At 56.5% G+C, this 57,671-nt stretch carries 44 protein-coding genes, 1 pseudogene and 1 riboswitch (1 of these 46 running past the window's edge); of the genes and pseudogenes, 14 read left to right on the top strand and 31 right to left on the bottom strand.

What is annotated here, in order from left to right; all coding sequences use genetic code 11:
• From galS to P3C52_RS09950, 5 genes are all read left to right on the top strand, one after another.
• On the top strand, positions 1–947 hold a 947-nt coding region (galS, locus tag P3C52_RS09930; RefSeq protein WP_275554848.1), incomplete at its 5' end, for an HTH-type transcriptional regulator GalS.
• Between the two features lie 325 nt (positions 948–1,272).
• On the top strand, positions 1,273–2,268 hold the full coding sequence (mglB, locus tag P3C52_RS09935; protein WP_275554849.1) for a galactose/glucose ABC transporter substrate-binding protein MglB: 996 nt from the start codon (positions 1,273–1,275) through the stop codon (positions 2,266–2,268).
• A 67-nt stretch (positions 2,269–2,335) separates the two neighbouring features.
• Complete coding sequence (mglA, locus tag P3C52_RS09940; RefSeq protein WP_275554850.1) at positions 2,336–3,856, top strand: galactose/methyl galactoside ABC transporter ATP-binding protein MglA; 1,521 nt, start codon at positions 2,336–2,338, stop codon at positions 3,854–3,856.
• 19 nt (positions 3,857–3,875) lie between these two features.
• Positions 3,876–4,886: a galactose/methyl galactoside ABC transporter permease MglC gene (mglC, locus tag P3C52_RS09945; protein WP_275554851.1), complete on the top strand. Its 1,011-nt coding sequence runs from the start codon at positions 3,876–3,878 to the stop codon at positions 4,884–4,886.
• 222 nt (positions 4,887–5,108) lie between these two features.
• Positions 5,109–7,193, top strand: a complete 2,085-nt coding sequence (locus tag P3C52_RS09950) for an FUSC family protein (protein WP_275554852.1) — start codon at positions 5,109–5,111, stop codon at positions 7,191–7,193.
• 11 nt (positions 7,194–7,204) lie between these two features.
• Here the strand turns inward: P3C52_RS09950 and sanA are convergent, their stop codons facing one another.
• The 6 genes from sanA to metG form a co-directional block, all read right to left on the bottom strand.
• Positions 7,205–7,927 (bottom strand): outer membrane permeability protein SanA, encoded by a 723-nt coding sequence (sanA, locus tag P3C52_RS09955; RefSeq protein WP_275554853.1) that lies wholly within the window; start codon positions 7,925–7,927, stop codon positions 7,205–7,207.
• A 134-nt stretch (positions 7,928–8,061) separates the two neighbouring features.
• Positions 8,062–9,759: an NAD-dependent malic enzyme gene (locus tag P3C52_RS09960; protein ID WP_275554854.1), complete on the bottom strand. Its 1,698-nt coding sequence runs from the start codon at positions 9,757–9,759 to the stop codon at positions 8,062–8,064.
• A 161-nt stretch (positions 9,760–9,920) separates the two neighbouring features.
• Entirely contained in the window at positions 9,921–10,811 is an 891-nt protein-coding gene (gene cdd, locus P3C52_RS09965) for a cytidine deaminase (protein WP_275554855.1), read from the bottom strand.
• Positions 10,812–10,940: 129 nt separating this feature from the next.
• Positions 10,941–11,633 (bottom strand): CidB/LrgB family autolysis modulator, encoded by a 693-nt coding sequence (locus P3C52_RS09970; protein WP_275554856.1) that lies wholly within the window; start codon positions 11,631–11,633, stop codon positions 10,941–10,943.
• Positions 11,626–12,018, bottom strand: coding sequence for a CidA/LrgA family protein (locus P3C52_RS09975; protein WP_275554857.1), 393 nt, complete (start codon positions 12,016–12,018; stop codon positions 11,626–11,628). The genes P3C52_RS09970 and P3C52_RS09975 overlap by 8 nt, the downstream gene beginning before the upstream one ends.
• A 463-nt stretch (positions 12,019–12,481) precedes the next feature.
• The gene (gene metG, locus P3C52_RS09980; RefSeq protein ID WP_275554858.1) at positions 12,482–14,512 is read right to left on the bottom strand and encodes a methionine--tRNA ligase; all 2,031 of its coding nucleotides are present in this window, start codon (positions 14,510–14,512) and stop codon (positions 12,482–12,484) included.
• Positions 14,513–14,725: 213 nt separating this feature from the next.
• Between metG and apbC the strand changes: the two genes are divergently transcribed.
• Entirely contained in the window at positions 14,726–15,838 is a 1,113-nt protein-coding gene (apbC, locus tag P3C52_RS09985) for an iron-sulfur cluster carrier protein ApbC (protein WP_275554859.1), read from the top strand.
• Positions 15,839–15,842: 4 nt separating this feature from the next.
• Here the strand turns inward: apbC and fucO are convergent, their stop codons facing one another.
• The 5 genes from fucO to P3C52_RS10010 all read right to left on the bottom strand — a co-directional run bounded on the left by fucO (position 15,843) and on the right by P3C52_RS10010 (position 23,185).
• The gene (gene fucO / locus P3C52_RS09990; RefSeq protein WP_275554860.1) at positions 15,843–16,991 is read right to left on the bottom strand and encodes a lactaldehyde reductase; all 1,149 of its coding nucleotides are present in this window, start codon (positions 16,989–16,991) and stop codon (positions 15,843–15,845) included.
• Between the two features lie 188 nt (positions 16,992–17,179).
• Positions 17,180–17,635, bottom strand: a complete 456-nt coding sequence (locus P3C52_RS09995) for a GNAT family N-acetyltransferase (protein WP_275554861.1) — start codon at positions 17,633–17,635, stop codon at positions 17,180–17,182.
• A 175-nt stretch (positions 17,636–17,810) separates the two neighbouring features.
• The gene (torA, locus tag P3C52_RS10000; protein ID WP_275554862.1) at positions 17,811–20,288 is read right to left on the bottom strand and encodes a trimethylamine-N-oxide reductase TorA; all 2,478 of its coding nucleotides are present in this window, start codon (positions 20,286–20,288) and stop codon (positions 17,811–17,813) included.
• Positions 20,285–21,397, bottom strand: a complete 1,113-nt coding sequence (locus P3C52_RS10005; RefSeq protein WP_275554863.1) for a NapC/NirT family cytochrome c — start codon at positions 21,395–21,397, stop codon at positions 20,285–20,287. Before P3C52_RS10005 ends, torA begins: the two co-directional genes overlap by 4 nt.
• A 369-nt stretch (positions 21,398–21,766) precedes the next feature.
• Positions 21,767–23,185, bottom strand: a complete 1,419-nt coding sequence (locus P3C52_RS10010; RefSeq protein ID WP_275554864.1) for a sugar porter family MFS transporter — start codon at positions 23,183–23,185, stop codon at positions 21,767–21,769.
• 412 nt (positions 23,186–23,597) lie between these two features.
• On the opposite strand from P3C52_RS10010, the gene eco reads away from it, so the two are divergent.
• Together eco and mltB are read left to right on the top strand one after the other, a co-directional pair.
• Positions 23,598–24,101: a serine protease inhibitor ecotin gene (eco, locus tag P3C52_RS10015; protein ID WP_275554865.1), complete on the top strand. Its 504-nt coding sequence runs from the start codon at positions 23,598–23,600 to the stop codon at positions 24,099–24,101.
• 413 nt (positions 24,102–24,514) lie between these two features.
• A complete protein-coding gene (gene mltB, locus P3C52_RS10020) occupies positions 24,515–25,585 on the top strand; it encodes a lytic murein transglycosylase B (protein WP_275554866.1) in 1,071 nt (356 codons plus the stop codon).
• A gap of 84 nt (positions 25,586–25,669) precedes the next feature.
• Here the strand turns inward: mltB and P3C52_RS10025 are convergent.
• Positions 25,670–25,885: pseudogene (locus P3C52_RS10025) on the bottom strand (ATP-binding cassette domain-containing protein); the annotation flags it as partial.
• Positions 25,886–26,409: 524 nt separating this feature from the next.
• On the opposite strand from P3C52_RS10025, the gene P3C52_RS10030 reads away from it, so the two are divergent.
• The 4 genes from P3C52_RS10030 (at position 26,410) to thiD (ending at position 29,506) form a co-directional block, all read left to right on the top strand.
• A complete protein-coding gene (locus P3C52_RS10030; RefSeq protein WP_275554936.1) occupies positions 26,410–26,799 on the top strand; it encodes a DUF2778 domain-containing protein in 390 nt (129 codons plus the stop codon).
• Positions 26,800–27,038: 239 nt separating this feature from the next.
• Entirely contained in the window at positions 27,039–27,530 is a 492-nt protein-coding gene (gene tssD / locus P3C52_RS10035) for a type VI secretion system tube protein TssD (protein ID WP_275554867.1), read from the top strand.
• 257 nt (positions 27,531–27,787) lie between these two features.
• A riboswitch (TPP riboswitch) is annotated at positions 27,788–27,884 on the top strand.
• 33 nt (positions 27,885–27,917) lie between these two features.
• Positions 27,918–28,709: a hydroxyethylthiazole kinase gene (thiM, locus tag P3C52_RS10040; protein ID WP_275554868.1), complete on the top strand. Its 792-nt coding sequence runs from the start codon at positions 27,918–27,920 to the stop codon at positions 28,707–28,709.
• A complete protein-coding gene (gene thiD / locus P3C52_RS10045; RefSeq protein ID WP_275554869.1) occupies positions 28,706–29,506 on the top strand; it encodes a bifunctional hydroxymethylpyrimidine kinase/phosphomethylpyrimidine kinase in 801 nt (266 codons plus the stop codon). The genes thiM and thiD overlap by 4 nt, the downstream gene beginning before the upstream one ends.
• Positions 29,507–29,654: 148 nt before the next feature.
• Here thiD and P3C52_RS10050 read toward each other — a convergent pair whose 3' ends face one another.
• From P3C52_RS10050 to P3C52_RS10115, 15 genes are all read right to left on the bottom strand, one after another.
• Complete coding sequence (locus P3C52_RS10050; protein WP_275554870.1) at positions 29,655–30,338, bottom strand: GntR family transcriptional regulator; 684 nt, start codon at positions 30,336–30,338, stop codon at positions 29,655–29,657.
• Positions 30,339–30,427: 89 nt separating this feature from the next.
• Positions 30,428–31,900, bottom strand: coding sequence for a mannitol dehydrogenase family protein (locus P3C52_RS10055; RefSeq protein WP_275554871.1), 1,473 nt, complete (start codon positions 31,898–31,900; stop codon positions 30,428–30,430).
• 53 nt (positions 31,901–31,953) lie between these two features.
• Positions 31,954–33,237 (bottom strand): MFS transporter, encoded by a 1,284-nt coding sequence (locus P3C52_RS10060; protein ID WP_275554872.1) that lies wholly within the window; start codon positions 33,235–33,237, stop codon positions 31,954–31,956.
• 69 nt (positions 33,238–33,306) lie between these two features.
• Positions 33,307–34,317 (bottom strand): Zn-dependent oxidoreductase, encoded by a 1,011-nt coding sequence (locus P3C52_RS10065; RefSeq protein ID WP_275554873.1) that lies wholly within the window; start codon positions 34,315–34,317, stop codon positions 33,307–33,309.
• 10 nt (positions 34,318–34,327) lie between these two features.
• Positions 34,328–35,542 (bottom strand): D-mannonate dehydratase ManD, encoded by a 1,215-nt coding sequence (manD, locus tag P3C52_RS10070; RefSeq protein ID WP_275554874.1) that lies wholly within the window; start codon positions 35,540–35,542, stop codon positions 34,328–34,330.
• Positions 35,543–35,654: 112 nt separating this feature from the next.
• Positions 35,655–35,792 (bottom strand): hypothetical protein, encoded by a 138-nt coding sequence (locus P3C52_RS20945; protein WP_343252015.1) that lies wholly within the window; start codon positions 35,790–35,792, stop codon positions 35,655–35,657.
• 197 nt (positions 35,793–35,989) lie between these two features.
• Positions 35,990–36,130: a hypothetical protein gene (locus P3C52_RS20950; protein WP_343252016.1), complete on the bottom strand. Its 141-nt coding sequence runs from the start codon at positions 36,128–36,130 to the stop codon at positions 35,990–35,992.
• Positions 36,131–36,463: 333 nt separating this feature from the next.
• Positions 36,464–37,363: a lipid kinase YegS gene (gene yegS, locus P3C52_RS10080; RefSeq protein WP_275554875.1), complete on the bottom strand. Its 900-nt coding sequence runs from the start codon at positions 37,361–37,363 to the stop codon at positions 36,464–36,466.
• A gap of 251 nt (positions 37,364–37,614) precedes the next feature.
• On the bottom strand, positions 37,615–38,997 hold the full coding sequence (yegQ, locus tag P3C52_RS10085; RefSeq protein WP_275554876.1) for a tRNA 5-hydroxyuridine modification protein YegQ: 1,383 nt from the start codon (positions 38,995–38,997) through the stop codon (positions 37,615–37,617).
• A gap of 110 nt (positions 38,998–39,107) precedes the next feature.
• The gene (gene baeR, locus P3C52_RS10090) at positions 39,108–39,812 is read right to left on the bottom strand and encodes a two-component system response regulator BaeR (RefSeq protein WP_275554877.1); all 705 of its coding nucleotides are present in this window, start codon (positions 39,810–39,812) and stop codon (positions 39,108–39,110) included.
• A 10-nt stretch (positions 39,813–39,822) separates the two neighbouring features.
• Positions 39,823–41,205, bottom strand: a complete 1,383-nt coding sequence (gene baeS, locus P3C52_RS10095) for a two-component system sensor histidine kinase BaeS (protein WP_275554878.1) — start codon at positions 41,203–41,205, stop codon at positions 39,823–39,825.
• Entirely contained in the window at positions 41,205–42,620 is a 1,416-nt protein-coding gene (gene mdtD / locus P3C52_RS10100) for a multidrug transporter subunit MdtD (protein ID WP_275554879.1), read from the bottom strand. Before mdtD ends, baeS begins: the two co-directional genes overlap by 1 nt.
• A gap of 52 nt (positions 42,621–42,672) precedes the next feature.
• Positions 42,673–45,741 carry a multidrug efflux RND transporter permease subunit MdtC gene (gene mdtC, locus P3C52_RS10105; RefSeq protein WP_275554880.1) on the bottom strand — a complete coding sequence of 1,023 codons (3,069 nt, stop codon included), beginning with the start codon at positions 45,739–45,741 and terminating at the stop codon, positions 42,673–42,675.
• Positions 45,738–48,860, bottom strand: coding sequence for an MdtB/MuxB family multidrug efflux RND transporter permease subunit (locus P3C52_RS10110; RefSeq protein ID WP_275554881.1), 3,123 nt, complete (start codon positions 48,858–48,860; stop codon positions 45,738–45,740). The genes mdtC and P3C52_RS10110 overlap by 4 nt, the downstream gene beginning before the upstream one ends.
• Complete coding sequence (locus P3C52_RS10115; protein WP_275554882.1) at positions 48,860–50,113, bottom strand: MdtA/MuxA family multidrug efflux RND transporter periplasmic adaptor subunit; 1,254 nt, start codon at positions 50,111–50,113, stop codon at positions 48,860–48,862. Before P3C52_RS10115 ends, P3C52_RS10110 begins: the two co-directional genes overlap by 1 nt.
• A gap of 266 nt (positions 50,114–50,379) precedes the next feature.
• On the opposite strand from P3C52_RS10115, the gene P3C52_RS10120 reads away from it, so the two are divergent.
• Complete coding sequence (locus P3C52_RS10120) at positions 50,380–51,342, top strand: aldo/keto reductase (protein WP_275554937.1); 963 nt, start codon at positions 50,380–50,382, stop codon at positions 51,340–51,342.
• 122 nt (positions 51,343–51,464) lie between these two features.
• On the opposite strand, the gene P3C52_RS10125 is transcribed toward P3C52_RS10120, so the two are convergent.
• The 4 genes from P3C52_RS10125 to P3C52_RS10140 form a co-directional block, all read right to left on the bottom strand.
• Entirely contained in the window at positions 51,465–51,716 is a 252-nt protein-coding gene (locus tag P3C52_RS10125; protein WP_275554883.1) for a hypothetical protein, read from the bottom strand.
• Positions 51,717–51,959: 243 nt separating this feature from the next.
• Positions 51,960–53,312: a molecular chaperone gene (gene yegD, locus P3C52_RS10130; RefSeq protein ID WP_275554884.1), complete on the bottom strand. Its 1,353-nt coding sequence runs from the start codon at positions 53,310–53,312 to the stop codon at positions 51,960–51,962.
• A gap of 101 nt (positions 53,313–53,413) precedes the next feature.
• Positions 53,414–56,392: a diguanylate cyclase gene (locus tag P3C52_RS10135; RefSeq protein WP_275554885.1), complete on the bottom strand. Its 2,979-nt coding sequence runs from the start codon at positions 56,390–56,392 to the stop codon at positions 53,414–53,416.
• Positions 56,393–56,503: 111 nt separating this feature from the next.
• Positions 56,504–57,145: a phosphatase PAP2 family protein gene (locus P3C52_RS10140; protein ID WP_275554886.1), complete on the bottom strand. Its 642-nt coding sequence runs from the start codon at positions 57,143–57,145 to the stop codon at positions 56,504–56,506.
• A gap of 325 nt (positions 57,146–57,470) precedes the next feature.
• Here P3C52_RS10140 and udk point away from each other — a divergent pair, with 325 nt between their 5' ends.
• On the top strand, positions 57,471–57,671 hold the beginning of the coding sequence (gene udk, locus P3C52_RS10145) for a uridine kinase (RefSeq protein ID WP_249891531.1). Its footprint extends 441 nt past the window's final position; only the first 201 of its 642 coding nucleotides appear in the window; it begins with the start codon at positions 57,471–57,473; its stop codon lies off the right edge, out of view.

Raw genomic sequence — 57,671 nt, forward strand, 5'->3', positions numbered from 1 at the left:
CCCGCGATGCCGTCCAGCAAGCGGTAGACGCGTTAGGCTATCGCCCGAACGCCAATGCACAGGCGCTGGTGACCCAGGTGAGCGATACCATCGGCGTGGTGGTAATGGATGTCTCCGATCCCTTTTTCGGCGCGCTGGTCAAAGCGGTAGATACCGTGGCGCAGCGCGTGCAGAAGCATGTCCTGATCAGCAACTCCTGGCATCAGGAAGAGAAAGAGCGGCACGCCATTGAGGTACTGATCCGTCAACGTTGTAATGCGCTGGTGGTGCATTCCAAATCCCTCTCCGACGCCGAGCTGGCCAGCTTTATGGATCAGGTGCCGGGTATGGTGCTGGTCAACCGCATTGTACCGGGCTATGAATACCGCTGCGTCGGGCTTGATAACGTTAGCGGTGCGCTGATGGCGACGCGCATGCTGTTACAACAGGGCCACTCGCGCATCGGCTATCTGGGTTCCAGCCATCCCATTGAAGATGAAGAACAGCGGCGCGCAGGCTGGCTGCAGGCGATGAATGAGCAGGGCATCAGCCCGCCGGAAGTCTGGATTGGCAGCGGCGAGCCCGATATGCAGGGCGGGGAAGCAGCAATGGTGGAACTGCTGGGACGCAATCTTCAGCTGACCGCGCTGTTTACCTATAACGACAGCATGGCGACCGGCGCGCTCACCACCTTAAAAGACAACGGCATTCTGGTGCCGCAGCATTTCTCCGTCATCGGCTTTGATGATATTCCCATTTCGCGTTACACCGATCCTCAACTGACGACCGTACGCTATCCCATTGTTTCAATGGCGAAACTCGCTACCGAGCTGGCTTTGAAAGGGGCGGCGGGCGAGCTGGACGTTAACGCGCAGCACTGTTTTATGCCGACGCTGGTGCGCCGTCATTCGGTGGCGATGCGGCAAAATGTGGGGCCGGTCACCTTTTCAAACGATAACGCGATGTAACCGTTTTCAATCTGTGAGTAAATTCACAGTTAATTAACATGTGCCTCTCTATGATAGCGACGTCTTAACGGCGATGAAACATAATGTAACGGCCAGAATCCTAAGATTGAAGCCGTCTGCTGTACGCCGCGCAACATTTTGTCATTACTTACCAGGAAGCGTTACCGATTAAGGAAGTCAGGTTTTGTGTCAGCAATCCGTCGGCTTTGCGTAACGTTTTATTAACTACCCGCCTGAGCTGATTTTTTCACTGAATGTCCGTGCTATTTCGTCGCCAGACGCAGGCTTCGGGCACAGAACGACCCCTGTAAAAACCGGAGATACTATGAATAAGAAGGTTTTCACCCTCACAGCCTTGGTTGCCAGCATGATGTTTGGTGCAACGGCGCACGCAGCAGATACCCGTATTGGCGTTACCATCTACAAATATGACGATAACTTCATGTCGATGGTGCGTAAGGATCTGGAGAAAGATGCCCAGGCCGCCGGCGGCGTGCAGCTGCTGATGAATGACTCGCAGAATGACCAGTCCAAACAGAACGACCAGATTGACGTACTGCTTGCGAAAGGGGTTAAGGCGCTGGCCATTAACCTAGTTGACCCGGCGGCTGCGGGCGTGGTGATTGATAAAGCGCGCAGCAATGACGTGCCGGTGGTGTTCTTTAACAAAGAGCCGAGCGCGAAAGTGCTGGCCGGTTATGACAAAGCCTATTACGTCGGCACCGACTCCAAAGAGTCTGGCGTTATTCAGGGGCAGCTGATTGAGAAACACTGGAAAGCGACGCCAGCCTGGGATCTGAATAAAGATGGCCAGATTCAGTTCGTGCTGCTGAAAGGCGAGCCGGGCCATCCGGACGCCGAAGCGCGTACCAAATATGTGATCGATACCCTGAATAAAGACGGCATCAAAACGCAGCAGCTGGCGATGGATACCGCCATGTGGGATACCGCGCAGGCGAAAGATAAAGTTGACGCCTGGCTCTCCGGCCCGAACGCCAACAAAATCGAAGTGGTGATCGCTAACAACGATGCGATGGCGATGGGTGCGGTTGAAGCGCTGAAAGCGCACAACAAATCCTCTATTCCGGTCTTCGGCGTCGATGCGCTGCCGGAAGCGCTGGCGATGGTGAAATCGGGTGCGATGGCCGGTACGGTGCTGAACGATGGCGCTAACCAGGCGAAAGCGACCTTCGAGCTGGCGAAAAACCTGGCTGACGGCAAACCCGCTGCGGAAGGCACCAACTTTAAACTGGAAAATAAAATCGTCCGTATTCCTTACGTCGCGGTAGATAAAGAAAACTTATCTCAGTTCAGTAAATAAACCCATCCGGGCGCAGTTTTCACTGCGCCCTTTTAGCCAGACGCAGACACTTTTAGCCAGGTAAATTATGGCCAGTGAAAATACAACACAGCAGCATGAATTCCTGCTGGAAATGACCGATATTAATAAGTCATTTCCCGGCGTGAAGGCGTTGGACAACGTTAATTTAAAAGTCCGGCCGCATTCCGTTCACGCGCTTATGGGGGAGAATGGCGCGGGTAAATCGACCTTATTAAAATGCCTGTTTGGTATTTACAGTAAGGACAGCGGAAGTATTCTTTTTCAGGGGAAAGAAGTTAACTTCAGCAGTGCCAAAGAAGCGCTGGAAAATGGCGTATCGATGGTGCATCAGGAATTAAACCTGGTATTGCAGCGTTCGGTAATGGATAACATGTGGCTGGGTCGTTATCCGAAAAAAGGGCTGTTTGTCGATCACGATAAAATGTATCGCGATACCAAAGACATTTTTGACGAACTGGATATTGATATTGATCCGCGTGAGAAAGTCGCACTGCTTTCCGTCTCGCAAATGCAGATGGTGGAAATCGCCAAGGCTTTTTCCTACGACGCTAAAATTGTGATTATGGATGAGCCGACCTCTTCTTTAACTGAGAAGGAGGTGAATCATCTGTTTACCATTATCCGTAAGCTGAAAGATCGCGGCTGCGGCATTGTTTATATCTCCCATAAAATGGAAGAGATATTTCAGCTGTGCGATGAGATTACTATCCTGCGCGACGGCCAGTGGATCGCCACTCAGCCGCTGGAAGGGCTGGATATGGATAAGATCATTGCCATGATGGTAGGGCGCTCGCTGAACCAGCGCTTCCCGGATAAAACCAACGTGCCGGGCGAAGTGATTCTGGAAGTGCGCAACCTGACCTCGCTGCGCCAGCCGTCTATTCGCGATATTTCGTTCGATCTGCATAAAGGGGAGATCCTTGGCATCGCCGGTCTGGTGGGCGCCAAGCGTACCGATATTGTGGAAACGCTGTTTGGCATCCGCGAAAAATCGGGCGGCACCATTAAGCTGCACGGCAAGGCGATTAATAACCACAGCGCCAATGAAGCCATTAACCACGGTTTCGCGCTGGTGACCGAAGAGCGCCGCTCGACCGGTATTTATGCCTACCTGGATATTGGCTTTAACTCATTAATTTCCAATATTCGGCAGTATAAAAATAAGCTCGGCCTGCTGGATAACAGCCGAATGAAAAGCGATACCCAATGGGTGATTGATGCAATGCGGGTAAAAACGCCGGGTCATCACACCTCGATTGGTTCGCTTTCCGGCGGCAACCAGCAGAAAGTGATTATTGGCCGCTGGCTGCTGACCCAGCCGGAAATATTAATGCTGGACGAACCGACGCGCGGTATTGACGTAGGCGCCAAGTTTGAAATTTATCAGCTTATTTCCGAACTGGCGAAGAAGGATAAAGGCATCATTATTATCTCTTCTGAAATGCCGGAACTGCTCGGCATTACTGACCGTATCCTGGTAATGAGTAATGGTCTCGTTGCGGGCATTGTTGAAACCAAAAATACCACGCAGAACGAAATATTACGTTTAGCGTCGTTACACCTTTAATGATGTAAGGGTTGTTACCATGAAAGCTACAACTAAAAAGAATGCGCTAACCTGGTTAAAAGAGGGCGGTATTTACGTGGTATTGCTGGTGCTGCTGGCAATTATCATTTTCCAGGACCCCACCTTCCTCAGCTTAATGAACCTGAGTAATATTCTGACCCAGTCTTCCGTGCGTATTATTATCGCGCTCGGCGTGGCCGGACTGATTGTTACTCAGGGCACTGACCTTTCTGCCGGACGTCAGGTCGGGCTGGCGGCGGTGGTGGCGGCGACGCTGCTGCAGTCGATGGAAAACGCCAATAAAGTGTTCCCCGGCATGGATACGCTGCCGATCCCGGTCGTGATTCTGGTTGTCTGCGTGATCGGCGGCCTGATTGGGCTGGTGAACGGCGTGATCATTGCCTATCTGAAGGTGACGCCGTTTATCACCACGCTGGGTACCATGATTATCGTCTACGGCATTAACTCGCTCTATTACGATTACGTGGGCGCTTCGCCGATTGCTGGCTTTGACGCGGGCTTCTCAACGTTCACCCAGGGCTTCCTGCGCTTTGGCGACTTTAAGCTCTCTTATATTACTTTCTATGCCATTATCGCCATCGTGTTCGTCTGGATCCTGTGGAACAAAACGCGCTTTGGTAAAAATATTTTCGCTATCGGCGGCAACCCGGAAGCGGCCAAAGTCTCTGGTGTTAACGTTCCTTTTAACCTGATCCTGATCTATGCGTTGTCCGGCGTGTTTTATGCGTTCGGCGGGATGCTGGAAGCGGGCCGTATCGGCAGCGCCACCAACAACCTCGGCTTTATGTATGAGCTGGATGCGATTGCGGCGTGCGTAGTGGGTGGCGTTTCCTTTGCTGGCGGCGTCGGTACCGTCGCGGGCGTGGTGACCGGGGTACTGATCTTTACCGTTATCAACTATGGCCTGACCTATATCGGCGTTAACCCGTACTGGCAGTACATTATCAAGGGCGGCATCATTATTTTCGCCGTCGCGCTGGATTCACTGAAATATTCTCGCAAGAAATAACCCTAATGGCGGCGGTGCAAACCGCCGCTTTTGCGTTAAGTATTGTCCAATACAGATTAAAATATTTTAATGATTAAGACTGCTACAAATAATACCGGCTTTAATTTTTTAAAAATATAAAAACAGACCGGAAACAATTTGTATATTTTTAATGAGAGTAACTTTTTAAGCCATTTGCGAGAATAGCCGTCACACAGTTGTGCTACGGTACTTATCCCATAAATGAAGTGGTTTACAAAAAGCGCGGTTTTGTTTTCCTGCAAAACCTCTCTGGCCGCGTTCCTGGCGTTAACGATTGCTCTGCTTCTTAATTTTGAAAAACCTGCCTGGGCAATGACGTCCGTCTTTGTCACCTCGCAATTATATGCTGCCTCAACCCTTTCCAAGTCGGTTTTCCGCCTGGCAGGAACCGTGCTGGGAGGGATCTTTATACTGCTGATCTATCCAGAAACCGTGCAGTCCCCATTGTTTTTCAGCTTCAGCGTTTCCTTGTGGGTATCGGTCTGTTTGTACCTTTCTCTTAAAGACCGTACTCCTAAAAGCTATATCTTTATGCTGGCCGGCTACAGCGCGGCGATCATGGGGTTTCCTGAGGTCACGTCGCCTTACGCGATCACCTCAACGGTGATTTCGCGCATAGAAGAAATTACCCTGGGGATCCTCTGTAGCTCGCTGATTCACCGGTTGATATTGCCGGTTCCCATGCAGCATCTGCTAAGTCAGAACGTTAACAATTGGTATAAAACCGCGCAGAAGCTCTGCAATGACTTAGTGACGCATGCACCGGGGCGCAATACGCCTGAGCGGGAGGATATCCTTATCGGCATGGCGAACTATCCGCTAAATGTGGAAACGCTCCTGACCCATTGCATCTACGAAGGCGAGGCCGCCCGCAAGGTGATCAGGCTGGTCAGCATTCAGTATAAGCATCTGACTTATCTGTTGCCGACGCTGACCGCCATTGAAACCCGGCTCAGCCTGTTGGCTGATTTAAAAATCGTCTTTCCAGCCCCGGTTAATCACGCTTTTCAGCACTTTCTTCTGTGGCTTAATTTTGACATAGCGCGCAATACGCCCGCGATGAAACATCTGCTGGAAGAGAGTCAGCTGACGCTGCAAAAAGAGTGGCGTGAGGGGAAAATCACGACCGAGGAGATTTTGCTGTTTACCGGTCTGCTGGAGCGGCTGGCTAATTTTGTGCGTATTGGCGATGCATTTCAGAATGTCAGCGCGTGGGCAGCCGATCTTTACAGCAACTGCGAGGCGGAGCTGGCGAAAAATAGCGGCAACGTACGCCATACCGATCGCGGGCTGCTGTTGCTTTCCGCGGTGACGGCTTTTATGGCGACCTTTCTTGCCAGCCTTTTCTGGATAGGCAGCGGCTGGGCTGACGGGGCAAGCGCGCCGTTAATGGCGGCTATCACCAGTTCTTTTTTTGCCAGCATTGATTCACCGGTCACGCCGATGCGGCTTTTCGTTAAAGGCGTGGTGATTGCGCTGTTGATTAGCCTGTTTTATATCGCCGTGCTGATACCGCAGGCAAACACGCTACAGGCGCTGATCATCTGTCTGTTTCCCGGCCTGTTTATGCTGGGCCTGGCGCTGGCGAGACCGTCAACCAATCTGATCGGACTCAGCGTGGCGATTCAGCTGCCCGGCTTTATCGGTCTTAGCCATCACTATGTACCTAACCTGATTGTTACGTTGAATGCGGGCCTCTCCACCCTGACCGGCATTGTGATCGCCGTCGCGCTCTCGGCGATTATCAGAAATAAACGCCCGTCATGGATAGCCCGGCGCGCGGTTTCGATGGGGATAAGGGATTTACTGGGATTTATGAAAGGTGTGGAGAGACATTCATCCTCCCTGCTGATGCGCCAGCAATTTATCATTCGTATGCTCGACAGAGTCAACGTCATTCTGCCGCGCAAGCGTCTTGATCCGCACCCCGATCTGGCGGCCAGCGGCGATCTGATTGCCGAAACCTGGATCGGTGCTAACTGCTATGACTTTTATGCGCGTTACCATCGCGAGCTACAACTGCACCAGCTCGATAGCGGCCAGATGTTTCATGAACTGAGCCTTTATCTCAGACGAAAAATGAAAGCTTTAGCAACCCAGCCGCATCAGGGATTGCTGGATGAGCTGAACGAGCTGCTGATCAGGCTGGAGCTGCTGGCGCTTGAGGATGATGCAACCTTTGCGCCGCTGGTGCATCTGTTTAATATTCGCGTCTCGCTCTTTCCTCATCAGCGCTGGCCCGGTTATACCAGCGCGCGCGCAAGCCTTCAGGGGGAAGGAGGTTGAAGAAAGCGTCACTATTTCTTCTGCTGCTTTTGCTCCAGCTCTAACAGCTGCTCCGGCGTTACCGCCGGATAGCTTTGCGCGCCCTGCGGCACTTCATGCACGGCGGGGATCGGCACCAGCGGGCCGAGGAAACGCGGCTCACGCTTCATAATATAGAGATCGGCCAGCGCGCCAAGGCGGGCGGCCACTTCGCGTGCGCGTACCGTCAGCATATTTTTGGGCGAGGGAACGGCGTAGCACTGCGCCTGAATGCCCATATGCAGCGCGATAAACAGCGCGCGTTCGCAGTGAAAGCGCTGGGTAATAATAATGAAATCGTTGGTATCAAAGACTTTGCGCGTGCGCACGATGGAGTCGAGCGTACGGAAACCGGCATAGTCCAGCACAATATCGGCAGGATCGACGCCTGCGGCGATCAGATCGCGGCGCATGGTCATCGGCTCGTTATAGCTCTGCTGGGCATTGTCGCCGCTGAGCAGCAGATAATTAACTTTGCCGCTGTTATAGGCGTTAAGCGCACCCTGAATACGATAGGCGTAATACTGATTCGGCACGCCGGCACGGTAATATTTGGCCGTCCCCAACACCACGCCCACCTGACGATGCGGCAATGATGTCAAATCGTCATAAACCCAGGGCGCCGTTTTCCAGGCGATCCAGCGATCGAGGCCGAGCGCGGTCAATATCATCAACAGCAGGATGATAATCAGACCATATGTCATGCGTTTCAACATGTTCGGCGTAGCTCTGGATGGGGCGGAAAGAATGTCTCAAGGCTACTTGAGGCGTTAACGTGAAGCAAGCGCGCGCCGATTGGGCGCGGCTTTTTTAAACAACCTCGCCGCCGCACGGGCGGAGAGGCTGCGGTTTAGATCGAGGTACGACGATAGTTACGATATTGCGGCATCCAGAAGTTATTGGCGATCGCTTTAGACAGCACATCTTCCGAGGTGACCACCGCCACGCCCGCCAGCTGCGCCGCTTTGCCAACCGCCATAGCGATGACTTTCGAGACGCCCTGAATATCTTTAATTTCCGGCAGTACCGGGCCTTCGCCTTCGTTAACCAGCGGTGAACAGTCCGCCAGCGCGCGGCTGGCCGCCATCAGCATGCTGTCGGTCACGCGCGTGGCGCCGGAGGCGATCACGCCCAGGCCGACGCCGGGGAAGATATAGGAGTTGTTGCACTGGGCGATAGGATAGGTTTTGCCCTGCCAGGTGACCGGCGCAAACGGACTGCCGGTGGCGACCAGCGCCGCGCCGTCGGTCCAGGCCAGCAGATCGGCCGGCGTGGCCTCCACGCGCGATGTCGGGTTGGAGAGCGGCATTACGATCGGACGCGCGCAGTGTTTGTGCATTTCGCGAATAATCTCTTCGCTGAACAGGCCCGGCTGGCCTGAAACACCAATCAGAATGTCCGGTTTGGCATTGCGCACCACGTCCATCAGCGAGACAGAATCACTGGCCAGATCCCAGCCGCTCAGGTTCTCGCTTTTCTGCACCAGTTTGCTCTGGAAGTTCAGCAGGTTTGGCAGCTTATCGGTCAGCAGGCCGAAGCGATCCACCATAAAGACTTTGGCGCGCGCTTCTTCATCGCTTAATCCTTCCGATTTCATCTGGGCAATAATCTGCTCGGCGATGCCGCAGCCCGCTGAACCCGCGCCGAGGAACACTACATTTTGATCGCGCAGGCGATTGCCCGCCGCACGGCTGGCGGCAATCAGCGTACCCAGCGTTACGGCGGCGGTGCCCTGAATATCATCGTTAAAGCAGCAAAGCTGATCGCGGTAGCGCTCCAGCAGCGGCATGGCGTTTTTCTGGGCGAAATCTTCAAACTGCAGCAGCACGTTTGGCCAGCGGCTGCGCACCGCCTGAATAAACTCATCGACAAAGCGGTCGTACTCTTCGCCGGTAATGCGCGGATGACGCCAGCCCATGTAGAGTGGATCGTTCAACAGCTGTTGGTTGTTGGTGCCGACATCCAGCACCACCGGCAAGGTGTAAGCCGGACTGATGCCGCCGCAGGCGGTATAGAGCGACAGTTTGCCGATGGGAATGCCCATGCCGCCGATGCCCTGGTCTCCCAGGCCGAGAATGCGCTCGCCGTCGGTCACCACGATCACTTTGACGTTCTGTTTGGTGGCGTTTTGCAGCATATCTTCAATGCTGGCGCGGTTCGGGTAGGAGATAAACAGGCCCCGGGCGCGACGGTAGATTTCCGAGAAGTGTTCACAGGCGGCGCCGACCGTCGGGGTATAGATAATCGGCATCATCTCTTCCAGATGATTGTCGAGCAGGCGATAGAACAGCGTTTCGTTAGTGTCCTGAATATTGCGCAGGTAGACGTGCTTATCGTTGTTGTTTTTGAAATCCTGGAACTGACGCCAGGCGCGCTCGGCCTGTTCCTCAATGGTTTCCACGGTTTCCGGCAGCAGGCCGTTCAGGTTGAAGTCGTTACGCTCTTCGATGGTAAAGGCGCTGCCTTTATTCAGTAAGGGAAATTCCAGCAGGATCGGACCGGCGTAGGGAATATAAAGCGGACGTTTACTCTCGTAATCGAGTTCCATGCGGTGTTTGCTCCGGTTACAGGCACGTTCTCTTAGGGGAAGTGGCCACTGTTTTTAGGGGGATAAGGTGCCATGATCCTAAGAAAATTCTCGCAGAAGTACAGCTTTTGTTAATCCCTGATAACAAAAGCTGGCACTTCCCGCAGAAAAGAGAGCAAAGGTTACGCTTTTTGCAGTGTGACGATATCCAGCTGGTGGCAGCCAAGCGCCTGTAAGGTGGCGGCGGTAGCGGCCCGCTGTTGCAGTTTCGCGTCGGGATTTTCCGCCAGCACGGCGCGCGTGATCGCCATACAGCTTTCCCCATGCATATTTAGCAGGATCAGGGCCGCCTGCAGTGGAGGCAGGCTGGGGTTAAAGGCCGCGTTTTCAATGTAGCCGCCGTGATAGATGGCGCCGCTGACGGTTTCCAGCGCGACGCCGCTGTGCGCCTGGCTGTAAGGCGCATGGCTGCGGTTGGCTGCGGCGATAGCCGCCTGCGTCAGCGCATCGCCCGTGGCGAGGTAGCCGTGGTTAACGTTGTCCATTACCAGCGTGGTGATATCCAGATCGCGCGGGCCGAAGGCATCCGGCAGGTAATCCGCCAGGGTGACCACCGGCTGATTCGGCAGGCTGATACGCAGCGCCGTGCCGCTGTTTAGCTCATTCATAAACTGGCGGCAGTGGCCGCAGGGCGTGTAGTTGACGGTCATGGTTTGCAGACCGCTTTCGCCGCGCAGCCAGGCATGGGTAACCGCACTTTGCTCGGCATGCACCGTTTGTTGCATGGTGGCGCCAGCAAACTCCATATTGGCGCCGAAGTACCAGTTCCCGCTGTTGCCGCGCGCAATAGCGCCAACGTTAAACTGCGACAGCGGGGTAACGGCGCAGGCTGCGGCCAGCGGCAGCAGCGCCAGCGCTAAGGCATCTTCGCTAAGTCCGCTCTGTTGGCAGAGTGTATTGACCTGGTCGGCGGTTAAAAAGGCGGCAAAATCTTCAGCGTCAAGAACAGGAAGAAGCGCGGCCTGAAGGTCAGCCGCCAGATTGGCAAGGGCCGGACGAAAACGTGGATTCATTGCATGCCTCTGATAACAGGGAATTACCCAAAATTGTAAAGCACCGACAGGGGGTTATATGTGATCTCTGTCGCTACGGCAATGCAATGAATGAAATGAAATTACAAAATGCGCGATCTCTCTCAAATTTTACCCAAAGAGCCTGAGCAGAACGGGAAAGAGAAACGGTGCCAGCAGCGAGGTGATAATGCCGCAGATGACCAGCGCCAGAGAGCTGAACGCGCCTTCCTGATAATCCAATTCCGCGCAGCGCGCAGTGCCGAGCGCGTGGGACGCGTTGCCGATCGCCAGTCCGCGCGAGGCTTTAGTTTTAATGCGCATCAGGTTAAGCAACATATGGCCAAAGACCGCGCCTAATACGCCCGCCAGCAGTACGCAGATGGCGCTGATCGCCGGAATGCCGTGTAGCGAAGCGGAAACCGCCATCGCAATCGGCGTAGTGACCGATTTCGGCATGATGGTGGCGGCGATTTCCGGTGTAGCGCCCAGCCAGAGGGCGATAGCGGTGCCGGAGACCATGGCAGTGATGCTGCCGATAAAGCAGACGCCGATAATGGATTTCCAGCGGGCGCGGATCTGGTGCAGCTGTTCATAGAGCGGCAGCGCCAGCGCCACCACTGAAGGCTGGAGCAGGTTGTTGAGGATTTCGCTGCCCTGGAAGTAGCGCGCGTAGGGCATATTGATCAGCAGTAGCAATGGAATAATGACTGCCATCGAGATCAGCAGCGGGTTAAATAGCGAAATTTTGACGCGTGCCGCCAGCCAGCGGGCGGAAAAGAATACTGCCAGCGTCAGCGGCAATGACCACCACATATCACTCATCTTTATTTTCCCCGACGATGGGTTTGCTGTGCAGGCGATGCGAGCTGTAGCCGACGATGATAAGAACCAGCATGGTGCTTAGCACGCAGGAGACCACGATGGGGCCGAACTGGGCGCTAAGAATATCGGTGTAGTTCATAACGCCGACGCTGATCGGCACAAAGAGCAGCGCCATATAGCGAATGATCAGGTAGCAGCCGGGTTTGACCCAGTTGACGGGAACGATTTGTAATCCCAGCAACAGAAAAAGGATCAGCATGCCGATAATACTGCCGGGAATAGTGATGGGCAGCAGGGCTGAAATACCGATTCCGGCATAGAGACAGAGGTAGATAATGATGAAGGCGCGCAGATAGCGCCAGCAGGTAGACAGCGCGACAGACATGGCAGACTCCTGTGGTTAGCGGCAATAATCATACGCCGAAACCATTATTCGTGCTACCGATCACACTTATTCGCAAGGGCAAAAAAGCTTTTCGGGCGGGAAGATTTTAACAGCGGGTAAGGTGGCAGCGTGGGGAGTTTGAGACTGGTCAACAGGACAGAAAGCTTCCCGAGCGGGAAGCTTTTAACAGCAGGTAATGTGACTGCGCCGGAAGTCCAGGCCGATCGTAAAGTCGCTATGCCATCCTTGGCCGCTCGGCCCGCGCCTTCCCTGGCGCGGGACGCTTTACTCTTCTGTCTGAACTCCCTGCGCCCTGGCATAGGTGTTGTTTGCCTAATAAACTCTTTAGCATGCGGAGTTGTTTGCCAAATCACATTTTTGGCTGGGGAGTCGTTTGTGGATCCCCAAGATGGCAGGGTAGCCGTTGCCGATTCCCTTACTGGAAAGTGGCAAACGGCGGACATTATTTCACCGGCATGCCAGGCTGTGCGCCGTCGGCACCGAGAATAAACAGATCTTTCCCACCAGGGCCAGCAGACAACACCATGCCTTCCGACACGCCAAAGCGCATTTTACGCGGCGCCAGGTTGGCAACGATAATCGTATGGCGACCAACCAGTACCGATGGATCCGGGTAAGCGGCGCGGATACCGGAGAAGATCTGGCGCGTTTCGCCACCCAGATCCAGTACCAGACGCAGCAGCTTATCGGAACCCTCAACCAGCTCAGCGGTTTTGATCAGCGCCACGCGCATATCCACTTTGGCAAAGTCGTCGATGGTAATGGTATCGGCGATAGGATCGTCCGCCAGCGGGCCAGTTGCCGCAGGCTGCGCGGCGGCAGCGGCATCTTCTTTCGACGCTTCGATCAGCGCGTTCACCTTCGGCATTTCGATACGGCTATAGAGCGCTTTAAACGGCGCTACTTCATGGTTCAGCAGCGGCTCGTCGATAGCGTCCCACAGCAGCTCGGTTTTCAGGAAGGCTTCTGCGCGTTCGCTTAAGGATGGCAGCACCGGCTTCAGCCAGGTCATCAGCACGCGGAACAGGTTGATGCCCATGGTGCAGATCGCCTGCAGGTCGGCATCGCGGCCTTCCTGCTTCGCCACTACCCACGGCGCCTGTTCGTCAACGTAGCGGTTCGCCACGTCAGCCAGCGCCATGATTTCGCGGATTGCGCGGCCATATTCGCGGCTCAGCCAGGCATCGCCGATGCTGGCGGAAGCGTCGGTGAAGGTTTTATACAGCGCCGGGTCGGCCAGCTGATCGGCCAGTTGGCCGCCGAAACGCTTGGTGATAAAACCGGCGTTGCGTGAGGCCAGGTTAACCACTTTATTAACGATGTCGGCGTTTACGCGCTGGACGAAATCTTCCAGGTTGAGGTCGATATCATCAATACGCGAGGAGAGCTTCGCCGCGTAGTAATAGCGCAGGCTGTCGGCATCCAGATGCTCAAGCCAGGTGCTGGCCTTGATAAAGGTGCCGCGCGATTTGGACATCTTGGCGCCGTTTACCGTGACATAGCCGTGAACGAACAGGTTATTCGGCTTACGGAAGTTGCTGCCTTCCAGCATCGCCGGCCAGAACAGGCTGTGGAAATAGACAATGTCTTTGCCGATAAAGTGATACAGCTCGGTAGTGGAATCTTTCTGCCAGAACTCATCAAAGTTCAGGTCACCGCGCTTGTCGCACAGGTTTTTGAACGAGCCCATATAGCCGATAGGCGCATCCAGCCAGACGTAGAAATATTTGCCCGGCGCGCCTGGGATTTCAAAGCCGAAGTAGGGCGCGTCGCGGGAAATATCCCATTGTTGCAGACCGGACTCAAACCACTCCTGCATTTTATTCGCTACCTGCTCCTGCAGCGCGCCGGAGCGGGTCCAGGCCTGCAGCATTTCGCTGAAGGAAGGCAGATCGAAGAAGAAGTGTTCGGAATCACGCATTACCGGCGTCGCGCCGGAGACGACCGATTTCGGCTCGATCAGTTCGGTCGGGCTGTAGGTTGAGCCGCAGACTTCGCAGTTGTCGCCGTACTGATCCGGCGCTTTGCATTTCGGGCAGGTGCCTTTGACAAAGCGGTCCGGCAGGAACATGCCTTTTTCCGGGTCGAACAGCTGGGAAATGGTGCGGTTTTTAATAAAGCCGTTCTCTTTCAGACGACCATAGATCAGCTCTGACAGCTCGCGGTTTTCATCGCTGTGCGTAGAGTGATAGTTATCATAGCTGATGTTAAAGCCAGCGAAATCTTTCTGATGCGCCTGACTCATCTCAGCAATCATCTGCTCTGGCGTGATGCCCATCTGCTGCGCTTTCAGCATGATCGGCGTGCCGTGCGCGTCATCAGCACAAATGAACCAAACCTGATTGCCGCGCATTCGCTGGTAACGGACCCAAATATCAGCCTGGATATGCTCCAGCATATGGCCGAGATGGACAGGACCATTAGCGTAAGGCAGAGCGCACGTTACCATTATTTTTTTCGCGACTTGAGTCATAGCGGGACTTATTTCTTCTGGTTAAAAAGGGCCTTAGATGGTAACCGAAAGCCCGACCTGACGTAAACAAAGGGATGCGGCGCATTGCCGCGCAAATACGATTTATGCTGGCTTCTGGTATGCTTAAGGGCATTAACGTATGTCCGATAAGGCCCTTAAATTCACGCGAGCCGCATGCCGGACATAAAATAACCTGAACCACAAGGAGAAGGGATGAGTTCACAATCCCACGGGGCTTTATCGCCCGAAACGCTGCGCGCCATGGCTGCGGGCGTATTGACAACTTTTGAGCATCCAACGCTGAAGCACAATCTGACCGCGCTCAAGGCGCTGCATCATGTCGCGTTGATGGATGGCAAACTGCATATCGAACTTAAAATGCCGTTCGCCTGGGGCAGCGGTTTTGAGGCGTTAAAAGAGCAAACCAGCGCCGACCTGCTACGCATTACCGGCGCGCAGGCGATTGACTGGCGTCTGACTCACGACATCGCCACCCTGAAGCGGGTAAAAAACCAGCCGGGCGCCAACGGCGTAAAAAATATCATTGCCGTCAGCTCCGGTAAGGGCGGCGTCGGCAAATCCAGCACCGCGGTCAATATGGCGCTGGCGCTGGCGGCTGAAGGGGCCAAGGTCGGCATTCTCGACGCTGATATTTATGGCCCGTCGGTACCGACCATGCTCGGCACCGAAGATCAGCGCCCCTCCTCACCGGACGGCAAGCATATGGCGCCGATCGTGGTGCATGGTCTGGCAACCAACTCCATCGGCTATCTGGTCACGGAAGATAACGCGATGGTGTGGCGTGGACCGATGGCCAGCAAAGCGCTGATGCAGTTGCTGAATGAAACGCTTTGGCCGGATCTGGATTACCTGATTCTGGATATGCCGCCGGGCACCGGCGATATTCAGCTGACGCTGGCGCAAAACATTCCGGTTACCGGCGCGGTGGTGGTTACCACGCCGCAGGATGTGGCGTTAATTGACGCGCGCAAAGGCATCGTGATGTTTGAAAAGGTCGAGGTACCGGTGTTGGGCATCGTGGAAAACATGAGCATGCACGTCTGCAGCAACTGCGGCCATCAGGAGGCGATCTTCGGCAGCGGCGGGGCAGAGCTGCTGGCGCACAAATATCACACCCGTCTGCTGGGGCAGCTGCCGCTGCACATTACCTTACGTGAAGATCTCGACGCCGGACAGCCGACGGTAATTCGCCGCCCGGACAGCGAATTTGCCGAGATCTATCGCCAGCTGGCGGGTGCGGTAGCGGCACAGCTTTACTGGCAGGGAGAGGTTATCCCTGGCGACATCGCTTTCCGCGCCCTGTAACCCGTTACAACGCCTGAAGATAGAGTTCCCGTACCTGCTCACGCGTGGCGGTACGGGGATTGGCTGGCGCGCAGGGATCCGCCAGCGCTTTATCCAGCCAGCCCTCAATATCCTTTTCCTCAATGCCTAACTGACGGAAGCCGGCAGGAATGCCTACCCGTGCGGCCAGCTGGCGCAGCGCTTCAATGGCCGCGTGGCTGGCGGTTTCTTCATCCATGCCTGCGGTATCGACGCCCAGCGCTGCGGCAATGCGCGCAAAGCGGCTGACGCTGGCGGAGCGGTTAAACGCGGCGACCACCGGCAGCAGAATCGCATTGCAAACCCCATGCGGCAGATTATGCGTCGCGCCCGGCTGATGGGCCAGCGCATGCACCAGCCCCAGGCCCGCGCTGTTAAATGCCATGCCCGCCAGATATTGCGCACAGGCCATCATCTCCCGCGCCTCGCGGTTCTTCCCATCTTCGACGGCGACAGGCAGCCAGCGATAAATCAGCCTGATGGCTTCCAACGCAGACGGATCGGTCAGCACATGCGCGCCCAGCGAAACGTAAGCTTCCAGCGCATGGGTCAGCGCATCCATGCCGGTGGCGGCCGTCACGTCCGCAGGAATGCCCAGCATCACGGCGGGATCGTCAACGGCAATATCCGGGATCAGATGGCTGTCGATAATGACCTGCTTAACCTGGCGGGCGCTGTCGGTAATCACCGCATTGCTGGTGGCTTCGGCAGCGGTGCCGGCGGTGGTGTTAATGGCGACCAGTGGCACGCCGGGCTGACTGACCTTACCGACGCCTGCGTAGTCAACCGCCCGACCCGGATTGGCCGTCAGGATTTTAATCGCTTTGGCGGTATCGATCGGGCTGCCGCCGCCAAAGGCGATAAGAAAATTGCACTGCTGTTCGCGGAAGGCGGCCAGCCCGGCCTGCACTTGCTCCTCCGTCGGGTTTGGCGCCACGCCGGTAAACAGGGCGTAAGGGATGGCGTGCTGCTCAAGGCTGCGGGTGAGATCGTCGGTCAGGCCGAGTCCGGCCAGCTGGCTGTCGGTCACGATCAGCGCCTTGCCCCAGTTTTTTTGCGCCACAAGGCGAGCCATATCTGCAATAGCGCCATAGCCGTGCAGGCTGATGCCCGGTAACGCCAGTTGAAAGCTCATAGGAATCTCCATCAATTGATAAACGAATGCGGTATCGATAGAGACAAAACTAGCGGGGCGGGCCAGCGAAAACCTTCCCGGTACGGTCACTGGCGCGGTCAGGCTGGCATTAACAGTAAGAAAAGGAGAGGGTGGCTCACATTTTTTGCGTGTTAAATGAATAAGTTAAATATTATCAATAAGTTAAATTAATTTTTCTGGCCTGCATAGCGCACCGTTGCCGCTTTTTTATAGTGCATCAGCACGTAGCTGCCGTGTTCGCTTTCCCCCTGTGAAACAATCTCCCAGCCATGATGCCGATAAAAAGCCTGCGCCTCTTTATTCGCCAGCAAACATTTCAGCGCGCCGGTTGAGGTGAAGCGTTCCTGCACCGCGCGCAGCAGCGCGCTGCCTGCGCCGCGCCCCTGAAATTGCGGATCGATAAACAGGCTGTGCAGAAAATTGTCATTTTCCAGCCAGGCGGCAAAGCCCAGCCGGTGACCATCCTCTTCGGCAACCAGAATCTCTTCTCCCATTACCACGCGATCGAAATCCTCCAGCTGCCAGCCTGCCGGATCGAGCCAGGTCCAGTTTTCCCGGCGCGCGGCAAGAAACAGCGTGCGTAGAAAAGGCCGGTCGGCTTCGGTAAAGGGACGAATGTGCATGACTTCTCCTTAATACTCAGACGCAGAGCTGCGCGTGGGCAGATGTTAATAAAATTAGCAGGTTTAAAACGAAACGGTGGCGTGAGCGGTAGCAGAAAAGCGTAACAGCAGCAGAATGGCTAAAAAAACGCCGCCAGAGCGATGCAATGGCGGCGTCTGCAGGAGAACGATCGGATCAGGCGACGCCGGACGGTACGGCGTGCGCGGTATTCGGCGGCGCGTCGTCCTGATATTTTTCAATCTCCAGCTGCGCCATATGGCCGCAGTTGCCCTGCGCCAGCATCGAAGTGCCAATATCAAATGTCAGGCAGTTGACGTTACCGTTGCGGCACAGCGTGCCAGGTTCGGCGGGATCGGCAGGATCGTACCAGGCGCCTTCGCTGATGCGCACTACGCCGGGGCGAATATCTTTTGTGACCACGGCACCAACCAGGATCTGCCCGCGATCGTTAAAGGCGCGCACCAGATCGCCGCTGCTAATTCCACGCTGCGCGGCATCCTGCTCGTTAATTAGAATCTCCTCGCGGTTGGCGACCGCATGCTTCTCGCGCAGCGGCGTATTATCCAGCTGGGAATGCAGGCGGTAGACGGGATGCGCGGTGTTCAGCGACAGCGGCCAGCGTTTGGCCTGTTCACTGCCGCGCCACTCATGCGGCGGCAGCCAGCCGGGCAGGCCGGGGCAGTCGGCATAATTCATCGCGGCGATGCGCTGCGAGAAAATCTCGATCTTGCCGGAAGGGGTGCCCAGCGGATTCAGCAGTGGATCGGCGCGAAAATCGGCAAAGCGCACCCACTGTTTGTTGGCCTCAGGGATTGGGAAACGGATATAGCTGTTGGCGTTCCAGAACATATCGAACGGCGGCAGCGCCACGCCAGCGGTACGCGCCTGGCTTTTCATATTGTCGTACATCGACTTCAGCCACAGCATTTCGTCCCGGCCTTCGCTAAAGGCTTGTTCGACGCCCAGACGGGCGGCGATGGCGCGGAAAATATCGAAGTCATTGCGCGCCTGATGCTGCGGCGGCACGCACTGGCGCATCGGGAAGACATAGAGCTGGGAATAGTCGCCGCCCATCTCCAGATCGTTGCGCTCATAGCTGGTGGTGCAGGGCAGCACAATATCGGCATGTTTGGCCGTCGCCGTCCAGTAAGGCTCCTGCACCACAATAGTTTCCGGCCTCTGCCAGGCCTTGAGCAGGTTATTAGTGTCCTGATGATGATGGAACGGGTTGCCGCCCGCCACATAAACCATTTTTACCTCAGGATAGGTGACCTGACGGCCATTGAAGTTAATGGTTTTGCCAGGATTTGCCAGACAGTCGGCGATACGCGCAACCGGAATCGGCGCCGGAGCGTTTTTCGGCGCCTCGCCTGCGCTGATGCCGGAAATAATGCCGCCGCGCGCCGTCGGGCTGCCGCCGGAAGAGTAGTGATAGCCGAAGCCGAAGCCGCCGCCCGGCAGACCAATCTGGCCCAGCATCGCCGCCAGCGTAACCAGCAGCCAGTGCGGCTGTTCGCCGTGATGCTGGCGCTGAATGCCCCAGCCGCCCATGATCATGGTGCGCTTGCTTGCCATTTCGCGCGCCAGCTGGCGGATCGTCTCCGCTTCCACGCCGCATATCTCGCTGGCCCAGTCGGCGCTTTTCACCACGCCGTCGCTTTCACCCAGCAGGCTGGCGCGGAAACGATCGAAGCCGACGGTATAGCGTTTCAGGAAGGCTTCATCATGCAGCTGTTCGCTGAGCAAGGTGTGGGCGATGCCCATTATCAGCGCCGAATCGGTGTAGGCATGCGGCGCGATCCACTGTGCGCCCAGCGCTTTCGCGCCCGGCTGATGAACCGGATCGATGGAAATAACCCTGGTGCCTTTGTTCGCCAGCTGCGCAAAACCGTCCAGCCCCACGTGATCCGGCACGTTCCAGCTGTTTTTCAGCGTGGTCTGCGGATTACAGCCCCAGAGGATCACCAGCTCGCTGTTCTCCAGCACGTTGGGCCAGCTGGTTTGCTGCTCGTACACCTCCATGGAGCCGACCACGTGCGACATAATCACCTGCGCCGCGCCGGTGGAATAGTCGCCGCTGTAGCTGAGGAAGCCGCCGGAAAGATTCATCAGGCGATGCAGCAGGGCGCGGCAGTTGTGTAGCATGCCGGTGCTTTTCCAGCCGTAGGAACCTGCATATATCGAGGAAGGGCCGTCATTTTGTTGCAGACGGCGAATTTCATCGCTGACCAGCGCAATGGCTTTATCCCAGCTGACCGCGACCCACTCGTCGCGTCCGCGCAGTTCCGGCCGGCTACCGGGGCCGTTTTCCAGCCAGCTTTTGCGCACCATCGGCGTTTTAATGCGGTTCGGCGCATAAACCTGCCAGGGCGCCATGCTAATCAGTTCGTTGGGGGCCGGATCGTCCTGTACCGGCTGAACGCCGACCATCCGACCTTCTTCCACTATCGCCTCGAAAGCGCCCCAATGAGCGGCGGTCAGAATGCCTTTTTGCGCCGGACGCAGGGCGGTAAACTGCGGCAGCGCCTGGCTGATGGCCTGCGCCAGTGCCGATTTGCTAAAGCTCGCCTGCAGCGCGCTGGCGGCCAGCAGCCCGCCGCTGGCCTGTAAAAAACGTCGGCGTGACCAGCCGGAGAATTGACCTTTTGTCATTTTTCGCTTCCCTCTGAAATCGTCATATCACTGGCATGTTTCTGTGCGTATTGCGTCAGTAAGCGCAACTGCTCCTCATCCAGCGAGGTGCGCGGCGCCATCCCTTTCATCACGCCGATCCATTGGTTGGCGTTAAAGTGATCCAGCGCGGTCAGACCGTGGCAGCCGGTGCAGTTAGCCGACATCAGTCCGGCGGCGTACTGCCAGATTTTCTGCTGATCTTCGATGAGGATGTTTTTCGGCAGCCAGAAGGTTAACGAGACCTGATTCCACTGCTGGCCGGTTTCGCTATCGGTCTGCGTGTTCAGCACCTGCACTTTTTCCGCCGCGCTTTCATCCAGCACCGCGCTCATGATGCGTTTGCCCGGCGCGGCATAGATTGCGCCCGGCACGTCCTGCTGCTGCCAGCCGTTAAGACGGGCCTGCAGCTGTTCGCCGTCGCGCTGTAAAACCGTGACTTTTGTGGATGGGAACAGGGTGCCATCAGCGGCTTCACCGGTGGCGGCAAGGCGGAAAGGCTGAGTCTTGACGGCATACAGCGTGGTGGCTTTCACAGAGGCGTGAGCGGCGGCAGCCATCAGCTGACTCGCGCCGCTGGCGTTGCTGGCGCTCATATCGGGTAAAATGTGCGCCACGCCGCGGTGACAGTCGATACAGGTCTGGCCTTCGCGGATCGCGGTGGGATGTGCCTTACGCGCTTCCGGGCGCTGAGCCAGCAGGTCCATCGCGTCAAAGCTGTGGCAGCTGCGGCAGGTGGCGGAATCGTTGGCCTTCATGGTTTTCCACACCGATTCCGCCATGGTGAGTTTATGGGCGTTATATTTCTCTTCGCTGTCGATCTTGCCGCTAATCTCGCCCACCACATCTTTCAGCGCGCCCATTTTGGTCAGCATGTAATCCACCGGCTGGGGCGGAACATGGCAATCGGCACATTCGGCGCGAATACCCGCCGGGTTTTGAAAGTGGATACTGCCCTGATACTCCGCCAGCGGACGCTGCATACTGTGGCATGAGACGCAAAACTCGCTGTCGCTGGTTTTGTGCATTATCGTTACGCTGGTGGCTAAAATGACCACGCCCGCAATCGCGCCCAGTAATAACAACCCCATCACCCGCCAGCTTCTAAGCCACGCGAAGCTTAAACACCGCCTGCTCTTCGCCATGTAACCTCCTGGTTTATAATTATTTATCGCCACGGCCTTGCGCCCGTGAAAAAAGCAGTTCTGTATACCTCTAAATGAGTACGTGCGGATTGTGCAGTATCAAAGAAAGGAAGCTTTAGCGAAGCGCGTAGCGAGAAAGGTGACAAAGGCAGTAACGGGCGCTTTGCTTAGTTACAACATACTGAAAGCAAGAAAAGACGGCCCATGAAGCTACGGCAATGCCATCAGGGTAAGACGCTTGGTAAAGCGGTTCGGGAGGGAAATCTGAGACAGGGCGGCCCGCCGGGGCCGCGCCTGTAAAGATTAAGCGGGTCGTTATTGCCCTAAATCACGCAGCTTTTTACCGGCCATCAGGTTCTTCTCGATATGTTCCAGCGTGACGTTTTTGGTTTCGGGAATGAGCCAGAAGGTGATAACGATAAATGCCAGGTTAAAACCGGTATAAAGCCAGAAAGTACCGGCCGCGCCAATGCTGTCCAGCAAGGTCAGGAAAGTCGCGCCGATAATCATATTGGCTACCCAGTTGGTGGTGGTTGAGCAGGTAATGCCGAAATCACGGCATTTCAGCGGCTGGATCTCTGAGCAGAGGATCCAGACTACCGGCGCGGCGCTCATCGCGTAGCCAGCAATGCACATCATGGTCATCCCGACCGACAGCCAGGAGAGGCCGCTGCTGATCTCGCCTTTTCCGGCCTGCATCAGGCAATAGCCCAGCACCAGCGTAGCAAACGCCATCACCGAAAAACCAATTTTCAGTACCGGCTTGCGGCCCGCTTTATCGACGGTAAAGACCGCAATCAGCGTCGCCAGCATAAAGGTCAGCCCGACCACAACGGTCGCCATCATCTGCTGCTGCGTATTGCTGAAGCCCGCCATTTTAAAAATTTGTGGCGCGTAGTACATGATGATATTCATACCGGTAAACTGCTGCATTGCCTGCAACAACATGCCGAGAAATACCGCGCGCCGCACATTGTTGTTGCGCTTAAACAGCGCCCAGCCGCCCTGTTTCATTTGCAGGCTCTGACGGATTTCATTGAGTTCCGCCCGCGCTTTATCAGAGGTATCGCGCAACATGCGCAGCACTTCTTCCGCTTCGATATGCAGCCCCTTGGCCGCCAGCCAGCGCGGGCTGTTCGGCAGAAAAATCACCAAACCAAATAACAGCACCGCCGGCAGCGCAAGAATACCCAGCATGGCGCGCCAGTTGCCGCTGTAGCTCAGAGCGGTATCAGAGAGAAACGCCAGCAGAATGCCAAAGGTAATCATCAGCTGATACATACTGATCATCTTGCCGCGAATATGTTCGCTGGCCATTTCCGAAAGATACAGCGGGGCGGTATAGGAGGCGATGCCGACCGCGACGCCCAACACCACGCGCGCCGCCAGTAACAGTTCCAGGCTGTTGGCAAATGCCGATCCCAACGAACCGATAATAAATAACACTGCGCCAGCCATCAGGCTGTATTTGCGTCCCAGCCGCGAGGAGACCCAGCCGTTACAGATTGCGCCCAGCGCCGCGCCCAGCATCATGCTGCTGACAACCCACTCCTGTTGATGGCTGGTAAGCGAAAAATGATCGGTAATAAAGGGCAGCGCCCCGGCTATCACGCCAATGTCCAGCCCGAACAGCAGGCCAGCCAGCGCGGCGGAAAAAGAGATAAACAAATTCATACGACGCACTTTGCGTCTGTGCATATCGCTTATATCTAAATTACTGTTTACGTAAGACATTTACGGCTCCAGGTTAAAGTGCTGCATCATCCGGCAACATACAAAATTCTTTGTGCCAGGCGTGATGGCAAATGGTCCATAGAGATGGATATTCCTGCTGCTGCCGGAGCTTTTGTGATGGAGATCTCGCTTTAATCTCCAGGATAGGCGGGCAAATCGCTATGACGCCAGATGATGGCCGTTGGAAAATCATTTGCGGACTGCGGACTGCGGACTGCGGACTGCGGACTGCGGACTGCGGACTGCGGACTGCGGACTGCGGATGTTTCCTGCCGCCAGCGGCACATTGACTTGCGCTATAAGCAGGTCAATTTGTGGATTTTTATGCGATTTTGTTGATAATATGCAGCGTTAACTGTTGTTACTTTGAGTTAACGTAGTTAATTGCGTTATCAAACTGCGGGAAGAGAAGATGAAATATAAAACGTTAATGCTGAGCGCCCTGTTTATCGCGACAGCAGCCAACGCCAGCGACATGCAAAAGGCGGCGCCAGCCGATCAACCGTTAAAAGCCGTGGCGCCTTATCCGCAAGCGGAGAAAGGGCAGGTGCGCCAGGTCATTTATCTGCCGCAGAAGGCTAATGAAGATCGCTACAAGGTTGAACTGCTGATTGGTAAGACGCTGGAAGTAGACTGTAATCGCCGTATCATGGGCGCTGAAATGGAGCAAAAAACGCTGGAAGGCTGGGGATATGACTATTTTGTGGTAACCAAAGTAAGCCCGCCGGCCTCGACTATGATGATGTGCCCGGATAAAACCACGCATCAGGAATTTGTTGCCGCTAACCTGGGCCAGCACAGTCTGCAGCGCTATAACAGCAAGCTGCCGATCGTGGTTTATACGCCTGCGGATGTGCAGGTGAAATATCGCCTGTGGCAGGCTGACGAAACGGTAAACGACGCGGTTAAGAAATAACGAGCCCATCAGCGGGGCGGCGGTGTAGCCAGCCTCGCTGCATATGACTTTTGCTTTCCGGCTGACAGCCCCCGCTGCGTCTAACGTTTTGCTCTCCGGCTGACAGCCTCGTTGCGTCTAACGTTTTGCTCTCCGTCTGGCATCCCCGATGTGCTTGACGTTTTATCCTCGGCTGCCCGCTTCGCGGTGTATTACTCTTTATCCTCTGTTATCTGCCGCTGCGCTGCCTTCTCAACCAGAATATCTGCCGGAAAAGGCCCTGTTTTAATGATGAAAGGGCGATTAACTTTCTTTTGCCCGTTTTTACCGTTTTAATCGCGCAAAAAATATTTTTCTTATTTTAGGAATTTTCTTTTACCTGGCGCGGATCACTGCTTACCATTAATTCTTTTTCACCGCTGAATGGATTTGTAATGCGTTATTCTGGCCTTCTTCTACCGCTGATCCTGACTCTGGCTGCCTGTAGCAGCAAACCGCCCGCCACCGCGCCGCAAAGCGGCAACCCGTTTCTCGGAAATGGCGGCTTTTTACTGAAGCCCGACCATGAAATTCATCCGCTAAGCGGCGACTTTGCCGGTAATCCGGCCGCCGAGCGTTTTGTCGATAAAATGGTGCAGGAGCATGGCTTTAACCGTCAGCAGCTGCACGATGTGCTGGCGCAGGCAAAACGGCTGGACTGGGTGCTGCGGCTGATGGATCGCCAGGCGCCCAGCTATCAGGCGCCGTCTGGCCCTAACGGTGCCTGGATTCGCTATCGCAATAAATTTATCACGCCGGGCAACGTGCAAAACGGCGTCGCCTTCTGGAATCAGTATCAGGATGCGTTGCAGCGTGCGCAGCGAGAATATGGCGTTCCGCCAGAGATCATTGTCGGCATTATCGGCGTGGAAACCCGTTGGGGCCGCGTAATGGGCAAAACCCGCATTATTGATGCGTTAGCAACGCTCTCTTTCGCCTATCCGCGCCGCGCCGAGTTTTTCAGCAGCGAGCTGGAAACCTTCTTATTGATGGCGCGTCAGGAAGGGCAGGACCCGCTTGACCTGCGTGGCTCTTATGCAGGCGCGATGGGCTACGGGCAGTTTATGCCTTCCTCTGAGAAGCAGTATGCCGTCGATTTTAACGGCGACGGACATATCAATCTGTGGGATCCGGTGGATGCTATCGGCAGCGTAGCGAACTATTTCAAACAGCACGGCTGGCAGGCGGGCGAAACCGTTGCCGTACCGGCCAGCGGGCAGGCGCCAGGGCTGGAGAGCGGCTTTAAAACCCGTTACAGCATCAGTAGCCTGACGGCGGCGGGTTTGCGTCCGCAAACGCCTATTAACGGCAATCCGCAGGTCAGCCTGTTGCGTTTCGATATGGGCAAGTATTACCAGTACTGGTACGGCTTACCCAACTTCTATGTGATTACCCGCTATAACCACAGCAATCACTATGCGATGGCGGTCTGGCAGCTGGGCGAGGCGGTAAGCCTGGCGCGATAGTAAGATTGATGCGTGCCGCAGCGATCAGGGCTGCGGCATTTTTCCGGGAAACTGCCGGTTTCACAGCGCATTTACCAACAAACGGTTCAGCTCCTGAAAAATAATGCTGATGCCATGGGATTCAGCCTGCTGCGTTGAATTAAACGTAACAGGTTTACCATTAAGTAATATTTGACCGGAAGAGGGTGCTTCTACGCCAGCCAACATTTTCGTCATGGTGGATTTTCCCGCGCCATTTTCACCAATCAGAACCACGATTTTGTTACTTCCTGAAGATTGACCGCTATACAGATGCGCAATTACCCATCCTTTTGCTTTATCTGGCATTCCATTAGTCCAGCGAGAGGGCATTCATCCTGTTCAGGTTGCTGAACGCCTGCCTGAGTAGGGTGAACGATTAAAACAGCAAAATGAGTGCTGGCTGGTACAAAGATTTCTTAATGACAGGTGCTGTGATAGTGAAACTGAGCCGTTAGTCATGCAGGAAGGTTGTCACTTCTATAACAATCGTGAAATCACAAGAGCAAGCAGAGGCAAAAGAAGGATTACACTGGCGGGTGCCTGGAAAATGTGACGGTTTGGATTGGGTATAGATTTTGTTTATCCAAAGCAGAACTTTTCCAGAAATAAATTGTTCGTCTGCCTGATGGCTTAGATGAACGATTAGTGAACAAAGACCTATGGAAAATAAAGGATTGCTATGACTTTGCATGGACGGTTGATTTTAAACGGTGCGGATTACTCCCCTTAGTCTTTGACGGTATCGGCGTATTTATGGCTTTTCTGGCAATGGTGCTTACGGGAACAAAGGCGCTTGCGGGATCATCACTGATAATCGGGCTTTGCCACCTGGGAAATATTATATTGTTGACAGGCCAGCCGGCAGTAAAGCTAACCAGATCAGGGCATGGGGAATCGATAAGTATAAAAGCACATTTTACTATCACGTTGATCACTCTGCATGGTTCGCTCTATTTCGCGCAGATGGAAAGGTAGATGATCAAACGTTTTACAGGGGCGTTTCCAGAGGTGGTTTCAGGCTTCATCCGGGGCGAGTTTCTGATGGATGTATAACTCTGACCAATCAATCAGGTTATGCAAGACGGAGAGATGCTTTGTTAAGAACGAAAAAGGATAAGGTACCGGGAACGGCATTAGAGCCATATGGCACAATTGAGGTGATCGATAGTGGTTATCCAAAAACTTGCCCGTAGTATGTTAAAGCTGATTTGGTTTATTGTCCTGTTTTGTACTTTGTCATGGACAGATGTCCGCTATTTATCTGAACATCCAATAATTAGAAATAATACAGCAATAAGAATCGCGTATTGGTTTAGTTCGGAACCTTCCCCCGAAGATATTTATTTTAGTTATGACTATGTTTTAATTACCTTCAATTTCATAATTTCATTTGGCCTTTATTTCATAACAGTAAAGTTAATCAGAAAATAAAATGCCAATTTCCCCGTACCTATGGATTAAAGATGATGGTGGTGCAGATATTAAAGGGTCTGTAGATGTTCAGGATCGTGAAGGGGCAATTGAAGTTTTAGGAATGAGCCATGGGATAAATATTCTGGTAGATAGCAGTAACGGAAAAATCACAGGAACCCGCCAACATGCTCCTTTTAACTTTGAAAAAGAAGTTGATAGTTCAAGTCCATATCTATACAAAGCAGCTGCTACAGGACAGGCGCTGAAAAGCGCAGAGGTTCGTTTCTATCATATCAACGATGCAGGGCAAGAGGTCGCTTATTACTCTGTTTTGATGGAGAACGTGAAGATCACTGGTGTAAATTGTGGTGTTCCTAACTGTAAAATTGCAGCCAATGACAAAATGAATCATATGGAATCTGTTTCTATGCAGTACGAAAAAATCACATGGAAAATATTGGATGGGAACATCCAATATATGGACGCATGGAACGAAAGACCTTCAGCATAATGAATAAGAAAGGGCTGCTATGGCCCTCTTACTTTCCGTTGCCGTCAGTGCCGAAAATGTACGCTCCTGTGATGCGCAATCAGTGTCACCTGCTATACAGATGGTTTTTACTGCCTGTAATCCACGTGCCTTTAACAAACTTTTGGGTCGCAATCTGGAACGCTGGCACTATTTAGGACTTGTTTGATAGATATCCTGCTGGCATTATCCTGTTCAGGGATTAATGAAGAGTATTAATCCCAACCTATCGATTTGAATGAAATGACTCGGGGTGCCCTTCTTTGTGAAGGCTGAGAAATACCCGTATTACCTGATCTGGATAATGCCAGCGTAGGGAAGTCAGATGCCTGACCGGCATTGCCTTCTTGAGCGCCGGCCAGGAGCATTATGAAACAGCCTGTCCTGCCTGACACCGCGCATATCGCGCACTCACTTTCTCTGTTCCGCCAGCGTGCGCCGCTGGTTCACTGTATGACTAACGATGTGGTGCAATCTTTTACCGCTAACGTGCTGCTGGCGCTTCAGGCCTCGCCAGCGATGGTTATTGACGCTGAAGAAGCGGCACAGTTTAGCGCCATTGCCGATGCACTGTTAATCAACGTCGGTACGCTAACCCGTGCGCGCTCAGAGGCGATGCTGGCGGCGGTCAACGCGGCAAATACGGCGGGTACACCCTGGACGCTCGATCCGGTGGCCGTCGGCGCGCTGCATTTTCGCAGCGCGTTCTGCCAGCAACTGCTGGCGCTTAAACCGGCCGCCGTGCGCGGTAACGCCTCTGAAATCCTGGCGCTGGCTCAGCAGCAGGGCGGCGGACGCGGCGTCGATACGCAGCATCCGGCGGAAGCGGCGCTTTCCGCCGCGCAGCAGCTGGCCCAGCGCTGTGCAACTATCGTGGTCATTACCGGCGAGGTTGATTACGTCACCGATGGCGATCGCACGCTGTGCGTACCGGGCGGCTCGCCGCTGATGACGCGCGTGGTCGGCACCGGTTGTGCGCTTTCTGCCGTCGTTGCGGGCTTTGCATCGCTGCCGGGCGACCGCCTGCTGCATGTTGCCAGCGCCTGTCGCATTCTTTCCTGCGCTGGCGCCCAGGCAGCAGCTACAGCGGCAGGGCCGGGCAGTTTTATTCCCGCCTTTCTCGATGCGCTGTGGCAACTAAACGCGGAGGCGCTGGCATGATGCGAATTAACGCTTTAACCATTGCCGGCACCGATCCCAGCGGCGGCGCAGGTATTCAGGCCGATCTGAAAACCTTTTCCGCACTGGGCGCTTATGGCACCAGCGTTATTACTGCGCTGGTGGCGCAAAATACCTGTGGCGTGCAGTCGGTGTATCGTATCGAGCCCGATTTTGTCGCGGCCCAGCTCGATTCGGTATTGAGCGATGTACGTATCGACAGCGCCAAGATTGGCATGCTGGCGGAAAGCGATATTGTGGAGGCCGTTGCGGAAAGGCTACGCCGCGCCGATATTCCCTGGCTGGTGCTGGACACGGTGATGCTGGCGAAAAGCGGCGATGCGCTGCTGTCGCCGCAGGCGATAGAGACGCTGCGTCAGCGTTTGCTGCCGCAAGCCTCTTTAATTACGCCGAACCTGCCGGAGGCAGCGGCTTTACTGGAGACCCGCCACGCCACTGACGAGGCGGAAATGAAACAGCAGGGCAGAGCGCTGCTGGCGTTGGGCTGCGAAGCAGTGCTGATGAAGGGCGGACACCTTAGCGATGCCGAAAGCCCGGACTGGCTGTTTACGCGTGAAGGAGAGCAACGCTTTAGCGCGCCGCGCATCGCCACGCGCAATACGCACGGCACCGGCTGTACGCTCTCGTCCGCCCTGGCCGCGTTACGTCCGCGTTATCCTGACTGGAGCAGCACGATCGCTGCGGCCAAAAGCTGGCTACAGGAGGCGCTTGCGCAGGCTGATACGCTGCAGGTGGGGAAAGGCATTGGGCCGGTACATCACTTCCACCAATGGTGGTAGAGCTTAAGGCAGGAGGCGCATAACCTCTTTGGTCAGCGGAGACCGTAACGCTGTCGGAAAAATAGCGTTATCCGCTTTATTCCGACAGGTGTAAACATGTTGGGCTGCCAGGGCGTAAAAACGCCCGCTGTGGCAGTTCAGCTAACCATCAAACCTGCTCAAACCACTCGCTGTTCTGCTCGGCAATCGGCGTAATGGAAAAGATCATCTCCTGCAGGTGGCGACGCATCGCCTTTTCGGCGCCGTCGGCATCTTTGTTACGCAGCATGCTGAGGATCTCTTCATGCTGCTCAATCAGGCTCTCCGGCGGCGAGACTTTGCTGAGCGTTAAAAAGCGTACGCGATCCATGGTGGCCTTGATATTTTCTACCGTTTCCCATGCCAGCTCGCAGTTAATACTCTGCGCAATCAGCAGATGAAACTCATCGTCCAGCAATAAAAAGGCCTGAACGTCATGGCGCTGTGCCGCCATTTTTTGCAGCTGAAGGTTATGCTCCAGCTCCATCACCGCGGCGGGCGCCGCTTCCAGCGCTGCCCGACGCACTACGGCAATCTCTACCGCTTCGCGAATAAAGCGGCCATCCGCTACGCGCGCGGAGATCTTTCGGACAAAGGTGCCGCGCTGCGGCAAAATCTGCACCAGTCCCGCTTCGGCCAGTTTGATAAAGGCTTCGCGCACCGGCTGGCGTGAAACATTAAAGCGTGAGGAAACCTCTTTTTCGGACAGCAGCGAGCCGGGGTGAATAACGCAGGTGACAATATCCTGACGCAAAAAACGATAAATCTGCTGGTTAACCGGTTCGCTGGCGGTAATGGTGTAGGGTATTGACATACGGCAACTTTCCTGGACTGGCTGGACGCGAAAGCCTTCAGTCTAAACAGGCCGTTAGTTCCGCGCCAGCGCTTTTGTCAAAGGAATAATCAGTAGCGGCTAATCAGCTGTTTAACGGTTTCTTTTGCGCCAAATTGCTGTAGTTGCTGATAAAAATGCAGAACCTGCGCGGTAAATTGTGGGTTAGCAGGCAGATCGTCGCCGAAAACCTTCTGCAGCGAGAGCAGGGCGTTGATACGCGCTTCGCCTTCTGCGCTTTCACTGACGCGCTGCGCCAGCGTCTCTTTCAGCGGATCGTTGATTTCAATGGGATTACCCTGCTCATCAACGCCGCCGACGTAACGGATCCAGCCCGCCACGCCCAGCGCCAGCAGATCGAAACGGCTGTTGTGCGCCAGATGCCAGCGAATACTGTCGAGCCAGCGCTGCGGCAGCTTCTGCGTGCCGTCCGAGGCGATCTGCCAGGTGCGGTGCTTGATGGCGCGGTTCTGATAGCGCGCTATCAGCGAATCCGCATAGGCGACCAGATCGACATCTTCAGTACGCAGCGTCGGCGCCTGTTCTTCCAGCATCAGCGTACGCGCGGCGCGCAGGAAATGGGGGTCTTCCATACAGTCGCTGATATGCTGATAACCCGCCAGATAACCAAGGTAGGCGAGGAAAGAGTGGCTGCCGTTAAGCATGCGCAGCTTCATCTCTTCAAATGGCAGCACATCGGCTACCAGCTCCGCGCCAGCTTTTTCCCATACCGGACGACCATTAACAAAATTATCCTCAATGACCCACTGGAAAAAGGGTTCGCACTGCACGGCTACCGGATCGTAGCAGCCCAGTTTATCGCCCAGCGCATCCAGCGCTTCCTGCGTCATTGCCGGTACGATGCGATCGACCATGGTGGAAGGGAAGGTCAGGTGCTGACGAATGTAGTTTGCCAGTTCCGCATCCTGCTGCTCCGCCAGCTGCAAGATTACATTGCGCGTGACGTGACCGTTTTCCGGCATATTGTCGCAGGACATCACGCTGAAAGGCGCCAGCCCGCGATCGCGGCGGCGTTTAACCGCGGCCAGAATAACGCCCGGCAGCGAATGCGGTGCGTCAGGATGCGCCAGGTCATGCTGGATCGCTGGATGTTCCAGGTTAAGCTGGCCAGTTGCCGGATGATGGCAATAGCCCTTCTCCGTCACGGTCATTGAGACGATAGCGATATCCGGCTGGCACATGGCGTCAATCACCGCTTCGATACCGTCGGTACACGCATTTACGGCGGCGGTAATCACACCGACGACGCGGGACGTTTTACCGCTATCCGCCATTTCCGTCACGCTATACAGATGGTCCTGCTGGCGCAGCGCGCTAACCAGGTCGCTGGTGCTTTGCAGGTTGATTTCGCACTCGATATATCCCCAGTCGCTCTGCTGCTCGTGCGCCAGCCTGTCAGCACACATTGCCTGATGAGCGCGATGAAACGCACCGAATCCGATATGCAGAATGCGGGCGCGCAGTCGGGCGCGATCGTAATTGGGGACAACAACATCTTTTGCCAGTGTCTCAACGGATAACATGAGAAATTCCTTCTTACTTAACGTAAAAGGCGCGCCGGGCGCGCCAGAAATGTTTATACAGATATGGGCTTGCTGGCCGCTTTAGGACTTTTAATCACGAAAAGCACCAGGATTGCACCAAGCGCGGCGATAACGCCCGCCAGCACAAAGGCGCTGTCGAATTTGCCGGTGTGCTGCACGATAAAGCCGGTAACGATCGGGCCGATAATGCCGGACAGGCTGCCAATCAGATGAATAAAGCCGCTGATCCCGCCGACGCGGCTTTTATGCACCACGTCCTGAATAATCGCCCAGTAAATGGCGCCGGTGATATACAGGAAGAAGATGGAGACTGACATCAGCAGTACCGCGGAAGTTACTCCTTCTACCGTACCGGCCAGTGCGACACAAAGGGCGGCGGCCAGTAACGCGACCACCAGCACAATTTTTCGTGACAGCAGCAGGCGGCCGGTGATGTTGAATATTTTGTCGGAGATCCAACCGCCCAGCGCCAGGCCGACAAAGCCGACAATCCACGGGATCACGGTGGTCATGCTCATCGATTTGATGTCGAGGTTATGCGCCTGCACCAGATAAGCCGGGAACCAGCTGAGGAAGAAAAACAGAATATAGTTGTAACAGAAGAAGGCGAAGGCGGTGACCAGGATGATCGGCTGACGCAGATAGTGGCCCAGCCCGTGCGCCGCCTGGGTCAGATCGGCTTCTTCGCCCGGCTGCTGCTCTTTCAGTTTTTCAATCAGCGCGCGCTCTTCAGCGGACACGCGCTTGCTGCGCGCCGGATTATCGGCGGCGACGAAGAACCAGATTACCATCCAGACGATACCGATGGAGCAGATGATAACGAATGCGGGCCGCCAGCCGAACGCCAGCGCCAGATAACCGATAATTGGCCCGGCTACCGCGCCGCCCAGCGGCGAGCCGGCGCTGAGGAAGCCCATGGCGGTCGCTGCCTGTTTTTTCGGGAACCAGCCGTTAATCGCCTTATTCGCGGAGGCGCAGATCGGGCCTTCCGCCATGCCGAACAGCACGCGCAGGATCAGCATTGACCAGAAGCCGGTCGCCACGGCGGTCAGGCCGCAAAACAGCGACCACATACCGACCGCCAGGCCCATGACCAGCGTCGGGCCATATTTATCGGTCGCAAGTCCGCCAATAAAGTTAAACAGCGCATAACCGAAAAAGAAGCTGCCAAAAATCAGGCCGAACTGCTCGGCGTTCAGCATCAAGTCTTTTTCAATCATCGGGACAGTGAGGGAAAGGGCTACGCGATCGAGGTAATTGATCATGTAGACCAGAAACAGCAGAAGTACGATGGTCCAACGTAAATTCTTGAACATGGTAACTCCGTAATATTTTGATAATTATAATAATTACTAGAAGGACGGCCTGGCCGTCCAACCCCTGGCTTACTCAACGGATAAAATAACTTTGCAACAGGTACGCGGATCTTTTTCAAACAGTGTCATGGCCTGTTCAACCTCGGCCAGTGGGAAATAGTGCGTGACCAGCTTCTCCGGCTGAACGGCGCCGCGCTCGAACCATTCAATCACCTGCGGGAAACGATGACTGTTCAGTCGCGAGGTAAACAGCGACAGCTCTTTGCTGGTCAGGCTTTGCTGCGTCAGCGTGCAGGGTTCGGCAGAGAAGCCGAGCAGCCCGATGCGCGCCGCCGGCGAAGCCAGCGCGGCCGCTTCCGCCAGAATCGATGGATGACAGGCGGCATCAATAATCAGCGTCGGCTGTACGCCTTCCAGCTGTGCTGCCAGCGGCACCTCGCTGTTGTTAAAGACCGCGTCCGCACCGCTTTGTTGCGCCATTGCCAGCCGCTCCGGCAGCCGATCGGCCACCAGCACCTGACGCACGCCATACACGCCTTTTAAAACCTGGATCGCCGTCAGGCCCATCGGTCCGGCGCCGTAAATCAGCGCTACGTCCTGCGCAGTGGGCTTCAGAAAAGCGGTAATGTTCGCCGCAATCGTAAACGGTTCGATCAGGCTGGCGAGCTTGTCGGGAATGCTGTCCGGCAGGCGGTAAGCGTTGCTGGCGGGCGCCACGGCATATTCGCTAAAGCCGCCGTCGCGATGCACGCCAGTTACCTGAAGTTCGCGACAGACGTTAGGGCGTCCGACCGAGCAGGGATAGCAGTGGCCACAGCTCACCACCGGATCGACCGCCACGCGTTCACCAAGACGTCCGGCATCCACGCCTTCGCCAACGGCGTCGATCACGCCGAAAAATTCATGGCCGATAACGCGCGGATAGCGGGCGAAAGGGTTATGGCCATGCCAGATATGGACGTCTGAGCCACAAATGCTGGCGTAGCGCACTTTTACCCGTACTTCGCCTGCCGCCGGTTCGGGCAGCGGACGCTGCTGTAATTGCAGTTCGCCGGGCCGTTCAATAACCACACTTTTCATCAGGTTCTCCTTACCAGTTCCATAAGGTGCCGTCTTCAAGACGCGCTACCGGCAGATAGGCCGGCTCATAGGGATATTTCGCCGCCAGCTTTTCGTCGAATTCGATGCCGAGGCCCGGCTTGTCGCCAGGGTGCATATAGCCGTTATCGAAGGTCCAGCTGTGCGGGAAGACTTCCAGCATCTGCTCGGAATAGCCCATATATTCCTGTACGCCGAAATTCGGTACCCAGAGATCGAAATGCAGCGCCGCCGCCATGCAGATCGGCGACAGATCGGACGGACCGTGCGAGCCGGTGCGTACCTGATAGAGCGAGGCGAAATCGGCAATGCGGCGCATACCGGTAATGCCGCCGGCGTGGGTAATGGTGGTGCGGATATAGTCGATCAGCTGCTCTTCAATCAGCTGCTTGCAGTCCCAGATGCTGTTAAAGACTTCGCCCACGGCAATCGGCGTAACGGTATGCTGGCGGATCAGGCGGAAGCACTCCTGATTTTCCGCCGGGGTCGGATCTTCCATCCAGAACAGGCGGTAATCCTCAATGCGTTTGCCGAAGCGGGCGGCTTCGATTGGCGTCAGGCGATGATGCATGTCGTGCAGCAGATGCTCATCGAAGCCAAAGCGATCGCGTACCGCTTCAAACAGCTTCGGCGTAAAGTCGAGATATTTTTCCGTTGACCAGAACTGCTCTTCCGGCCAGTTGCCTTTGGTTGCCGGTTCATACGCCAGGCCTTTGCCCTTCGCCATGCCGTAGGTGGTTTTCATGCCCGGCACGCCGCACTGAACGCGAATCGCCTTAAAGCCCATCTCTTGGTGGCGCGCATAATCTTCCAGCACTTCATCAATGCTGTGGCCGGTGGTGTGGCAATAAACCATCACGCCGGTACGCGATGCGCCGCCCAGCAGCTGATAAAGCGGCATATTAGCCGCTTTGGCCTTAATGTCCCACAGCGCCATATCCACGGCGGAAATGGCGGACATGGTTACCGGGCCGCGTCGCCAGTAGGCGCCTTTATAGAAAAACTGCCAGATGTCTTCAATCTGATGCGCATCGCGGCCAATCAGCTGCGGACAAATATGATCTTTCAGATAAGACGCGACCGGCAGTTCGCGTCCGTTGAGCGTGGCGTCGCCGATGCCGGTGATCCCTTCATCGGTGGTGATTTTCAGCGTGACAAAGTTCCTGCCGGGGCAGGTCACAAATACTTCAGCGTTAACAATTTTCATTTTCTTGGCCTTTATAGCGACTTCGGATGACTGAAATTTATGCTCTGTCGTACTACCATACAAGAAGGCAAAGCCCAATGGTCGATCACGATCACATTGTTTCGACGCTGAATTAATGTTGATGCCAGTCGTGTTCTTCTTCACCACGTACGCCCGTCGCGGTTTCCGGCAGGCAGGCGATACCAATCAGTAAGAGCAGGCCAGCTACAAACATATATATCGCCAGGTCGCCATAATGTCTGCCGCTCATTTGCAGGATCTTAATAGCGGTTAACCCCAGAATGCCGCCCAATCTGCCAGATAAGGGCGATGCCGCTGCAGTGAATAGGGGAAGGGAACAGTTCCGGTAATCAGGAGGACTGCGGTGCGTAACACATGCTGTTACCAGGAGTCAGCACCACAATCATTGCCAGCCGCGTTAACCAGCCATTGTTAACTTTCAGCACCCTAAACCATGGCAAAATCGCCAGCGTGAGCGGCAGCATGCCGGGTAAACAGACGCGGAGGCGGGCCAATACGATCGGAAAGATGTCCCATCAGCGGAATGGCGACAATTTCCAGCAGCACCGCAACAATCATGGTCTGCATTAAGACATTGGCATCCAGCTGAGGCCCCCCACGCCAGTACGATCACGGTAAAGATCCCGAACGTGCCTGCTTCCATGAGTTTAGCCAGCACGCCAAAGCCCTGAATAATACGCATCAGTACCAGCAGGATCGGCGTCCAAATGCCAATTTTGTCGTAGGCAGGCAGCAGGCCGATACAGAACTTGCCTGTGCCAACCCTTTTTGCTGGCTACCATACCAGGGCGAATGTAAAATGCCGCGAGGAGGATCGCGTTGTTGAATAAACAGGCGGCTAAAGGTAAGCGCCTGTCTGAAAAGAAGTAATTTCTAAAATGACAGGCGCGAAGAAGGAGATCAGGCCAGCAGCTGACATTGCGGCGGCAGTCGGCAGGCCAGCGCGCCCGGCATGACTTCAATGTGGAATTCCGTACCGCTTAACGGTTCGCCATCGAGGTTGAAGGTCATCTCGCTGGGCGAGGTAATGGTCAGCCACGGCAGCGTGGCGGCAATAATATTTGGATTCTGCTTATCGCTGGTTAGCGAGTGTAACAGTGTCGAGAGCAGTTCCTGCGAGTTCACAATGCTGAGATCGAGCAGGCCGTCATTAATTAATGCGCGTGGGCAAAGGCGCTGTCCGCCGCCCGCCTGACGTCCGTTGCCGATACCGATCGCCAGCGCATCGCCGCGCCAGCTAAAATCGGGGCCGCTGATGGCGCAGCTGTCCGCCTTCAACGTATCCATACGCATTAAACCGTGAATAAAGTAGGATACGCCGCCCAGCGCCGACTTCAGTTTTTCCGGCGTTTCGGTGGTGATGCGTGTGCCAAAGCCGCCGGTCGCCATGTTGATAAAGTAGCGATCCTGATTGACGCGCGCCAGATCGATAAGCGTCGCTTTACCCAGTATTGCCAGCCGCAACGCCGCTTCTGGATCTTCCGGGATGCCGGTGCTGGTGGCGAAATCATTAGCAGTGCCCAGCGGCAAAATGCCAAGAACCGGGCGCGAAGCGGCATCGCATTTTATCAGCGCATTCGCCAGCTCATTAATGCTGCCGTCGCCACCACCGGCGACCACGGTGGCGGCCCGCAGGCGAAGGGCTTCCTGGAGGTAACGCTCGCTGTCGCCCGACTCCCAGGTGACGCGGACTTCAATGGGATAACCTTCATCGCGCAGCGTATAAATCGCTTCGCGCAGCGCTTCGTTGCCAGCGCCTTTTCCATTCAGGATCACCAGTGTCAGAGCCTGTTTTTCCATGCTATTTCCCTTGCAGCAAATTACGCAGTGTAGAGTCAGTTTATAGCACAGAAGGGCGCAAATGCGGCGGGCGTGAGCCGCCTTTAAGAACAGCACGCAAAGAAAAACCCGCGCGGGGGAGCCGGGCGGGCGAATGAGGTGGTTCCTGGTACAGACTGCTGTTTATTTTTGCTCGTTTTAGCAAGCGCGATGTTATCTGCAAAGCGCGCCAGCTAATGTGATCGAATTCTAAAATCTGTTACAGCAGGGTATTAATTTGTTTCGGATGTGCTGGCTTCCGTATGCGGATTGCGCGTCGTGGTGCCGTTAAGATTGCGCATCAGCAGGGCAAACTGCAGATCCAGATCTTCCGGCACCGGCAGCCAGACGATATGACCATTACCGGGTGCAACCTCAACCGGCTGGCCTTTATTATTTTCCAGCGCCGTCAGCGTAAAGTGCAGATTACCGGCGGGCGTCATCAATTCCAGGCTGTCGCCGAGGGAAAATTTGTTTTTCACCTCGACCTGCGCCAGATCGCCGCGGCGTTCGCCAGTAAACTCACCGACAAACTGCTGACGATCGGAAACGGAATAGCCGTAATCATAATTCTGATAGCTGTCATGGGTATGGCGGCGCAGAAAACCTTCGGTATAGCCACGGTGTGCCAGCCCTTCCAGCGTTGCCAGCAGCGTCGGATCGAACGGCTTACCGGCGGCGGCGTCATCAATGGCGCGACGATAAACCTGCGCGGTGCGGGCGCAGTAGTAGAAGGATTTGGTGCGGCCTTCAATTTTCAGCGAATGCACGCCCATGCGCGTCAGGCGTTCCACGTGCGCCACGGCGCGCAGATCCTTCGAGTTCATAATATAGGTGCCATGCTCATCCTCGAACGCGGTCATATATTCGCCGGGGCGCATCGCTTCTTCGATCATAAAAACTTTATCGGTCGGCTGACCGGCGCCCAGCGTCGGCGTGACATCCTGTACCGGGATCGGCTCGTACTGATGCACGATGTTGCCGATCTCATCTTCTTTCCCTTCCTGCACCTTATATTCCCAGCGACAGGCGTTGGTGCAGGTTCCCTGGTTGGGATCGCGCTTATTGATATAGCCGGACAGCAGGCAGCGCCCGGAATAGGCCATGCAGAGCGCGCCGTGAACAAAAATCTCCAGCTCCATCTCCGGTACCTGCTGGCGAATCTCTTCGATCTCTTCCAGCGACAGCTCACGTGACAGAATGACGCGCGACAGGCCCATCTGCTGCCAAAATTTTACCGTGGCCCAGTTCACCGCGTTGGCCTGTACTGACAGGTGAATCGGCATTGCCGGAAAAGCTTCGCGCACCATCATGATCAGGCCGGGATCGGACATGATCAATGCATCCGGCTGCATATCGATTACCGGCTGCAAATCGCGGATAAAAGTTTTCAGCTTGGCGTTATGCGGCGCGATATTCACCACCACATAAAACTTTTTGCCCAGCGCGTGTGCTTCCTGAATGCCGAGCGCCAGATTCTGGTGATTAAATTCGTTATTGCGCACGCGCAGGCTGTAGCGCGGCTGGCCGGCGTATACCGCATCTGCGCCATAGGCGAAGGCGTAACGCATATTTTTCAGCGTACCGGCCGGGGAGAGGAGTTCCGGTTTAAACATAATGATCTCAGTCTGATGTCAGGTCAGATATTGCGGACGGGCACGTCAGAATTGACGGCCCGTTAAAAGGTGAGAAATTCTAAGCGTCTGAGCAGATGATGTAAATTGCGCTAGATCAAGCGACACACATCCGCTTCCCAGCGGTAGCCCATACCGTACACCGCGCGAATAAAGGGCTGATCGGCATCCAGTGCCTCCAGCTTGCGCCGCAGATTTTTGATATGGCTGTCGATGGTCCGATCGGTCACCACGCGATAATCGTCATACAGATGATTCAGCAGCTGCTCGCGCGAAAAGACTTTGCCCGGCTCCTGGGCCAGGGTTTTCAGCAGGCGGAACTCGGCGGGCGTCAGATCGAGCGCTTTGCCATCCCAGCTCGCCTGAAAACGCGCTTCATCCACCACCAGCGGCGAGGGTGGGGCGGTTTCTTCCTGCGTACGCTGGCAGCGACGCAGAATGGTTTTCACGCGGGCGACCACCTCACGCGGGCTGAAAGGCTTGCAGATATAGTCATCCGCGCCAATCTCCAGACCCAGCAGGCGATCGATCTCCTCGATTTTCGCGGTCACCATAATAATCGGCAGCTCGGAAAAACGGCGCAGTTCGCGACAGACGGAAAGGCCATCCAGGCCGGGCAGCATCAAATCCAACAGCATTAAATCCGGCGGCGTCTGCTTCACAAAGGCAATCACTTCATCGCCGCGCGCCAGATGATGGGTGTGATAATTGGCCGCCTGCAGGTAGTCAATCATCAACTGGGCGATCTTTGGCTCATCCTCGACGACCAGGATCAGAGGCGGTTTAAATTCAGTCATAGCCAGCTATTCAAAGTTTAACGTGCGGCAATTCTACCCTGATTTGCAGTCCACCTAAATCAGAGTGATCTGCAGACATCACGCCGCCATGCGCTTCGACAATATTTCGACAGATCGCCAGGCCCAAACCTGAGCCGCCGCTGGCGCGATTGCGCGAGCCTTCCGTGCGGTAAAAGCGTTCGAAAATCTGCTCCCGCTGCGCGTCGGCGACGCCCGGCGCGGAATCATCCACCAGCAAACGCCAGCGATCCGCCGCGCTGTGCAGCGTCATTTTCACCGTGCCGCCCCGATCGGTATAGCGCAGGCTGTTTTCCAGCAGATTGGTGAACAGCTGAACCAGCCGGTCAGGATCGCCGAAAAAAGGCGCCTGTTCCGGTAGCGACAGCTGCAGCGTCAGGCCGTGACTGGCGTAACGGGCATGAAAGTTACCGGCTACCAGCTCCAGCAGCGCCGCCAGATCGGTCTGGCTTTTGCGATAGGCGAGCGCGCCCTCATCCGACAGCGACAGCTGATGCAGATCGTCCACCAGCTTGGTCAGCGTTGCCACCTCGGTAAGCAACGAGCTGACCGCTTCCGGCGTCAGCTTGCGCACGCCGTCCTGCATCGCTTCCAGCTCGCCGCGCAAAATCGCCAGCGGCGTGCGCAACTCGTGGGAAATATCGGCCATAAAGGCGCGGCGCATGCTTTCATTCTTTTCCAGCGAGCTGGCCAGCCGGTTAAAGTCCTGCGCCAGCCGCCCCAGCTCATCGTTACTGCTGACCGCGACCCGGCTGGTAAAATGGCCCGCCGCCAGTTGATGAGTCCCTGCGACCAGCCGCTTTACCGGCGCCAGTAGCCCACGCGACATCAGCCAGGTGACCGCCGCCGCCAGCAAGGTTGAAAGCCCGACAATCAGCCAGCTGGTGCGGCGCTGCTGCTGGTCGAAATTAATATCGGCGCTGCGCGTCAGGCGCTCCGGCGGCGAGCCGATGACCCAGCCGACAATATGGCCGCTGTCGGTTTTAATCGTATTGCGGATCCCTTCCTGCGGCACCGGCGAGTGCGGGCCGATAAGGACGTGATAGTGCTGATCGATAATCCAGAACTGCGTGCGCCAGCCGTGCGGCGGCAGATGGTTATTGCCGTCGGGATTCTGCTCCAGCGAGCGCAGGATAGACCAGACCAGACGGTTATTATTGCGCAGAAACTCCCAGTTGCCGTGCTGCTCGTACTGGTCCGCCAGCGCCTCGCTCAGCAGCGCCAGCCGCTGCTCGTTGCCGCGTTTAATGTAATCGATAAAGCCATGTTCAAAGCTGAGGCGCACGCCCCAGTGCATGGTGATTAATACCAGCATACAGGTGGCAAAAATGCCGCAAAACAGCTTGGCGCTGATGCCAAAACGCAATTTACCCATTAGCGCGATTTTCCCCCGCGGCTCAGCGCCGCATTTTTGCTTGATTCTTTCGGCACGCGCCAGAAAACCAGCGCGGGCAGCGCGATCACCAGCGCCACGCAAAGCCAGGTGTAGATGAAGGTTTCATGCGCCATTTCGCTGTCGATCGCCGCATGGTGACCAAAGGCGCCCAGCAGCAGGCCGGCGATGGTGACGCCGATACTCATCGACAGCTGCATAATCATCGACAGCAGGCTGTTGCCGCTGGAGGCGAGATTGTCCGGCAGCTCTTTCAGCGTCAGGGTATTCATTGAGGAGAAGCGAATGGCGTTCACCATGCCCTGGAAAAACAGCACCACCGGCAGCGCCCAGACCCAGCCCACTAACGCCACCAGCGGGAACAGCAACACCACCAGCGCCAGCGCCAGCGTAGAACCCACCAGCACGTTGCGATAGCCGAAGCGATTCACGATTTGCACCACGATGCGCTTCATGCCCATATTACCCAGCACCATCGGGATCATCATCAGACCGGCATGAAACGGGCTGTAGCCGAGGCCCAGCTGCAAAAACAGCGGCGTCATAAACGGCAACATGCCGCTGCCGATGCGTCCGGTCAGGCTGCCCAGCAGGCCGATGGAATAGGTGCGGTTCTCAAACAGCTTCAGGCTGAACAGCGCGTTTTCATTGCCGCGCGCATGCATCAGATAGAACAGCAGCGAGAAGATGCCGATCAGAATCAGCAGCCCCAGCGCCAGCGGCGAGATGCCGGAGCCGTGCTGCCCGTCCAGCGCCAGCGTCAGCGTCGCCATACCTGCCGCCAGCAGCAGAAAACCGGAAAAATCGAAGCGGCGCGTCTGCATGGAATAGTTGGGCATCAGCATCATTGTCGCCAGCGCACCCAGGATCCCCACCGGCAGGTTAATCAGGAAGATCCAGTGCCAGCTGGCGTACTCCACCAGCACGCCGCCCAGCGCCGGGCCGACCAGCGGGCCGATTTGTCCCGGCAACGTCACAAAGGTCATTGCCGCCATATATTGTTCGCGCGGCACGATTTTCATCACCGTCAGGCGACCGACCGGCACCAGCATTGCGCCGCCAAAGCCCTGCAGCACGCGCGCCAGCACCAGCTGATTAAGCGTCCCGGCCAGTGCGCAAAACAGCGATCCGAGGCTGAACAGCACGATGGCGGCGAAAAAGATATTGCGTACGCCGAAGCGGTCGGCCAGCCAGCCGCTGAGCGGCAGCGTGACCGCCACGGTCAGCACGTAAGAAACCACCACCGAGTGCATCTGCAGCGGATCGACGCCGAGGTCGCGCGCCATTGAGGGCAGGGCGGTATTGACGATGGTGGTATCCAGCGTCTGCATAAAAAAGCCGATCGCCACAATCCATAATTGCCAGCGTACCGATGCGGATTGCGCATTCTTCATCATTCGCCTCCGTTTTGCGTCAACAGGTCGGCCTTCAGCAGGCCGACCCGATTGCTTAGCTGGTCACCGTTAGCGGCTGTTTTTGTCGACGCAGTTTGTCCATAAAGAGATAGACCACCGGCGTGGTATAGAGTGTTAACAGCTGGCTCATTACCAGGCCGCCGACGATGGTAATCCCCAACGGCTGGCGCAGCTCCGCGCCGTCGCCGCTGGTCAGCACCAGCGGCAGCGCGCCCAGCAGCGCGGCCAGCGTCGTCATCAAAATAGGACGGAAACGCAGCAGCGACGCCTGGAAAATCGCCTCGCGCGCGCTCAGGTTACCGCTGCGCTGCGCCTCCAGTGCAAAGTCCACCATCATAATGGCGTTCTTCTTCACGATGCCGATCAGCAACATAATGCCGATCAGCGCAATCAGGCTAAAGGGCGCGCCAAACAGCTCCAGCGCCAGCAGTGCGCCGACGCCCGCCGAGGGCAGGGTTGAAAGGATGGTCAGAGGATGAACATAGCTCTCATACAGAATGCCCAGCACGATATAGACCGTGGCGATCGCGGCGATAATCAGCCAGAGCTGGCTGTTCTGCGTCTCTTTAAACACCTGTGCCGTACCGGCAAAGCTGCCGCGTACGCTGGAGGGCACGCCCAGCATGGTTATGGTGCGCTCAATCGCCTCCGAGGCCTGCGACAGCGACACCCCTTCCGGCAGGTTAAAGGCGATGGTGGAGGCGGCGGAAAGCCCCTGATGGTTGACCGACAGCGGCGCGTTGGCAGGCTGCCAGCGGGCAAACCAGGAGAGCGGAATTGGCTTGCCGTCGCTGTTTACTACAAACATCTGATCCAGCGCGCTGATATCCTGGGTATAGCGCGGATCGACCTCCATCACCACTTTGTACTGGTTCAGTGGCTGATAGATTGTGGAGATCTGCCGCTGGCCGAAGGCGTTATTCAGCAGGGCGTTGGCGTCGGACACATCGATACCCAGCCGCGCCATGCTTTGCCGGTCATAGGTGAGCGCCATCTCCGCGCCCTTGTCCTGCTGATCGGAACTGACGTCGGCCAGCTCCGGCAGTTTGCTGAACGCCGCGCGGATCTTCGGCTCCCAGGCACGCAGGTCGCTTAAGCTATCCGACAGCAGCGTGTACTGATAGCTGGCGTTGGCCTCGCGGCCGCCGACACGAATATCCTGTACCGGCATCAGGAACAGGCTGGCGCCCGGCTCCTTCGCCAGCTTCACGCGCAGGCGGGCGATAATCTGTTGGGCGCTTTCGTTGCGCTCGGAAAGCGGCTTCAGCGCGATAAACATTGAGCCGCTGTTGGTACGCGAACCACCGGTAAAGCCGGTCACGTTGTCCACCGCCGGATCTTCACGAATGATTTTCATAAAGTCTGCCAGCTTGCCGCGCATCGCCTGGAAAGAGATGCTCTGGTCGGCAGAGATAAAGCCCATCAGCCGCCCGGTATCCTGCTCCGGGAAAAAGGTTTTCGGAATAGTAATGTAGAGATAAACCGTCAGGCCGATGGTGGCTAACAGCACCAGCAGCGTCCAGCGCGCCCGATCCAGCACCCAGTGCAGCGAGCGTCCATAGCCGCGCTGCAGGCCCAGCAGCAGGCGATTAAAGCCACGCGTGCGCGGCTGGCTGCCGGCTCGTTTGCCTTTCAACAGCCAGGCGCACATCATCGGCGTCAGCGTAATAGAGATCACCAGCGAGATCATGATCGCTACCGAGAGCGTAACGGCAAACTCGCGGAACAGTCGTCCCACCAGGCCGCCCATCAGCAGCAGCGGAATAAACACCGCCACCAGCGAAATGCTCATCGACAGCACGGTAAAGCCGACTTCGCGCACGCCCTGTAGCGCTGCCTGTAGCGGCTTCATGCCCGCTTCGATATGGCGCGAAATATTCTCCAGCACCACAATCGCATCATCCACCACAAAGCCGGTGGCGATGGTCAGCGCCATCAGCGACAGGTTATTGAGGCTGAAGCCGCACAGATACATGGCGGCGAAAGTGCCGATCAGCGAAACCGGCACCGCGACCGCCGGAATTAAGGTAGCGCGGCCGGAGCGCAGGAACAGGAACACCACCAGAATCACCAGCGCCACGGCGATCACCAGCGACTGCTCCACCTCCTCCAGCGAGGCGCGAATGGTCGGCGAGCGATCCTGTGCCACTGCCAGTTCAATGGCGGCAGGAATAATTTCATGCAGCTCTGGTAGTTCGGCACGGATGCGGTCCACGGTCTGGATCACGTTGGCGTCGGCGGTTTTACGGATCACCAGCAGCACCGCTGGTTTAGCATTGGTCATCCCGGCGTTGCGCACATCCTGCACCGAGTCGGTAACGGTGGCGACATCGGCAAGACGCACCGCCGCGCCATTGTTGTAATGCACCACCAGCGGCTGATATTCCTCGGCAGTTTTCAGCTCGTCATTGGTTCTGAGCTGCCAGCGCTGGCCATTATTTTCCACCGCGCCCTGTGGACGGCGCACGTTAGCATCCGCGATCGCCTGACGCACCGCATCCAGCGAGACGCCCTGATTAAACAGCGCCTGCGGATTGAGCTGCACCCGCACCGCCGGCAGCGAACTGCCGCCGACGGTCACGTCGCCAACGCCTTCGATTTGTGACAGCTTCTGCGCCAGCTGCGTGGAGGCGTAGTCATAAAGCTGGCCAGGCGTCCAGTCGTCCGAGGTGAGCGTCATAATCATAATCGGCGCGTCGGACGGGTTGGCCTTGCGCCAGCTGGGCCGGCTCGGCATGCCGCTCGGCAACAGGCTTTGCGCGGCGTTAATTGCCGCCTGCACATCGCGCGCCGCGCCGTTAATATCGCGATCGTAATCGAACACCATAATAATGCGCGTGCTGCCCAGCGAGCTGGTGGAGGTCATTTCGCTGACGCCGGCGATACGGCCCAGCGAGCGCTCCAGCGGCGTCGCTACCGACGAGGCCATGGTTTCCGGCGAGGCGCCCGGCAGGGACGCACTCACCATAATCACCGGAAAATCGACCTGCGGCAGCGGCGAGACCGGCAGCAGGCGATAACCCAGAATGCCGACCAGCGCAATAGCGAGCGTCAGCAGGCAGGTTGCGACGGGACGGTAGATAAACAGCGCAAAAAACTTCACGACTGCGCCTCCCCGCGCTGCCAGCGACGGCGCGTATAGTGCGCCAGACGATCGAACAGCAGGTAGATAACCGGCGTGGTAAACAGCGTCAGCACCTGGCTGAGGATCAGCCCGCCAACCATAGCGATACCGAGCGGACGACGCAGTTCCGCGCCGACGCCGGTACTCAGCATCAGCGGCAGGGCGCCGAGCAACGCCGCCAGCGTGGTCATCAGAATCGGACGGAAGCGCAGCAGACAGGCCTGATAGATGGCCTCATAAGGCGTTTTGCCCTGTTCGCGCTCGGCGGCCAGCGCAAAGTCAATCATCATGATGGCGTTTTTCTTCACGATGCCGATCAGCAGAATGATGCCGATAATGGCGATCACATCCAGCTCGTGCCCGCTGAGCAGCAGCGCCAGCAGCGCGCCGACGCCAGCGGTCGGCAGCGTGGAGAGAATGGTGATCGGATGGATAAAGCTCTCATACAGCACGCCGAGAACGATATACATCGCCACGATCGCCGCCACAATCAGCCAGACGGTGCTGCCCAGCGCCGCCTGGAACACCAGCGTGCTGCTCTGGAAGCGGGTCATGATCTCTGACGGCATCGCCAGATCTTTCTCCGCCGCCTCGATCGCCTGCACCGCTTCGCCCAGCGAATAGCCGTCGTTGAGGTTGAACGAGAAAGTGGTGGACGGGAACTGGTCAAGATGGTTCACCGTCAGCGCGCCGTGCTGCTGTTCCACCTGCGCAATGGCGCTGAGCGGCACCGTGCTGCCGTCGCTGGTGGTCATGCGGATCGCTTCCAGCGCCTGAAGGCCCGGCGCGTTTTGCGTATCCTGCTCCAGCACCACGCGATACTGGTTCGCCTGGGTATAAATGGTCGAGATCAGGCGCTGGCCGAAAGCGTTATAGAGCGCGTTATCGATATCGCTCATGCTGATGCCGAGGCGACTGGCGCTGTCGCGATCCACTTTCACCATCGCTTCCAGTCCCTGGTCCTGCCAGTCGCTGCTGACATCCTTCAGCTGCGGCAGCGTTTGCAGACGCGCCACCAGCTGCGGCACCCACTGGCTCAGCGAATCCAGCGAGCCGGTTTGCAGCGTAAACTGATACTGCGTACGGCTGAGCTGGGTATCGATGGTGAGATCCTGCACCGGCTGCAGCCACAGCGTCACGCCCGGCACGCGCGCCACCGCGCTTTGCAGCCGTTCCACGACGGCCGGAATACGATCGTCGCGCTCGTCGAGCGGCTTCAGGTTAATCTGCACGCGCGCGCTGTTCAGCGCCGGATTGGTGCCGTCCACGCCAACAAAGGAGGTGACGCTCTGCACCGCCGGATCGCGCTCGATAATCGAGGCGACGTCACGGGTGCGCTGCGCCATGCTGGCGTAAGAGACACTTTGCGGCGCCTGCAGCGTGCCCTGAATAATGCCGTTGTCCTGCACCGGGAAGAAGCCTTTCGGGATCAGCACCCACAGCAGCACCGTCAGCACCAGCGTGCCCAGCGCCACACTCAGCGTAATCCACGGATGGTTGAGGACGCGCGTCAGGAAACGACCATAAACGGCGATGATGCGATCGAACATCGCTTCGCTGGCGCGGGAAAAGCGGTTCTGCTTACGCAGCGATTCGGCGTTCAGCATGCGCGCGCACATCATCGGTGTCAGCGTCAGCGAGACAATCGCGGAAATTAATATCGCCACCGCCAGCGTCACGGCAAATTCGCGGAACAGTCGTCCGACGATATCACCCATAAACAGCAGCGGGATCAGTACCGCAATCAGCGAGAAGGTGAGGGAGATAATGGTAAAGCCGATCTCACCCGCGCCTTTCAGGGTCGCCGCCAGCGGCTTTTCGCCCTGTTCGATATAGCGCGAGATGTTTTCGATCACCACAATCGCATCATCCACCACGAAGCCGGTGGCGATGGTCAATGCCATCAGCGTCAGGTTATTGATCGAGAAGCCGAGCATATACAGCACCGCGAAGGTGCCGATCAGCGACAGCGGCACCGCCACGGCGGGAATAATGGTGGCAGGCACATTGCGCAGGAACAGATAGATAATCATCACCACCAGCGCCAGCGCCAACAGCAGTTCCAGCTGCACATCATGCACCGAGGCGCGAATGTTGGTGGTGCGGTCGGAAAGCAGTTTGACCTCGACCGATTTCGGCAGCGAAGCGGTCAGCTCCGGCAGCAGGCTGCGGATGCTGTCGGCGGTGGCGATAATATTCGCGCCCGGCTGGCGCTGCACGTTCAGCACAATCGCCTGCTGGCGATTAGCCCAGGCGCCGAGCCAGCTGTTTTCCGCGCCCTGTTCAACGGTGGCGACATCGCCCAGCCGCACCGGCGCGTTATTGCTGTAGGCGATAATCAGCTGGCGATAATCCTCCGCCGACTGCATCTGATCGTTAGCCGACAGCGTAATCGAGCGTTCCGGGCCGTCAAGACTGCCTTTCGCCGAGTTGACGTTGGCGTTAGAGATAGCCGTGCGCACCGTTTCGCTGTCGAGGCCGAGCGCGGCCAGCGCCTGCGCATTCATTTTGACGCGCACCGCCGGACGCTGTCCGCCCGACAGCGTCACCAGGCCGACGCCGCTGACCTGCGAAATCTTCTGCGCGATACGAGTTTCCACCATATCCTGTATCTGCGTCATCGGCATGCTGGTGGTGGTGACCGCCAGCGTCATAATCGGCGGATCGGCAGGATTAACCTTGCTGTAAACCGGCGGGTTCGGCAGATCGCTCGGCAGCAGGTTGGTGGCGGAGTTAATCGCCGCCTGCACTTCCTGCTCGGCAACATCCAGCGGCAGCGTTAGCTGGAACTGTAACGTCACCACCGAAGCGCCGCCGGAGCTTTGCGACGACATCTGTTGGAGCCCGGACATCTGGCCGAACTGGCGTTCCAGCGGCGCGGTAATCGCCGAGGTCACCACGTCGGGACTGGCGCCAGGGTAGAGCGTCACCACCTGAATTGTGGGGTAATCCACTTCCGGCAGGGCGGAAACCGGCAAAAAGCGATAGCCCAGCACGCCGGCCAGCAGAATGGCGACCATCAGCAGCGTAGTGGCAACTGGCCGCAGGATAAAATGACGGGACGGGCCGCCGGTGGCGTTAGGAGGTAAAACCTGCATCAACGATCTCCCTGCGTCCGGTCGCCGTGGCTACGCGCGCCTTTCGCCGGCTGGGCTGCTTTATTGCTGGTTAGCTCGGTAGACTGCGGCGCGACGACTTCCACTTTCGCGCCTTCGGTCAGGCGATCCAGTCCATCGGTCACCACGCGTTCGCCCGCTTCCAGTCCGGCGCTGATTACCACTTTCTCGCTATCCTGCAGGCCCGGCTTAACGTTTTTCTTGCTCACTTTATTTTCGCTGTTCACCACCCAGACAAAGTTGCCTTCGCTGCCCATCTGCAGCGCGGAGGTGGGGATCACCACCGCATCATGCAGCGTATTGACCTTCAGGCGCGCGTTCACAAACTGATTGGGAAACAGGCGATCGTCTTCGTTGCTGAAGCGCGCCTTGAGCTTGATGGTGCCGGTGGTGGTATCGATCTGATTATCGAGACTCAGCAGTTCGCCCTGCGTCAGCAGCGTGCTGTTGCTGCGGTCCCAGGCTTCCACAGTCAGCGGCTGGCCCGCTTTTTGCGCCTGAAGAATCGTCTGAATGGTGGTTTCCGGCAGGCTGAACAGCACATCGATTGGATGCGTTTGCGTTAATACCACCAGCCCGGTGGTGTCGCCGCTGCTGATGTAGTTGCCGATATCAACCTGTTTCAAGCCGGCGCGTCCGTCAATCGGCGCGGTGATGCGGCTGTAGGTAAGGTTCAGTTCGGCGCTGGCGACGCTGCCTTCGTCCGCCTTGATGGTACCCTGGGTTTCGCTGACCAGCGCGCGCTGGGTATCCAGTTCCTGCTGTGAAACCAGGTTGGTTTTTGCCAGCTTTTGGTAGCGCGCCAGATCGCGCTGGGCATTGGCCAGCGTCGCTTTATCGCGCGCCAGCTGCCCCTGCGCCTGCGTCAGGGCGACCTGAAAAGGACGCGGATCGATTTCAGCCAGCAGCTGGCCTGCCTTAACCTGTTGTCCTTCCTGGAAGTGAATTGCCATCAGCTGGCCGTCCACGCGGCTGCGCACCGTCACCGTATTGGCAGCGGTAACGGTGCCCAGGCCGGAAAAATATTGCGGGACGCTTTGTGTCTGCGCCGTGGCGGCCTGAACCGGCGCCAGCGGCATATTGCGCCGTCCACCTTTGCCTCGCTGCTGAGTATTATTTGTCGCATTATTCGTGCCGCCATCGCCTTTGGGCCATAAGAAATAACCGGCGACGGCCACCAGTACGACAACGATCAACAGCAGGATTTTTTTAGACATATGGCGTGAGGCATTCATTGCGGTTTATTGCTCTCCGGCAGTGTAATCAAAGGTTCCAGGCGGGTCAGCAAAGGTAGCTCCCGCGAAGTTAGCCAGTTTAATTATCGAATAGGATAAAAAAATGGAGGAAATAAGAATAACTGTAAGCCAGCCGTAAGGCCGCCGTAAGTATCCGCGATCTTATGCGATGAGACAAATTCACCGCTGAAATCGGTAAAGCAGAAGCACAGATGTTTGCTACGCTCATCAACAGGTTGGCAATACATTAATTAAGGAGAACAATGATGACTCAGATTGAAACCCGTCAGCTGGGGCGCAGCGGCATTGAAGTTCCTGCACTGACCTTTGGCGGCAACGTTTTTGGCTGGACCGTAGATGAAAACACCTCTTTCACGCTGCTGGATGCGCTGGTGGAAAAAGGGCTGTGGTTCATTGATACCGCTGATGTTTATTCGCGCTGGGCGCCGGGCAACCAGGGTGGAGAATCGGAGACCATCATTGGCAACTGGCTGAAAAAAACCGGCAAGCGCGACAAAATCATTCTGGCAACCAAAGTCGGCATGGAGATGTCACCGGAGAAAACCGGTTTGGCAGGCAAATATATTCGCCAGTCGGTGGAAGATTCGCTGCGTCGTCTGCAAACCGACTATATCGATCTCTATCAGGCACATCGCGATGATGATCAGACGCCGCTGGAGGAGACGCTGAAAACCTTCGATGATTTGATTAAGGAAGGAAAGGTGAGGGCAATTGGCGCATCGAACTATTCGGCGGCGCGCCTGAGCGAAGCACTAAAAGTCAGCGAGCAGAACGGGCTGGCGCGTTATGAAACGCTGCAGCCGGAATATAACCTCTACGATCGTCAGGAATATGAAAGCGGTCTGGAGCAGGTGGCGCAAGAAAACGGCCTCGGCGTGATTAACTACTATTCGCTGGCCAGCGGTTTTCTGAGCGGCAAATACCGTCACCCGGAGGACGCCAGCAAAAGTAAGCGCGGGCAGGGCGTGGTTGAGAAATATCTCAACGATCGCGGGCTGCGTATTCTGCAGGCGCTGGATGAGGTTTCGCAGGCGCGCGGCGTAACGCCGACGCAGGTGGCGCTGGCGTGGCAGATTGCCCGTCCGAGCATCACCGCGCCGATTGTCAGTGCTACCTCGCTGGAGCAATTAAATGAGCTGGTGAAAGCGGCGCAGCTACGGCTGAACCTCGATGAGGTGGAAAAACTGACGCAGGCGAGCCAGTACTGAGTCAGCAGCCTGAAAAAAATGCGCCTGCGGGCGCATTTTTTATGTCATGCATTCAGCGCCTGTAGACAGCTAAGCGCTGCATGCTGGCGCAGCGGGCCAGCAGCGCATCAGGGCTGAACACTTCAATGATAAAAGCGACTGACCTTTTGCACGGCGCGATAGCGCTCCACACGATGACAAAGCACGCCCAGCGCGCTGCCGATCATAAACAGCACCAGCAGCGCCGGTAAGGGCTCGCCGTAGCAGAAGTGCCAGAGTGACGCGCCCGCCGCCATAATCGTCAGGCAAACAACCACGCCGGTATAGCGATACAGCAGAATCAGCAGCAGAGCAAATGCGAGAAACTGTTGAAAAGTGACAGAGGACAGGCTCATGAAATCGTATCCGTGCCTTGTTAACCGGGCTGAAATGCTAACATGCGGCGCGCCATAAAAAGCGTTAATAGTTATAACGCGTTGCGCTATATGTGTGGACAGGCAGGCAATTTCGATAAGCAGTGCTAAAGATTTTTAATGATAAACAAGGTTAATCCCTGCGGATTAACCTTGCGGATGCTGAGATGCTATATCGCCATAACGCAGCGGCTTAAGGCTGCCTCGGTGCGCTTACGGGTGCCGTCAGACAAACATAATCTGTGCCCAGCGCGCCAGACCGGCGGTAACCGAGCCAAAATCATCGCCGGACGCCAGCGGAATGGTTGGCAGCTGCTGTTGTAGCGCCTGACGTAACAGCGGAGAGCGCGCGCTGCCGCCGGTCAGATAGATCATATCCGGCGTGGTGCCGCTGGTTTCCAGCGCCAGCTTCACCTGCTCCTGAATGCGCACCAGCGGCGCGGCAATAGCCGCTTCCAGTCCGGCGCGGCTGATATCTGTCGCAAGTCCCGCGTCGATAAAGGCCAGCGCGGCGCTGACATCGTCCCGATCGGAAAGGGCGATTTTGCTCTCTTCCGCCGCCCGCACCAGACGATAGCTCAGGCGCTGCTGCCAGACCTTAAGCAGCCGCTGCACCTTCTCCGGCTGGCGGGCGTCACGAATAAGATCCTGCAACAGTTTGCGGCAGGCGGCCGAGTAAAAGTCGCTTTGCGCCGGAACATCGTTGATCGCAACCGCGTTCCACCAGGGCAGCGCAGGCAGCGCGGTGCCTTTCTGCGTCTCCCCGCCCAGTCCCAGCAGCGGCATCAGCTCTTTATACGCCAGCGCAATATCTAAATCGTTGCCGCCGACGCGGCAGCCGCTGTGCCCCAGCAGGCTGCTGGCGCGGTCGGCGCTGTTGTGCCACTGCGGGCCCATCAGCAGCATACTGCAGTCGGTCGTACCACCGCCGATATCTACTACCAGCACCCGCTTTTCTTCTTTCAGCGTTGCTTCAAAATCGAGACCGGCGGCCACCGGCTCAAACTGAAAAATCACGTCGCGGAAGCCGGCGCGGCTGGCGGCGCGCGCCAGAATGCCCTGCGCCTGCTGGTTGGCTTCGGAACCGCCCAGCCCCTGGAAGTTAACCGGACGGCCAATCACCGCCTGATCGATGGGCTTATCCAACTGCTGTTCGGCGGTCTGGCGAATATGCAGCATCATGGCGCAAACCAGATCTTCAAACAGGGCGATCTGCTGCGGCTTCAGGCCGCTGGCGCCGAGGAACGATTTAGGGGATTTAACGAACCAGACTTCTTCAGGATCGGTCATATACTGCGCCAGCGCATCCAGACCGAAATGTACGCTGCCCGGCGTGACGTCAATATCTTCGTCGCGGTTAAACGCAATGGCGCGGCGCAACAGCGCCTGGTTCTCAGCGTCCGGCGTCGGCACCTGATGATGGCGGAACAGCCACTCGCTGATCGCCTCGCGCGTCGGCCCGCACAGCATAGAGGGCAGGTAAGGAGAATCCTTTTCCAGTTTAAGCAGCCGCGGCGCGCCATTTTCCACAACGGCCACGGAACAGTTAGCCGTCCCGTAATCAAAACCGATAAACACAGTATCTCCCCCCTTCAGAAAAAAGGGGGTGACATTACCGGAGCCAATTAGGGCTGGCAAATGTTTCACGCGTTGCGTAGCCGACAGCGGCGAGCCGACGCTTATTTAATGGCGAAAAAGCTGTTTTCCAGCAGGGCGTTGAGCGGTTCGCAGCCTTTAACCGCGCTGCCCCAAACGCCATCGATGCCGATGCTGGTCAGCGTTGCCAGCGCCACCGGCAGATCAACCGGCCCGGCGACCACGGCGATATTTAACCGTTGCGCCTGGCCGTGAATAATAGAGACCAGCATTTCATCCATCAGACTGCTATGGACGTTGACGGTCAGATCGGGCGCCAGCTGGATAAAATCGATCTGTTCATGGGGCATCTGTTCGAAAGCGTCGAGATTACGGCCAAAACCGCGTAGCAAAATGCGACAGCCATGCTGACGCAAACGTATCAGGGTTGGCGTCAGCGCCTCGCTGTTAGTTAACAGCTCGCGGGTTTCCAGACTGATAATCAACAACTTAGCTGGTAGCGCGCTGGCGGTAAGCTGCGCCAAAAATTCATCCAGCCACGCCTGATGAAGCAGGCTCTCGGCCGACAGCGGTAAAAACACATTTAGTGCTTTACGGGCGATGCCGGGCGCGTAGAGCCTGAAAAAGCTGTCGATCAGCGCACGGTCGAGTGCCAGATAGAGCGTCTCGTCGTGCAGCGCGGCGCGGAAATCTTCAATATCGATTTCCTGCCCCTGCGCGTTGCGCAGTCTGGGCTGCAACAGATGGAAATTAGCCGACAGCGGCTTCGGCGGCGCGGAAACCGCCCAGGCCAGCCAGTGCAGCGGCTGATCGATCAGTTTAACGATCTCTTCCTGGGTCAGCTCAAGCGGCGGCTCCTGCGGGAATCGCATTTCATAAACCGACAGCTGACCGCGCCCGTTATGCTTGGCGTTATAGCAGGCCAGATCCGCCTGCGCCATCACGTCGCTACTCTGGCAGTTTTGGGCGTTAATCACCGTCAGGCCGGCGCTGGCGCCAATGCGATACAGCTTGCCTTCCCACAAAAAGCGATAGTCATTAATAGCGTTGACGATCCGTTCTACACTATTGCGCGCGTCGTTTAGCGCGCAGTCGGGCAGCAACAGGCCGAATTCATCGCCGCCGAGACGCGCCAGGAAATCATTACTGCGCAGCAGATGAATCATCAGGTCGGCCAGCTCAAAGAGCAGCGCATCGCCCGCTGCATGACCGGCGCTGTCGTTAACCGCCTTAAAGCGATCCAGGTCAATAAAGGCCAGTACATGCTGGTGGCGCTGGTCGCTGGCTGAGAGCAACAGCCGTTTGAGCTGATGCTCAAAGCTGGCACGATTGGGCAGCCGCGTCAGCGTATCGTGCGAAGCGCTGTAGTGCAGGCGCTTTAACATCTCACGGGATTCGCTGACATCCTGAATGACCACCACGCTGCCGATATTTTCCCCCGCCAGCGTTTTCAACGGCGTCATGCTGTAATGGATAGCGAACTGATCGCCGGAAAGATTATGCAGCACCAGATCGCGATCGAGATCGGTTACGGTGGTCATCGCAGGCAGATTGCCGCGCAGAATATTTTCCATCTCCGGGCCGTGCGCGCCGTGGGTGATACGTAAAATCTCGCCGATCGGTTTGCCCGTCGCCTGCTCCTGCGTCCAGCCGCTCATCTGCTCGGCCACTGGATTCATAAAGGTAACGCGCATCTCCTCATCGGTACTGATGACCGCTTCGCCGATGGCGTCAAGGGTGATCAGCATGCGCTCTTTTTCCTGATAAAGCGCTTCGGTCAGCATCCGCAGTTCGGTAATGTCCTGATTAACGCCCAGCAGGCGGGCAACTTTGCCGTCGGCGCCCGGCTGACTGTCCGCCTGCGAGCGGATATAACGAATACCGTGACGGGTCACAATGCGGCACGCCAGATTAAAAGGCGCGTTTTCTTCCAGCGTACGGCGTACCGCCTCTTGCGCCATCTCCCGATCTTCCGGCAGCAGGCGGCTAAGCCAGAACGCATAGGTTGGGCGGTCGCTGGAATCCAGCTCATAAATAGCGAACATGCGCCTGTCCCAATTCATCTCATTCGTGGTGACGTTCCATTCCCAGACGCCAATGCCGCCCGCTTCGTTGGCCAGCGTAATACGCTCCATCAGCCGCCGGTTAATCTCTTCACTTTCGCTGATATGCTTTTTTTCCTCACGGAAAGCGTGCATCACCATGGTCATGACATGGTTGGGGATCAGCACCAGCAGAAAAGGAAGCCACGGGGTAATAATAAAAGAGGTAGTGGCGCCGCGCAGTTCAATCACCTGAAGCGCCAGCATCAGTGCCATCAATGAGATGTTGGCGAAGAAAATGAAAAACGCTTCCAGCCGCGGCAGGCGTACCGCAACCCAAAACAGAATGACGATCATAAAGGCGAACGGCCAGGGCAAAAAGCGCAGCGCCAGGCAGGAGATAAGCAGCGAGGCGGCCAGCGCCACCAGCGCCTCCGTCAGCGCGCCCTGTTGCGCCCGTAGGTGGAAATAGCGCGGCTGCCACAGCAGGCAAACCGGCCCCAGCGCCAACATTCCGATGACTTCCGAAAGCACCCATGTGTAATAAAAAAGCAGGTTCGCGTGACCGCCGAAAGCGTGATGCAGCCACAGCGCGACCAGGCCGCCCAGCAGCGGTACGAGTATCCCGACGATAATGATCGCTTTGCTCCAGCTCACCAGCGAGTCGAGAGGATCGTACTGGCTAATCACTTTACGCAGCAGCAGCCCGCTCAGCAGTCCCTGGCTCAGGCTGATACCGGCAAAAGCGAACTGTGCCCAGCCCAGACCGAAAATAATAATGTTGGCCAACAGCGTACCGACCAGGCAGGCTGTCAGCAGCAGCGCGCGCTGGGATCCGCGGTTGCGGAAGGTCACCACCGCCATAATTGTGGAGGCGTACCAGATCGGCGCAATTTTATGGTCGAGCGCCGTGAGCGCCAGGCAAAAAAGCGTGGCGATAAAGCAGAACAGGCCCAGCAATAAAGCGGGCCTGAAAAAAGCGAATGTGTGATGCCCTGGGGAAAGCGTATCGGTTGTCATCCAAAAGTCCGGCTAGCCTGCCCGCTCTTGCCGGGCAGGCGTTAGATCACTACCGTGATGCTAGCACAAGGGATAAAAAGTGACCCATCAACAACCCTGGAAATCATGACGCTATTCAAACGATTGATAGCCAGGATCGCGCTGTTTTAACAGATCGGCACGCGTCCAGGGCCTTTCCAGCCCGGCAATATCAGCGGAGAGATGTTCAAGGAAGTTTTGCGTGGTGGCGATACGTCCGTGGCTCATAATCACCAGCGGCAGAACCAGCGCCGCGCTTAACTGCGTCAGCGAAAAGCCTTTCAGCTGCGTATGGCGCTGGCTAACCAGGAACAGCGTGCTGAGGGTAAAGCCCAACAGCAAACCGCTGGCGACTTCGCTTTTCGAATGGGCGTGCAGCACCAGGCGGGAAGCGCCGACCAGCAGCGGCACCATATAACCGATGGTCACCGCCACACCGCGCCAGAATGCGGGCAGGCGGCCCGATAACAGCCAGAGCATTACCGGCCAGAGCGTCGCCGACATCGCGCTGTGGCCGCTGAAGCCGGTAAAATTGAAGCGGGCGCTGCCGATGCCAAAACCCATAAACAGGATTTTCGAGACGCTTACCACCAGCCCCGCCAGGCCGAAGGCCAGCAGCCAGAACCAGAAGGTGCGTCGGTTATCGCTTTTCCACGGCAGGATCAGTGCGATAAGGATTGCTGTGGGGATCAGCAACATGCTGTCGCCAAAATAGGTAATCGTTCTCCAGGACATAGCCAACCTTTCTGTTTTATTTGTATACCCTCCGCCTTCCGGCGTAAGGGGGCGTCGCTACGCTGTCACAGAAAAGTGAGAGCTGGATCGCAGGCTGCAGTTTATCGGTGAAAAGGACGCGGCGCCAAAGGAGAAAGTCTGAAAAGCGTGCATTCCGCACAGTGCGTCGGCTTCCCGCAGCGGGCAGGCTGCTTTTTTCTGGCATCGCATCAGCGATCTCCCTATAATTGCCGCCAGTTAATCCTCCCAATATCTGACTGAAGCTAAGGATGATGTTTCAACATCGTTCGGCGCCACGTCACACAGTTATCAGGTCTTTAATTTTATGACTGACAAGTCTCACCAATGCGTCATTGTAGGTATCGCAGGCGCATCCGCATCAGGAAAAAGTTTAATTGCCAGTACGCTCTATCGCGAAATTCGCGAGCAGGTGGGCGATGAGCATATCGGCGTGATTCCTGAGGACAGTTATTACAAAGACCAAAGCCACCTGACGATGGAAGAGCGAATTAAAACTAACTATGAC

The organism is Mixta sp. Marseille-Q2659 (genome assembly GCF_940807255.1).
Taxonomy (GTDB): Bacteria; Pseudomonadota; Gammaproteobacteria; order Enterobacterales; family Enterobacteriaceae; genus Mixta.

What these genes read in the sequence shown, in the direction of transcription:
- mglB (WP_275554849.1), top strand. Translation starts at nt 1,273, where the DNA reads ATGAATAAGAAGGTTTTCACCCTCACAGCCTTGGTTGCCAGCATGATG.
- mglA (WP_275554850.1), top strand. Translation starts at nt 2,336, where the DNA reads ATGGCCAGTGAAAATACAACACAGCAGCATGAATTCCTGCTGGAAATG.
- mglC (WP_275554851.1), top strand. Translation starts at nt 3,876, where the DNA reads ATGAAAGCTACAACTAAAAAGAATGCGCTAACCTGGTTAAAAGAGGGC.
- P3C52_RS09950 (WP_275554852.1), top strand. Translation starts at nt 5,109, where the DNA reads ATGAAGTGGTTTACAAAAAGCGCGGTTTTGTTTTCCTGCAAAACCTCT.
- sanA (WP_275554853.1), bottom strand. Translation starts at nt 7,927, where the DNA reads ATGTTGAAACGCATGACATATGGTCTGATTATCATCCTGCTGTTGATG.
- P3C52_RS09960 (WP_275554854.1), bottom strand. Translation starts at nt 9,759, where the DNA reads ATGGAACTCGATTACGAGAGTAAACGTCCGCTTTATATTCCCTACGCC.
- cdd (WP_275554855.1), bottom strand. Translation starts at nt 10,811, where the DNA reads ATGAATCCACGTTTTCGTCCGGCCCTTGCCAATCTGGCGGCTGACCTT.
- P3C52_RS09970 (WP_275554856.1), bottom strand. Translation starts at nt 11,633, where the DNA reads ATGAGTGATATGTGGTGGTCATTGCCGCTGACGCTGGCAGTATTCTTT.
- P3C52_RS09975 (WP_275554857.1), bottom strand. Translation starts at nt 12,018, where the DNA reads ATGTCTGTCGCGCTGTCTACCTGCTGGCGCTATCTGCGCGCCTTCATC.
- metG (WP_275554858.1), bottom strand. Translation starts at nt 14,512, where the DNA reads ATGACTCAAGTCGCGAAAAAAATAATGGTAACGTGCGCTCTGCCTTAC.
- apbC (WP_275554859.1), top strand. Translation starts at nt 14,726, where the DNA reads ATGAGTTCACAATCCCACGGGGCTTTATCGCCCGAAACGCTGCGCGCC.
- fucO (WP_275554860.1), bottom strand. Translation starts at nt 16,991, where the DNA reads ATGAGCTTTCAACTGGCGTTACCGGGCATCAGCCTGCACGGCTATGGC.
- P3C52_RS09995 (WP_275554861.1), bottom strand. Translation starts at nt 17,635, where the DNA reads ATGCACATTCGTCCCTTTACCGAAGCCGACCGGCCTTTTCTACGCACG.
- torA (WP_275554862.1), bottom strand. Translation starts at nt 20,288, where the DNA reads ATGACAAAAGGTCAATTCTCCGGCTGGTCACGCCGACGTTTTTTACAG.
- P3C52_RS10005 (WP_275554863.1), bottom strand. Translation starts at nt 21,397, where the DNA reads ATGGGGTTGTTATTACTGGGCGCGATTGCGGGCGTGGTCATTTTAGCC.
- P3C52_RS10010 (WP_275554864.1), bottom strand. Translation starts at nt 23,185, where the DNA reads ATGTCTTACGTAAACAGTAATTTAGATATAAGCGATATGCACAGACGC.
- eco (WP_275554865.1), top strand. Translation starts at nt 23,598, where the DNA reads ATGAAATATAAAACGTTAATGCTGAGCGCCCTGTTTATCGCGACAGCA.
- mltB (WP_275554866.1), top strand. Translation starts at nt 24,515, where the DNA reads ATGCGTTATTCTGGCCTTCTTCTACCGCTGATCCTGACTCTGGCTGCC.
- tssD (WP_275554867.1), top strand. Translation starts at nt 27,039, where the DNA reads ATGCCAATTTCCCCGTACCTATGGATTAAAGATGATGGTGGTGCAGAT.
- thiM (WP_275554868.1), top strand. Translation starts at nt 27,918, where the DNA reads ATGAAACAGCCTGTCCTGCCTGACACCGCGCATATCGCGCACTCACTT.
- thiD (WP_275554869.1), top strand. Translation starts at nt 28,706, where the DNA reads ATGATGCGAATTAACGCTTTAACCATTGCCGGCACCGATCCCAGCGGC.
- P3C52_RS10050 (WP_275554870.1), bottom strand. Translation starts at nt 30,338, where the DNA reads ATGTCAATACCCTACACCATTACCGCCAGCGAACCGGTTAACCAGCAG.
- P3C52_RS10055 (WP_275554871.1), bottom strand. Translation starts at nt 31,900, where the DNA reads ATGTTATCCGTTGAGACACTGGCAAAAGATGTTGTTGTCCCCAATTAC.
- P3C52_RS10060 (WP_275554872.1), bottom strand. Translation starts at nt 33,237, where the DNA reads ATGTTCAAGAATTTACGTTGGACCATCGTACTTCTGCTGTTTCTGGTC.
- P3C52_RS10065 (WP_275554873.1), bottom strand. Translation starts at nt 34,317, where the DNA reads ATGAAAAGTGTGGTTATTGAACGGCCCGGCGAACTGCAATTACAGCAG.
- manD (WP_275554874.1), bottom strand. Translation starts at nt 35,542, where the DNA reads ATGAAAATTGTTAACGCTGAAGTATTTGTGACCTGCCCCGGCAGGAAC.
- P3C52_RS20945 (WP_343252015.1), bottom strand. Translation starts at nt 35,792, where the DNA reads ATGAGCGGCAGACATTATGGCGACCTGGCGATATATATGTTTGTAGCT.
- P3C52_RS20950 (WP_343252016.1), bottom strand. Translation starts at nt 36,130, where the DNA reads ATGCAGACCATGATTGTTGCGGTGCTGCTGGAAATTGTCGCCATTCCG.
- yegS (WP_275554875.1), bottom strand. Translation starts at nt 37,363, where the DNA reads ATGGAAAAACAGGCTCTGACACTGGTGATCCTGAATGGAAAAGGCGCT.
- yegQ (WP_275554876.1), bottom strand. Translation starts at nt 38,997, where the DNA reads ATGTTTAAACCGGAACTCCTCTCCCCGGCCGGTACGCTGAAAAATATG.
- baeR (WP_275554877.1), bottom strand. Translation starts at nt 39,812, where the DNA reads ATGACTGAATTTAAACCGCCTCTGATCCTGGTCGTCGAGGATGAGCCA.
- baeS (WP_275554878.1), bottom strand. Translation starts at nt 41,205, where the DNA reads ATGGGTAAATTGCGTTTTGGCATCAGCGCCAAGCTGTTTTGCGGCATT.
- mdtD (WP_275554879.1), bottom strand. Translation starts at nt 42,620, where the DNA reads ATGATGAAGAATGCGCAATCCGCATCGGTACGCTGGCAATTATGGATT.
- P3C52_RS10110 (WP_275554881.1), bottom strand. Translation starts at nt 48,860, where the DNA reads ATGCAGGTTTTACCTCCTAACGCCACCGGCGGCCCGTCCCGTCATTTT.
- P3C52_RS10115 (WP_275554882.1), bottom strand. Translation starts at nt 50,113, where the DNA reads ATGAATGCCTCACGCCATATGTCTAAAAAAATCCTGCTGTTGATCGTT.
- P3C52_RS10120 (WP_275554937.1), top strand. Translation starts at nt 50,380, where the DNA reads ATGACTCAGATTGAAACCCGTCAGCTGGGGCGCAGCGGCATTGAAGTT.
- P3C52_RS10125 (WP_275554883.1), bottom strand. Translation starts at nt 51,716, where the DNA reads ATGAGCCTGTCCTCTGTCACTTTTCAACAGTTTCTCGCATTTGCTCTG.
- P3C52_RS10135 (WP_275554885.1), bottom strand. Translation starts at nt 56,392, where the DNA reads ATGACAACCGATACGCTTTCCCCAGGGCATCACACATTCGCTTTTTTC.
- P3C52_RS10140 (WP_275554886.1), bottom strand. Translation starts at nt 57,145, where the DNA reads ATGTCCTGGAGAACGATTACCTATTTTGGCGACAGCATGTTGCTGATC.